Raw genomic sequence first — 42,166 nt, 5'->3', positions numbered from 1 at the left:
GGAAGCGTCAATGCTGCAAAGCTCAAGGGGAGTAAGTCTGTTTTCGCCCTCATCTCGGTCAAAAGAAGAGCCGTTCCAGTTTCCGAAAAGCGGACGGTCGGCGATAATTCTCGTTATCCGCCGATGTCCTCCTCCAGACTTCTGATTGCTGCATGTGCAGCTGATCAGGAGAAAGTATCATGGAAAAGAAAACGCGTTTTCCATCGCCTACGCTGAAGGCGTCCGTGCCTTGGAATGCAGGAAAAATGGTTGGCGCCAAGCGGGCGCTCAAAGAAAAGCACGTCTGGGCTATTCGGTTCTGGCTGGGGAGCGAACAGCGTGTCAGAGACAGAGCTTTGTTTGATCTTGCTCTCGATAGCAAACTCAGAGGCTGCGATCTTGTCAGCCTTCGTATCGGCGACATCGTGACCAGTGGTCAGGTGCGCCACCGAGCCATGGTCGTCCAGCAGAAAACCCGGCGACCTGTGCAATTCGAAATTACAGAAACAACGCGGGAAAGCGTGCGGGCGTGGCTGGAACATCGAGGTGGTGGCTTGAATGAGTATGTTTTTCCAAGTCGCCTAAGCGCCAAAGCTCACCTGAGCACAAGGCAATACGCCCGGCTTCTGGATCAATGGGTTCAGGCGATAGGACTTATCCCCGGGGAATATGGAACTCATTCGCTCCGCCGGACTAAGGTTGCCATGATTTACAAACGAACCGGCAATATCCGAGCTGTGCAGATCCTGCTGGGTCATTCAAAACTGGATAGTACGGTTCGATACCTTGGGGTGGATGTAGAGGACGCTCTGGCACTGTCGGAAGCCACTGATCTCTGAAATTGAATATGCCTCAGGAATTCTCTACCTCCTCCTTGTGTGTACATGTTATGATGACACACAAGGAGGAGACCATGAGCGAGCATCTTTCAGATAACGCACCATCACCACAGAAAATCGGAGTTCGAGAGTTCCGAGGAAACCTGACAGCGTATCTGCGTCAGGTCAGACAGGGCAGCACAATCCTCGTGACGTCTCATGATCAGGTCGTTGCTGAACTGCGTCCGCCCGCTCCTTCCTATCGACCGCGTCGTCAGCCTGGAGCTCTTCGCGGGCGGATCAGAATGAGCGAAGATTTTGATCAGACACCTCCCGACGTTCTTGAAAGTATGGAACGCGACTTGTGAAGGTTCTGCTCGATACGCATGCATTGCTGTGGTGGCTTTCGGACTCCGACCGGCTGGGTGAGACTGCACGGGAGACTATTGCGGATCCAGTCCACGATATTCTGGTGAGTATCGTATCATTATGGGAGATTGCGATCAAAATCCGTATCGGAAAACTGGATGCGGATATGAACGATATTCTGGCAGCCATTCCTGAAGAAGGTTTCTCTCTATTACAAATACAGCCCGAACACCTGCAGATCCTGATGTCTTTGCCTCTGCATCATCGTGATCCGTTTGACCATCTCCTTATGGCGCAGGCGCAAGCTGAACATGCCACATTTCTTTCGGAAGACGGACAAATGGATCATTACCCCATCAAGAGAATACGCTGTTCGTGAAGCAGAAACTGCCGTCAGAACACAGCTCATATTTGACATACACACCGACGAACAGCTTTCCGCATAACGGACATGAGCCGCATGATCTCTTGCAGGCGGGTTGGGCCGATAGTGAGATTTATAATTTTAAGGTAAAATCGGGGAGATAAGCACGCGTTTCCATAAGGCGATGCTGTTTGCCGAATCCCCAGGCCTCACAGGCATGTCTCATTATTGCTTATATACGCAGAATGATGCGAAAAATCAATCAGACCGCTTTTTGAGTCAGGCTCTCGGGTAAACATGGTGTTTGCCGTTCCGCCGCAGAAAAATAGTGAAAGTCGTCGCATTTATGAACGCTGACAATCTGACAGGGCTTATCGGATATCTGAAGCAGGATCAGTGGCAATCCTGCTTTGAAGAGGTGTTGGGTGAGCATTTGGGACCGGCTTTAGAGGCGGCGGATATCAGCTTCGAAGACCTGGGAGATATCTTGGGGCAGGGTGCGGCAATGTCACTCTGGGGCTGTGCCTTCGAAGATTTCTTGGGGCAGGACTGGGATAACGAAAATTTTGTTGAGGTCTATCTGAAACGACGGGGCTGGAAAGAAGGTCCACGCAAAAGCGCTTATATGCGGGGCCTCAAAGAGGCCGTCATGAGCCTGTATGAGGTTTCGCAGATCGTGCCGGGTCAAAGCATGATGGTGCGTGACCTGTTGCGGGGTGGTGATCCCGTTCTGGTGCATGAACGCTCAGCCACACAGTCCCTGAAGCCTTGGGAGCGCATCGCGGCACGTCTTGTTCCCGAAGACGGGAAAATGGTTTTGGCAGGGAGTCTGTTGGCATATTCTCCGCAGGCTTGCGAAGATCTGGCTGAGAATTTGCGCGATGTTCTCAAGCGTAAGCGAGGTCAGGCTGAGTTTCCAAAGATCAAAACAGATGTGCTCCGTGATCTGGCTCCGGTCTTCACGCTGACCTGGCTCTTTAGAACCATGGAAAACATGGTGAGCGCCTCCGAGCCACCCGTTCTGTTTAACGGCGATGGCGAAGACCTAGTCTTTCATGACGTATGTTTTCCTCTCAGCAAGGGAAGCACCCAGAAGAGCATTGCCGAGGTTTTGAATACGATCTCCTGTTTGCAGCATGCGGGGCGCATGATCTGGAATTGGACGCGTCAGGCGGGTGACCATATTCCTGAGGCCAATTCTAAGGCAGAAGACAGCAAAGCTCAGTTTTTGAGTACGACGTTGGATGGTGGTGGTCTTGTTCTGGGGACGCTGGAACTGAAAGGCCGTCAGCTGAGATTGCAGGTCAACTCAGAAACGCGGGCTGAGCAAGGCACGGCTTTACTCCGCAACGCCTTGGGCAGTCTGATTGGATCTCCTCTGACACAGATTATGACTGCCGAGCAGGCTATAGAAGAGCAGCGGACCTCTGGCCGGGGGGACGTGCTTGAAGACGAGATCCCGCTCGAAGAAGAGGCGGAAGTTTTGGCTGCTGTTCTGGAGCAGCATTATCGCCGTGTTCTGGATGAGGTTGTTCCGGGGCTTGGGCATGTCACGCCGAGGCAGGCTGTTAAAACAGCGGCGGGGAAGAAGAAAGTCGCGGCTTGGTTGAAGCAGATTGAAGCCACGACAGCAGGCCTGGGGCTTGAGGGGGCAGGGGCCTCTTTCAGCTTTGACTGGATGTGGGAAGAGCTGGGTATCAAGGGGCTGCGGAAGTGACGGGGAGCGCTGCTCAAAAACGCAATCAGTCGGACCAAAGATGTGTTTTAGGCAGCCGCTCTATGAGAGACGCGGGGCTGATTTTAGGTGGAGTGGTCGCGGCGTTGTTGTGCACGCCCATACCCAGTCATGCCGCTTCGTCTCGCTGTAATCCTGTTACCTATGGTGCACGGCATGATGGCCGCACCAATGACGGTCCGGCCATTCAACGTGCCATTACAGCCTGTAGCGAGGCAGGTGGTGGCGTGGTGTCGTTGGCGTCAGGAACATGGTTGAGCGGTCCTTTATCTCTCGAAAACCATGTCACGCTGAATCTGGAGAAGGGAAGTATCCTTCTGGGAAGTGCGGACACGCGTCTATTCCACTGGGCCTTTCTGGGGAAAGCAGCGCAGCCCGGTGAAGCCCTTGTTTCTGCGATTGATGTTCAGGACGTGGCTATAACCGGCCAGGGCCATATTGATGGGAATGGCGCTACTGTCTGGTGGCCTCAAGCCGTGCAGGCGCACAAGACGCAGACCTCAGGTCCTTTACCTTACGGGCCAGACTATCCGGGGGTTCCTGCTGCTAATGGCCTGCCCCGCCCCTGGCTGATTGAGTTTTCGCATGTGCAGCATGGACGGATTTCAGGCGTTACGGCGACCAATTCTCCAATGTGGACGGTCGTTGTCAGGGAGTCCAGCCAGATCAAGGTCGATCATCTCACGATCCGCAACCCGGCCTCGTCTCGGAATACCGATGGTATTGATCTTGTCTCCTCGGATCATGTCACGATGAGCACTCTCGATATTGCGACAGGGGATGACAACATCGCCATCAAATCGGGTTTGACGCAGCCGGGACGAGCGGCGAGCGATATCAGCATTACACAGTCTCGCTTTGGCGAAGGGCACGGCCTGTCTATTGGCAGCGAACTGGCCAATGGTGCCCATCATATTAGAATATCTGACGTCTCGTTTAAGAACACGCTGTCCGGACTGCGGATTAAGTCTGGGCGAGATCGTGGCGGAGATATTGGCTGGATTATCGCGGAACATTTGACGATGGACCATGTTCGGGTGCCGCTGTCGATCAGTGATTATTATGCAGGGCAGCCGGGGGGAACGCAGCAGACTTTCTCGATGGCAGATCCTGCTGCTCCGGTAACATCAACGACCCCGCATATTCATGATGTCACCATTACAGATCTGACGGCGATAAATGCGGAGACTGCGGGTGTTGTGTTGGGTTTGCCCGAGGCACCGATTGAGGGGCTCACTTTGAGAAATATTCGACTGTCGGCTCGGAAAGGCCTTCAGCTTAGTCATGTTAGCGGACGTGCCTCTGGAAGCACGCTCACAGTCCAAATGCCTCCAGTTCTTCAGTGTGGATCTGGTGTGCACATGGGGGGATCAGACCTGCGCTGCCCGGATGAGAGAAGCGCTCATGGATGAGTTTTTACTTGTCATGATTGACCGTCTGTCGACTCAGAAAAAACACAGTAGACAGGCGGCAATCGCCTTCATATCGGTCATTCAGCCGGAATTCGCGGCTTCCCGAAAGCCGACTCTCCGAGAGTGCACAGAATGCATACATCTTTCGGATGCGTTTCCGCACGCTCTGCTACGATTTCGCAGCAATCCAGCAGAATGTATTATTGAGTAGCGTATCAAATTTCCTGCTATCATATCCAAAGTCTTGGTCTTCCCCAGACGGATACTTGTTGAAATCCATGACTATGATTCCCAATCTAGGCGCTCAGCGTCCTCGTCGTGGCGCTGGGCGTCCCAATCATAGCGTTCGGCCAAACCATTGAGAGCTTTTGCTGTATGAGGATGTTCAAAGCTGATCGCCTCGGCCCAAGTGCGATACTGTGCCGCAAGCACTCGTTCCTGCTCGCCGCCATCTTGTGGTAGACGGCTGGTGACGCCGCGGCGATTGCTCTTGCCAATATAGAAGCCCTCCAGCATCGGCTTGCTATGGAAGAGATCGAGCACCTCACGCACAGGTTCGGCCGGCCAGTTGCCGTCAGCCCCCATAGGCGAGGCCGAGAGCATTTGGCCGATCTTGTCGTCGGCGATATCCTGGCGGCCAACTTCCTTCGCCAGAAATCGCGCTTCCTTAACCCAGGTTTCAAGCACCTGTCCGTCGATGGTGCCGTTGTCGCGGGTTCCTGGTAGACGATCCCAGAGTGATAATAGGCGGTAGGCTTGGTTTGCTACCGCGCGAGCTTGCTCGAAATTGGCAGGTTCGGGGTCGACGATACCGCTCTCTTCGCTTGGTCGGAAAATGGCCTTTAGCATTTCGATGAACAGCGAGGGCTGCTCAGATAGAGCGCGAAGCAGGACTTTTGCCGGCCGGCGGGAGTGCTCCAGCAATTGGAGATAGTTCCACTCCAACATCACGAGCGCGTTGCGATCCACATCCTCACGTTTGTCGAGAACGCTAAGCGCTTCGGTGACGTAGTGCTGAAACATTGTGGCTTCATTACTATCGCCGTTCCCTTCGAAAGGCTCGCGCGCCGCTTCCTGCAGGGCCTCAACTAGTAGGTCGGTTGGCAGGTCTACCTTGGCGCTGCACTGGGTTAGCGGCAGGGCGTGCCGGGCGCGACCGACGTCGATCAGATGGCGGATCGCGTAGGCGACGCTCTCACGGTCTTCGTTCATCCAGAACACCGGCGTCTGTTGCCAATAGGCGGTCTCTGTTTTATCGCCGATGTTGGCCACCTGCTCCCAGGTCCAGCGGGAGATTGGGAGAGCCCGCAAGATGGTGATTACAGCGGTATCGCCCCAAGCCAGCGTCCTGGCCTTAGTGATCAGGTCAGCCCCCCAGCCTTTACCGCGGTCACAGAACGCCGCGACAATCAGCCCGTGCGCAACGTCGCGCTCGCGCAGGTCGTTGCTCCTAACGGCTGCCTCGATTAGGGCGTCAATGTCCGATGCAGGAAAACCAGCGTCATAGACAGCCTTGCCAAGGTAGCCGGGCCTCTCGGTTAGTCGGGCGAGCGCCAGTACAGAGGCTATACCCTCTTCCTTGAACAACATCCTGGCGGCTTGGATCTGAGCTGCTTCCACGTCCCGCTGACTGGCCTCCCAACCACCTGCGGACGGATTGGGCAGTTGGACGCCGTTCTGGAACAGCCAAGCCATACGCTCCAGTGGGTCCGCCGGCTCGAACCGATTATAGATCACGTCAAGCCGCTCCAGAACCGGATCGGGCAGGCGCCATTCTGCATCGGGAAACTCGCGATTGTGATGCAGAATCCTTCTCAGCTTTTCCCACATCAGATTGCGATCTGCCTTGACGGTCATATGCGGCTCGGCTCTTTCAAGTGCGTCAAGAGCCGCTTCGGGTCCGGTTCCAAGGTCGCCAATCCGGTCTAGAAGCAGAATCCAGCGCGCAGCATTGGCCCCGACATCTTCGAGAAGGCGCTGGCTGATCGCCGCAGAGCCGCGCCTGATAAGAGGCCAAGTGACGGTTTCGACTTTCTCGACCGAGAAGTCGCGCCACCGAGGCATCGGCGACGGCATTGACATGTCATGTCCTCTGGGGAGGATGCCAAGCATCAGCTTCCAAGCGGCGTCAGACTCTAGTTGCCGGATCAGGTCGAGCGCATGAAGCCGTTCGTCGAGCGTGGCGTATGTCTGCGGACTCCATAGTACGTATATCTGGCGCAGACTGTTGGCAGGACCGTTGGAATTTCGCCGCGGCTTTGTATCAATTGTATCGAGACGGGCAAAAGCGAGAGTCACGCGCGGTAGAAAAGCGGGTGACCAAGCCAGAGCTTCCATCGCCCACATCAGATCTGATAGGTGCTCAGCCCCGAAGAGGTCGTCTTCATCACGACCGAAAAGTGCGAGGATCGCTGGGTCATTCTGATCGAGACTCTCCTCGATTGCCGATAGGAAGGCGTTTGGCGACGCTTCGGCCAACAGTCGATAGTCTCGGGACAAGGACCACCATCGTTGCTGATCGGCGTTCGCCAGTAGCTTACTAACAATCATGTCGGCGCGGCGAACGGCGTCCGGCACTGTGCGAACTCGACCGCCCCACAGCGCCAGAAGGATCAGCACTTGTCCAATGCCGTGGCGGATGATGTCTGAATAGTCGCGGTTAACGCCTTTTATGGCGGCCATCCAACGCTCGTTCGGATCCATATCAAAGCGAGGATCGACCGAACCGAGAACCGCATGTGCGGCCGCTTCGAACCGCGTGATATCAATGGAGGTCAGGTGGTGGGCAAGCAAGAACCATGCGTCGGATGGTGACGCCATACGCCATGTCGAGCCGACTTTCTGCAGCGGACTGTCAAACTGGCCGACATAAGGCGTTAGAGCAGCGATGACCTGGTCGTAAGGTGCGTCGGCAAGTTCCGAAAGTCGCGCCTGGTCGGCCTCGGCATTGTCGTCCCAACCGCCGGCGAGTAGTGCGGCGAGCAGGGCGCGTGGCGGAGGCTCCTCAGCCCAATTCGGCAGTCGCCCGGGCGCGCCTGGGATCAGACGACGCAGAACGGCGAGATTTCGGGCGCTGTCGCGAGCCAGCGCTCGGGCGCGAGGTTCGGCGATCCCAGCAGCCTGCAGCGCGCTGGCTATGCCCTCCCGCGATGGTCGCTCAAGAGTGCGCAGCTCGCCCCGTGATGTGAACCCTTCATCGTAGGCTTGCAGCACGAAGTGGCCCTTGCCGACGAGGCTGCGCGCTACGCCGGGGTCCGGCTCTGTAAGGATCAGGATCAACGGCGCAGGCGCATTGGCCAGCGTGCGCGCCGCTGCTGCTGTGGTCACCACCAGACAACGCGCACGGTAGGCCGAGGCCATGTCATCAGGAAGCTCGTTAAGCGTGGCGTGAAAGAAGCCTACGACTTCATCGGATGTGGTGGCCTGCAGCGACAAGACCGAGGGCTCAGAGCGAAGCCAACGCAGCACCTCGGCGGCATCCTGGTCGCGGTCGCTGAGCACCAAGTCTTCGGTGATCGGCCATTGGGTAGCAAACGACCATTCTTCCCAGACCTCGTCCAACTCCCGAGTTCCCAGCGGCCGTTTGTTGAGGCGGGTAGCGAGCCACAGGCCAACAGCCGGGGTTTGCTCGATCCAATGCACTAGATCGTCAGCGTCGTAGACGCGGACCTCGCGCCAGGGGCCGGCAGAGGTTTGTGTGCGGGCCCATTCGTCTTTTTGTGGCCAGTGATGCAAGGTGACGAAAATGTAGGCCGATACGGCGGGATCCAGCGGCGCAGGTTCGGTGGTGCGCTTGGTATAGTCCTTGGTTATCTTTTGAGAGATATTGGTGCGTTGAGCACTTAACTCCCAACCTGCCTTTCCCAGAGGAACATAGTCGCTACCAACGTCCGTGATGGTAAGCCCGTCCCACCCCGAGTGACGCACGCCACCATCTGAGGGAAAGCGGAGATGTATGGCGCTACCATGCGTGGCACGTATCAGAAAGGCAAGGAGGGTCGGCAGGCTGACGGGCCCGTCTGTCCGCCCGGCCCAAGCTGCGAGGTCATCCGTGTTGACCCACCGCACGGGTGTTCCTGGCCGGTTGGATGGGGTGAGCATCGAAATGGGAGGGCCTATGACGGCTCCCGTCGGCAGAAAGCGTATGCCGGCCGTCTCAAGGGCGTCCCGAATAGCCTGGGCGTTGTTTGCTACCGGTGTCCGTGAGCCGCGCTCAAAGTCGGCGACGGTTGAAGTTGCGACCTTGGCGGCTTTAGCCAAATCTCGCTGCGACCAAGCCAGCAGCGCGCGCGCAGCACGAATGTGCTTTGGAGTGAGATTTGGCGAGGGACTGGACTGCGTCATGATCATATGAAATATATGACATCAGGCCAAATTCCTCAACTGTTATCTTTTGGTGATAATTTATACTGTTTGCCGACAATAGGTAACATTATGCCCGAACGTCATATGACTTATCGCGATCTCGCTCTTAACCTGGTTCGGAAGAGGGGGATTGCGCGCGCGCGGGATCTGAAGGCGGCTGGCATTCCACTCGTATATCTGAAGCGTTTGACCGACGCTGGCGATCTGGTCCGCCTTGGACGTGGTCTCTATCAGACGCCTGATCGCATGGGCGAGGATATCGCCCATGACCTTGCCGAGGCTGCGCGCCGTGTTCCAAACGGTGTAGTGAGTTTGCTGAGCGCCCTTCGCTGCCACGAGTTGACAACGCAACTGCCGCACGCAGTCTGGATGACCATTCCCCACAAGGCTCGTTCGCCCGGTCCTAGTGGCGTGCGTCTTGAGATCGTTCGTGCCACCGGAGAGACTCTGACAGCCGGGGTCGAGTACATCGACGTCGAGGGCGTTAAGGTGCCAATCTACGGTGTCGCCAAAACCGTAGCTGACTGCTTCAAGCATCGCCGCCACGTTGGCGAGGATGTGGCGATCGAAGCTTTGCGCGATGCTCTGCATCAGTGCAAGACCACCCCCAGCGAACTCATGAAATTCGCTGCCGTTGACCGGGTCGCTGCTCGGATGGCGCCCTATATCAAGGCTATGCAATGACGGAAAAGGTCGTAAAAAATCCCGCTGCCTCGATCCGCGCCAAGCTGCTCGCCCACGCTAGGCAACACAACGATGATTTTCAGCGAGTGCTGACGCGCTACGCCATTGAGCGGCTGCTGTTCCGCCTAAGCCAGACTGAAGCGGCCGAACGCTATGTAATCAAGGGCGCGATGCTATTCGTGACTTGGCCCACGCACGTCTTCCGGCCGACCGGCGACCTCGATTTGTTGGGACAGGGCGACCCGGCCCCCGTTGCCCTGATGGAGCTGTTCACCCGCATCTGTCATGTCGAGGTCCCCGTCGACGGGATTGTCTTCGATCCGACAACGTTGAAGATCGAGCAAGTCCGCGAAGCCGACAAGTACCAGGGCGCCCGCCTGAGCCTGAGAGCCCACCTAGAGAACACCAAGATCCCGGTGCTGGTCGACATCGGCTTTGGCGACCATGTATACCCGGATCCCAAGCGCGAGAACTTCCCGAGTTTGCTGCCCGGCCTGCCCCAGGCCAGCATCCTAATGTATCCGCCCGAAACGGTGGTCGCCGAAAAGTTTGAGGCGATGATCCGTTTCGGCGAGGCAAACGGTCGGATCAAGGACTTCTACGACATCTGGGTCACGGCGCGGACCTTCCCGTTCGATCTGGCCAATGTAGTCGAAGCGATCCACGGGACGCTTCGCCGCCGCGAGACGGCCATCCCGAGTGAGATGCCGGTGGCGATGACCGACGCCTTCGCGGTCATCGCCGAAGAACGCGGATTATGGTCTGGCTTCCTGCGCCGGACGCCTCCCGCATTGGAACCGCCCTCGTTTTCTGACCTTCAGTCGGAGCTGCGAAATTTTTTTGGTCCAATGATTGCAGCTCTGAGCGTCCCGGAAGGCGCCCGAGGTGCCTGGGATCCAGACGGTGGGGTCTGGCTCAATCGTTAGAGCAATTCCGGGGTCCAATCGGGGATCATCTTGGAGGTGATAGCGGATCCTGTTTCATGCCGCTAATTGGCAATGAATGCCCGTTCCTGGAGTAGAGCGGCCAGCGTTCTTCGGCCGTGCAAATGTCTGCTTCTCGCCTCTTCATAACTCATATCGGACATTCTGTTCCCCCCCCCGATCTGCCTGTCTGCTCAATGAATGGCAGCAGACAGCCTGTAGCCGCCTTCATCCTCGACATACAAGGCGCGATAAAGTTTTCCAAAACCGGACATGTGCGCGTGGCAAGTCCGACATACTCGCGTATGCCGTCACCGTTGTTCCCGTCTGCCAGTAATTTCCGCTCATGTGCCTCACGATGCTGCGCATATTGGTAATTATACTGTAGCAAAATGAACCGACATCTCTGGACAAACACCTGAGCGAGCGCATGGTGAAGTGGTTCAACTTGATGGCATGATGCTCCGCATGCGCTGCTGATTGACGGCGCGCTTCATCACACCTCAACGCCAGTTCAGCCCTGCGCGGCACGACGATCAAATGCGGTGCGGGCCTGTTCAAGTGCGGGCCGGTTCTCACGTGCCCAACTTGCCAGGGCTGCCAGAGGTCCTGTCAGGCTTTGCCCCAATGGGGTCAGACAGTACTCAACCTTCGGCGGCACGGTGGCATAGGCTTTGCGAGCCACCAGTCCATCGCGTTCGAGCCCGCGCAGGGTGATAGTCAGCATCCGGTGCGAGATGCCGGGGATGCGGTGTTTCAACGCATTGAAACGATGGGTGCCTTCTGAGAGATGGCCACAGACCATAACCGTCCACTTGTCGCCAATGCGTGCAATCACCTCTGCCAGGCCGCGACATTCCGCTTCTACATTTTCCATTGCTACTCCTTGGGGCGACAGGAACCTGGGTGTTCTTGACGCATGAATTCATGCGTACTTGTTAGCTTATAGGAACAAATTTATCCTAAAGAACTATAAATAACCATGGAATCTGATGATGAAAATAGGTGTGAGCGGTGCCAGCGGTCAGCTCGGTAGCGCAGTTGTTCAGGCGTTGGCGGAAAAGGTTGCGGCCGAAAATTTGGTGGCGATTTCGCGCACCCCCAAGACCGATCGAACCTACGCAGGTCGCTTGGGCGACTACGACCAATCTGAGACATTGGTGGCGGCCTATCAGGGCTTGGATCGCCTGCTGTTGATTCCAGGGGCTGATCTGCGGCCGGGGATTCGTTCGCGCCAGATGTTGGCGGCCGTGGATGCCGCTGCACATGCCCAAGTCGGTCACGTCTTCCTGTTGTCGGCAACCGGGACGCAGCGTGAGGGGGAGTCCGCCGTTGGCGCGGCGTATTGGCACAGTGAGCAGGCGTTGATCAAGAGCGCGATCCCCGCATGGACGATACTGCGTATGAGCTATTTTTCCGAGACGCTGGTCGAAGAGGTGCGGATGTCTTTGACGGCAGGCGGGCTTGCGGCGCTTGAGGACAGCCGCGTCAGTTTCGTTTCGCGCGGCGACGTGGCCAAAGCTGCCGCCGCCGCATTGACCAGCGAGGGCCACGAGGGCGCCATATATCAGCTGACAGGCCCTGAAACCCTGCGCGGTAAAGCGGTGTGCAGGCTGGTCGCGCAGCACATCCAGCGGCCGTTTGCCTTGAACGTGATGCGCGCCGAGGTGTTGCGAGCCGCGTTGCTCAAAACGGGTCTGCCTGAGGTTGTGGCCGATGCCGTGGTATCGATGAAGGCGCGGCAGGCGCGTGGCGCCTACGACATCGTCAGCGGTGACATCGTGCATTTGACCGGAGGCACGCCATGTTCCCTGGCCGAGATTCTGGCGAGTACCGCCGGAGGACTGGGGCAGTCGTAGCCCCGCACTTGCTGGGTGCTTTGCTGCGCCAGTCGACGAGGGCCCCGCACCACCGGTGCAGGCCTAACGCGGCGCGCTCCAGCGTGATGCGAGGGTTTACATCATATGGGCGCGCGCATAGCGCGCAGGCGGCATCCCCGTCCGCCGTGCAAATGCCACGCTGAAGGCACTGGCCGAGCCATAGCCGACTCGTTGCGCCACCTGTTCGAGGCCGAGACCCGGCTGGCGCAGCAGTTGCTTAGCCAGCGCCATGCGCCAGATCAGCAGGTATTCCATCGGCGGCAGGCCGACGCTGCGGCTGAACCGCGTGAAAAACGCAGAGCGTGACAGGGCCGCCTCCTGCGCCAGCATCGCCATGGTCCAGGCCCGCTCCGGCTGCATATGCATGGCGCGCAGAGCCGCGGCCAAGCGTTCGTCGGCCAGGCCGCGGGCCAGGCTGGGCGCCGTGGCAATGGCCGATGCCGAGCGCATGGCCTCGATCAGCACCACCTCCAACAGCCGCTCCAGCACGAGCTCGTGCGCTGCCCGTTGCGCCCGCGCTTCCTCGTCGATCAACTGTATCAGCGTGGTCAGCCGGGGCTGATCGCGGACAATGACCTGATCAGGTAGCAGCGAGACGAGCAGAGCAGCGTCGTGGGTGTCGAACCGGCAATGGCCGATGCGCATGCGCAGATCGGTCGATCCGTCACGTCGGCCAACATGGAAAAGCCCCTCGCCGAGTTTTTCAGGTTGATTGGCGGGCAGGTCTGGTGGCGCATCAAGGCTTTCGATCCGCAGCGCGCGCATCGCAGGGGCAAGTACGAAGTCCCCGGTCAGCAGCACTACTGCTGGCCCGGTGCCGAACGCGATGCGACAGGAGCCTTCAAGGATAGCGCAGTAGAACGGCTCGCCGGTGCCATCGCGGTAGATGCGCCAAGGCGCGGTGCACGCCACCTGTTTGGAGAAGCGGGCCATCGGTTTCAGCAGTGTGACGATCTCGGCCAGGGGGTCGATGGTAGCCATCAGGACGGATTCAAATGAAATAGCGACTTTGGATTGTAGTTAGTCTCGATCTGAGGGCCTAGCATGGCGCCATTGATTTTTGAAAGGAGAAAATGATGTCTACAGTCTTGATTACCGGTTGCTCGTCGGGCTTCGGCCTGGAAAGCGCTAAACGCTTCCACGAAGCCGGCTGGGAGGTGATTGCGACCATGCGCACGCCGCAACAGGATCTGCTGCCGCCCTCGCTGCGCTTGCTTGCGCTCGACGTGACCGATGCCGCCAGCGTCGAGCGCGCCGTTGAGGCGGCCGGGCCTATCGACGTTCTGGTTAACAATGCTGGTTGTGGCGCCGTGGCGCCGGTGGAACTGACCGCGCCGGAGACGGCCCGGGCGTTGTTCGAAACCAATGTGCTCGGCACGCTGGCCATGGTGCGTGCCGTCGCCCCGCACATGCGTCGCCGCCGCGCCGGCGTCATCGTCAATGTCAGCTCCACGGTGACGGTCAAGACCTTGCCTCTAATCGGGGTGTACAGCGCCAGCAAGGCGGCAGTAAACGCCTTCACCGCTTCGCTGGCACTGGAAATGCAGCCTTTCGGCGTGCGCGCGCACCTGGTGCTGCCCGGACGTGCCCCGCAGACCCGCTTTGGCGACAATGCCATGCCGCATCTGCGCGGCATGGACGACCCGGATTACTCGCCGCAACTTCAGGGATTCGTGCAGAGCGTGCTGGAGGACCAGGGCCCGGTCACCCACGCGACCGATGTCGCGCAGGCCGTCTGGCGCGCGGCCACCGACCCAGCTGCGCCCTTGCGTATCGCTGCTGGTGCCGACGCCGAGCTTTGGATGGCCGAGGCGGGGTTGGCGTGATGGTGGCGCGTGTTTACGTTGCGCCCAGGTTTCGATCCAAAAACGCCCGGATGACTGCGCCAATCTCAGCGCCATAGGGCTCCAGTGCCAGATGACAGGTATCGTAGGAGCGCACATCCGCGTGGGGGATGTCGCGCTTCGAGGCATCGGCCCCAGACGGTCATCAGCGGCGGCTGGTACTGGCGAAAGTAGGCCTGTGGGGGGGTATATGGCCACGTTGGAGGCGTAGTCCAGCAGCAGATCCAGCTGATGTCGGCGTTGCCGGGGCGGCTAGCGACGGTGTTAATGCGCCACGGCTTGCCTGTTTTGAGGACGGCGTTAGCGATTGTGACAAGACGCTGTGCGATAGCAACGATCACCAATCTATGCGCCTTACCCCGCTGTTTCATACGCTTTGCCACAACTTTCAGGGCCGGGTTATGGCATGACGCTGCCAATCCGGCCTGAAACAGGACATGTCGAAGAGATCTTCGACCTCCTGAAATGACAGGTTTCGCCCGCGGCGCCGAGCGAAGAGTTCGGGATCAAGCCTGCGATCGCTGTATTGCTGCTCGCACGGCGTGCGTGGTCGTGGCGCTCCCATCACGTATTTGTCCCAGAAGGCTTGCGTCCACTCTCGTGAAAATATCACACCCTCAAACCACGGGACCAAACGCCTAAATCAGACCGTCACGAGGCTCAACGAAAGTGCTATTCCTCTCATTGTCGAACCGATCGCGTGCCGTTCTGAATGCAGGAGCGTTGTCAACAATCCACCGCCAAAGTGGCATCATTCCTACGAGAAGGCCTTTTCCTAAAGGAGTGAGAGTATAATCCACTCGTGGCGGGACCTCACCATAATCATGGCGAATAATAAGACCGTCGCGTTCTAACTGACGAAGAGAACGCGTCAACATACGCTGGGTAACTCCCTCAAGCCGCCGCGCCAGCTCTGCGTGCCGCAGAGTACCAGCAACACCAAGAATATGGACAATACCGAGTGACCATCTGTTGCCGGCATGCGCAAGCACTTCTCGCTTCAACCCGCCATCGTTGTCACTGAGAGCAGCACAGGCTGCCTGCGACTGAGCCATCACGGCATCGAAGTCCAGATTATCGAACGGTATCACTCGTGTACCTTCTTCTCATTGCTACATCATGTCTTATTTTAACTTCATAATTATAAGGAATTCCTGATGCCAGAGATGAAGACCCCTGTCGCTGAAACCCTTGTCATCGGCGCCGGAGAGCTTGGGCTTGCTGTCATCACCGGCCTGCTTGAACAGAACGCGGAATGCACTCGGTCAATCAGCGTTCTTCTCAGACCATCAAGCGGAGGCACCAGAACGGATATTGCACGACAATTAAAACAAAAAGATCTGCAGATCGTTTATGCTGATCTTGCGACAGAAACAGTAGAGGACCTCTCCGCCCTCTTCGCCAAGTTCAATACGATTATATGTTGTACCGGGTTTGTTGGTGGTCCCGGAACACAACGTAAAATTACCAGTGCTGTCCTGAAGGCTGGGGTGGACCGTTATGTGCCGTGGCAGTTCGGTGTCGATTACGATGTTGTTGGACGTGGCAGCGGGCAGCCAGTATTTGATGAGCAATCAGACGTAAGGGACATGCTGCGCAATCAATCTGCGACCCGATGGATAATTGTTTCGACAGGAATCTTCACCAGCTTTCTGTTTGAACCAGCTTTCGGTTTGGTGGACCTTCAGGGTGCCAAGGTTCGCGCACTCGGCAGTTGGGATAACCGTCTGACGGTGACCACTTCCGAAGATATAGGGCGACTCACAGCGAGTATCCTCGCCCATAAACCGCCGATCCAGGACGAGGTGGTTTACGTTGCCGGGGATACGTTTTCCTACGCTCAACTCGCCGAAAAGATGGAGCACTATCTTGGCCGCCCTGTCATTCGGGAACTGTGGGATATGGATAGGCTACGCGCAGAAGTCGCCGCACACCCTGATGACGGAATACGGAAATATCTTCTTGCGTTCGCACGCGATACTGGCGTGGCATGGGACAAGAAACAGACTTTCAACGCTTTACAGGGCATTGAAGTAACTGACGCCATGACCTGGCTAAAACACCAGCAACGTCATGTAGCTTAAACCACTCACTGTTTGCGACATCTGAATTCCGGGAGGCACAAGGTCAGCATCAATCCTAGCCATCAGCCCCTTGGTTTACTTGCAGAGCGTGGTCGGACCATGGCGCGCTGCTAGCCTCTGATGGAAGTCGGCATGAAGTGCTGCAAGTGTAATCTGACCAAAACACGCCAGAAATTGGGCCTTAACATCGGCCAGGACGCTACTCATGGCGTGGTTAACGGCTTCTTCGACTAGGCACTCAGTCTCCTCACTCCGGTTCCCTATGGCGAATAATCGTGGAGCATCAAGAGCCTCGTAAATATCCCGCAGCGTTACCTGATCCAACTGGCATGAAAGCGTCCACCCGCCGCCATGTCCTTTTTCGGAGTGTACATATCCATGCTCACGCAGACCGCCCATAAGACGTCGCACAACCACGGGGTTGGTGTTAAGGGCGCGAGCCAGAGCTTCTGACGTCATGGGACCACCTGCTTCTGCCATATGCAGGAGTACGTGGAGCACACAGGATAATCTGTTATCTTGTCTCATGTAACTTCATGTGTTGCTAGAGTGTAATTTCGTCAGTATATCATGAAACTCGAAAAGTGACATGAAAGTGCGTGCGAACACTCTTACTTCGAGGACATGCTGTATGAATTTGCTCGAAATTCTGACAGTCGGCGTCGTGGCGACTGCTGCATCCGATATCTGGCAACAGGCCCAGAAACCATTGACTGGAATTCCTGCAGCCAACTGGCCTGTCACCGGCCGCTGGGTCATAGGGTGGCGCGATGGCAGGATCTATGACCCAATGATTGGAAAAAGACCCTCCCTGAAAGGAGAGGCACCTGTCGGCTGGGCATTTCATTATCTGATTGGTGCTGTTTATGCCGCACTGTACCTCAGTTTTGTGGTGGTTATAGCAAAGACAGTCCCCACACTGCTAAATGGTCTACTCTTCGGACTTGTTACCCTTTTAGCCCCTTTTCTGTTTATGAAACCTGCTCTGGGCGGCGGTTTTTTCGGGCTTAGAGCCCCCAATCCTGAAAAAGGACTATTCCTCAGTATAAGCGCTCATGCTGTCTTTGGAATGGGATTGTATTTAGGTGAACTTTTTTACCAAGGTCTTTTCTAAAACATTATTCATATCGTGATTATAGTTTTCTATAATCACGAGGACTGACACCTGTCACTCTGCGGAAGACCTGAGCAAAGTGACTTGGATTGTTGTATCCGATCTCCAAAGCAATCTCGATAATGGAAAGATTGGTCTTACGAAGCATTTCTGATGCTTTCTGGACGCGGCGCTGCATGAACCAATCAGAGGGGGTTTGTCCCGTGGTTGTACGGAATGAGCGACTGGTGTGAAAACGGCTCATGCCACACAAAGCAGCAAGACAATCCAAATCGAATGGTTCAGCCAGATGTGCTTCCATATGATCAAGAACTCTACGCAGTTTCCATGTGGGCAAGAGAGTGGATCGTCGCTTTATCTTAGCTCTGGCATCAGCATACTGTCTTAAAAGATGAACTGTCAGACTTTCCAGAAGGCCATTTACAAATAAGGGATTTGCAATAACGGAAGATTGCATTTCAGCTATCAGGCCACTCAAAATTCCTGATATGAAAGCATCTTCCCCGCCCGAAACATCCCGCATTCGAATACGGGATGAATTCAGATTTAATGACATGGCAGCTCGATCGACAAGCTCAAGTCCAAGATAAAGATGCAACACTTCAAAACAAGTGCCTCCCTTGCCCTGCCAACGCATCAGATAGGGTGTGTCCGTCTGCGTGAGGTAAAATGTTCCTGCTCTTGCCTTGCTCTGTTCCCAAGGCCCTGTCAGCTCACGCTCTTCGACATTTGCTTCTCCGCGGATAACCCAGACAAGCAAGGGTTCTGCGACGGCAGGCACAAGAATTTCGTCTTCTTGTACCGGGCGAGTGAATATCTGGACGTCAACATCCTTCCAGACATCCCCATCACTTTGCGCGACTTTCTCCCCGGGCAGAAGTTGCTCCAGTGTCAAACTGGCAGCACGCCGAGAAGGAAGGCAGGATAAAACCATCCGCTACACTCTCTCATTTCCATGCGCGACTATCTATAGCGCAAAATCGCAATAGTTTCAGCAAGAAGCCAAGCGAGATATCTTCTGGCATAATTTACACCTCCTTCGACAATTAAGGCCGATTGAAGGCTCGTCGTGTGGAGAAGATTATGAATATTGCAGGAAAAATTGCTCTGGTGACCGGAGCATCCAGTGGCATTGGTGCGGCAACAGCGCGCAAACTTGCAGCAGAAGGAATGACAGTCGGCCTGGCGGCACGTCGTCATGATCGCCTGGAGACGCTTGTTAGTGAAATTACCAAGGCTGGCGGTCGAGCCATTCCTCTGGTGACGGACGTTACTGATCTTGTCTCGTGTCAAGAAGCGGCAAAGAGCTTGATCGCCCAATTTGGAAGGATTGATGTTCTGGTCAACAATGCGGGCCTGATGCCCCTATCCAGCGTTGACAGCCTGAAAGTGGACGAATGGCAGCAGATGGTGGACGTCAATATATCTGGTGTTCTTAATGCAACGGCAGCCGTTCTTCCGCAGATGATCGCACAGCATTCGGGCCATATTTTCAACATGTCCTCGATTGCAGGCCGGAAAGTCTTTACGGGTCTCGCCGTTTATTGTGCCACCAAGGCTGCGGTGACAGCGTTTTCAGACGGCCTAAGAATGGAGATCGGACCAAAGCATAATATCCGCGTTACCTGCATTCAGCCGGGAGCCGTAAAATCAGAGCTTTACGATCACATTACAGATGCTGATTACCGCAAACAGATGGATGACCTTGCAGCGTCCATGACCTTTCTCGAGGGCGAGGACATAGCAGACAGTATCCTTTTTGCTCTGAAATCACCTGCACGTATGGATGTTGCAGAACTGTTTGTTCTTCCGACTGAACAGGGATGGTGAACAGGAACTGATTGCCAACTGAGCTTAGGAGTCAGGCACCCTACCGTCGAAAAGAGGCTTCAGGCTGGAAAGCCTCTTGAAGCTCGGTCACAAAGACCCGCAGCTTTGGTGTCATAACCGGACCTGCGTTATAGAGCAGGTGCACGGGCCTGTCCGGAACTTTCCACCTGGGCATAAGCCGGACAAGCCGTTTGCTTTTAATATCTGGAAGCAGAGCCTGCTCATATCCCACCAGAATACCATCGCCAGCAAGTGCTGCAGAATGCAGAACACTTGAATCATTACTGATTATCCTCCCGGAAACGGTGACTGGCCGCGTAACGCTTCCTTGAGAAAAGTGCCAGGTCGTTACAGGGCCGCCGGAATTTTCATACACGAGACACTCGTGGCGCATCAGATCTTCGGGCTGCTCTGGAAAACCGTGTTTTTCCAGATAGGTTTGAGCTGCACAGATGACCCGACGATAGGCCGTCAAAGGGCGACTGACCACTGTAAGGTCCGTCTCAAGTTCACCAATTCGGATCACAGCCTCATGACCGTCCATTGTGGGGTGAATCAGTTGGTCTGTCAGTGACAAATGGACTTGAATTTCTGGATATCTTTTCTGAAAATTGTGAACAAATGGCAGCAATACTGTTCGCCCGAAAGTGACGGGTACACTGACAGATAATGTACCGCGGGGTGTGCCAAGCGTATTGGCTGCCAGACTGTCAGCTCGTTCAGCAGCCTGCAGAACAAGCCGACATTGCTCGCAATAGAGCCGTCCTGTTTCAGTCAGACTTTGCCGACGTGTCGTTCGATGCAACAGACGTGCACCAAGGTGATGCTCCAGAGCCTCTATATGCTTGGCCACCATCTGCGGCGACAAAGTCAGATGCTGGGAGGCCGCAGCAAAAGATCCCAATTCCACAACCTTGATAAAAATCTTCATGCTGGTTAACCGGTCAAGCATTCACCATCCTCAGTTGTGACTGATGTCTTGTATCGACAATTTATCCAGCGAAAAAGAGGAATATGCTGAAGGCTTCGAGCGATTGGCAAGTCCAGTTCTGATGGAGTCTTTCGAAATGCCTGTTTATCTTGTGCGCATGGACCACCCTGACGGCGAGGGATGGGGACAGCATGTCGCAGCACACGTATTGTATCTCAGGCGCCTTATTCAGGAAGGTAGTCTGCTGGCCTCCGGTCCGTTGAAAGGCACCCCACTGCGCTCCGGCTTTCTGATTATGAAAGGTGCCAATCGGCAGGAGATTGACGCGATGATTGCCGGTGATCCCTTTGCATCAGAAGGTTTGATTTGTGATCTGCGCATTGAAGAATGGGACCCGCTATTCGGGTGCCTGTCAAACCATGCAACTGGCAAACTCCCGCAAGAATTGAAGTCTCTTTTCCCTTCATGACAACAGCGCTGTGTCTTTTGAGAAATAAAAACGAAAAGAGGGCCTTGGGATTATGAACGATCTTCAGTGGTATACTGTAGGGGATGCCCGCATACTAAAAATACAGGATCTGACGCTAGCAGCACTCACTCCAGAACTCTTGCTTCCTAACTGGGATGATGCAACGGCACTTCAGGCTTATCCTCATCTGTCTGAAACGCTGGATGCTTCAGAAACGAAAGTCCTTTTGAGCGTTCATAGCTGGCTCATCAAGGATCGCGGTCGGAACATTCTTGTGGATACGGGGGCCGGGAATAGCAAGGCTCGACCTGCTGCTCTGTTTTTCGATCACTTGCAGACCGTGTGGCTTGAAAATCTGATGCGCGCTGGCGTCCGACCAGAAGATATCGATTTTGTTCTTCTCACCCATCTGCATGTTGATCACGTGGGGTGGAACACACGCCTGCAAAATGGCATCTGGGTTCCGACCTTCCCGAATGCCCGATATGTCTTTTCTAGAGCCGAATATGATTTTTTCAGTAATCCGGCTCATGATAGCGTCCGCAATAAAACCAGTTTCATGACACGCATTGATAGCGTTGATCCGATTATCTCGGCGGATCTTGCGGATCAGATTGACGTAGACGGATCCGAAGTTCTTGAAGGAATCTCCTTTCACCCCACACCTGGGCATACGCCCCATCACGCGTCTCTCGTGCTGAAATCAGGTATGGAGCGTGCGCTCTTCACGGGTGATGTCATGCATCACCCCATTCAGGTATGTATTCCGGAGTGGAGTGCCGTTTTTGATGCAGATCCTCAGATAGCCATCATATCGCGAAAATGGGCTTTGAATTATGCTGCCGAACACACCGCAGCAGTATTCACATCACATTTTCCGATGACATCCGCTGGAAAAGTGATGACATACGACCAGGGAAGGGGTTGGTCTTTCCTCTAGGGCTGCCATTATGTCCGCTGTTCACCTCGTTCAATTCCATTGCGGACATTCCGCTTTCCCCCCTAAGCCGTCTGTCAGCTCAGCAGAAAGAGCAGACAGGCAGTAGTCGCCTACTATGCGGACGCCGGAGCGCAACTCCACCCTTCCGGATAGCGGACGTGTGGCCCAGAGCGTACGGAGAAGACTGTCCGTTAAGCCTGGTGCGGTTCAATCGGAAATATCCATATCTGCTACGGGATCTGGTCATCGATCGGCCTGACCAGGTGTGGTGTTCCGATATCACATATATTCCCATGAAACGGGGATTTCTCTATCTCGTGGCGATCATGGACTGATTCACGCGCAAGGTCCTGTCCTGGCGTCTGTCGAACACGATGGACGTGGAGTTCTGTATCGAGGCGCTACAGGATGCCCTCATGCGCTATGGCACCCCGGACATTTTCAATACTGACCAAGGGTCGCAATTTACGACACCCCGTTTCACCGGGATACTGGAAGATCGTCAGATCCGCATCAGTATGGACGGGCGTGGGCGATGGCTGGATAACGTATTCATCGAGCGTCTGTGGCGGTCGCTGAAATATGAATGCGTCTACCTGCACGCGTTCGAGACCGGATCAGAGCTGAGGGCCGGGCTTGGCAGATGGATCGCCCATTATAACGAAAGGCGTCCGCATACGGCGCTGGCTGGACGTACGCCTGATGAGGCGTATCATGACGTGCCGACGCCATCTGGTCCGGGGTTAACCCCGGACCAGATGGCCAACAGCAACGCCGTCAGAAGGGCGGCATAACGACAACCGGGTATAGCTTATCAAGCCCATAAAACTGTCCGAACAAACGGCTCCACCTCTGTCGTTACCACCTATTACCCACAGTCCTTCTGCATACGGTAAGAAGGAGTCCGTCTTTTGAACCTCGATCGTCAGGATGATCTCATGGCTGGTAAACGTATTCTCATGCTCGCAGGTGATTTCGTTGAAGATTACGAAATCATGGTGCCATTCCAGATGCTGCTGATGGTTGGACACAAGGTGGATGTGGTGTCTCCGGGCAAGAAGGCTGGCGAGCAGGTGGCGACGGCCATCCACGATTTCGAAGGCCATCAGACCTACACCGAAAAGCGTGGCCACAACTTCACGCTCAACGCCACCTATGCAGACACGAAAGTAGATGATTACGATGCGCTGGTCATTCCGGGCGGTCGTGCGCCTGAACAGCTCAGCACCGATGAAAGCGTGCTGGACTTGATCCGGGCCTTTGTGACGGCTGACAAGCCGATTGCTGCCGTCTGCCATGGCCCGCAGCTTCTCGCTGCTGCCAATGTCATTTCCGGTCGCAAGGTTTCTGCCTATCCCGCCTGTCGTGCTGAAATGATCCTTGCAGGCGCAGACTATCAGGCGATTGCGATTGATGGGGCTGTGACGGACGGTAAGCTGGTGACAGCACCAGCATGGCCAGCACACCCGGCCTGGATCGGCCAGTTCCTTAAGGTTCTGGGCACGAAGATCGAAGCCTGATTGTTATCCGCAGGGAAAGACCCGCCATGTGTGAACTCTACGTCCGCGCCGACCCGATCTTTTACGAAAGCCGGACACGGTCCCTGCGGATCCATGGTGTCGTCACCACGATCCGGCTGGAGAACATGTTCTGGGATGTCTTGACGGAAATTGCCGCAGCCGATGGCATGACCGTCAACCAACTCATCACGAAGCTTTCGGATGAAATTCTGGAGCTTCGGGGTGAGCTGCCCAATATGGCGTCTTTTCTGCGGGTCAGTTGCCTGCGCTATCTGGACCGGGAGCGTCAGATCCAAAGCGTTCCGGGATCTGTGGCTGTTCAGCCCGTTCCGCTGCAAAGGGTCGGTTAAACCTTACTGTCTGAATCAAAAAGCGACCTAGTCATCTTAGCGGACGGGCCTCTGAAATTACGTTTGCAGTCCAGACGGCTCCAGTTCTTCAGTGTGGATCTGGTGTGCACATGGACGCATCAGATCTGCACTGCCCGGATGAGAGACGCGTTCATGAATGAGTTTTTACTCGACATAATTGACCGTCTGTCGCCTCAGAAAAAACAAAGCAGACAGGCGGCAGTCGCCTACATGTCGGTCATCCGGGCGGTTGAGAGAGTTTCTCGAAAGCTGACATCAATCATCCAACGCTCTACCGGAAAGGACGAATGGTGGACGTGTGTGCGTATTCTATCCAGTCGAGGTTCGAATCTCGGCGGACGGGCCATGCCGGATAGCGATGAGAACTATACTCATCCAAAATAGGTGCAATGGCATAGCTAGCTGATGCTGGCCATGAGACTTTCTCTTCTTCGCAGCTCGCTCCTTATCGCTTCCCTTACTGTATTAAGACGAGCCTGAATCTGGTTATATCTCGATTTCAGGCACGCCTGCATCAGTCAGAAGCTGATAGAGTTCAGCCACATTGTTTCGCTTTCCGCGTTGTTGGCAGAAGGCAAAGATGGCGCGTTGTTTCGCCCGCGAGAGGGCGAGGAAAAACGCTGCGACACTTTCGGGGTCGCCGGGGGTGTGGGCCCACCAAGCCCGGTCATCGAGGCCCACGAAGATGATGGTGTCGTATTCAAGTCCCTTGCTCTTATGGACGGTCATCATCGGAATCTGATTAACCCCCTCGAACGCATCGAGGCAGGCCGCCCAGTTCGGGGCGCCATCGGCAGAAGCGAAGAAATGGATGCAAAAAGCTTTAAGGATGATCTGAAGCAAGTCGCCAACGCCATATTCGGCATAAGTTCGGACGATTGCCCCGAGATCGAGGTATTCGAAAACCCGTTTGACGAAATCGGCAGCTCATCGCGTCAAGTTTCCCTTAATCAGCAGCCGCCCTCTTCCATGATTTCGTCACCTATACTTCACGGATCAGTATAAATCGCGCTTTAGACAAAACTTTTGATAAAATCGTAATCAATTGGCGATAGACTAAATCTTAGGATCCGGCTGTCAGCCCGAGCAAAGCGTGGTGGATCGCGATGGCGGGTCGCTCAACCGTTCTGGCATGTTCGGATCGCCAGAATGCCGGATGTTCGACGACTGGAGAAAGCACGATCTGTTCGTCGGCCCGCTCCACGCGCCCCAAATACGCGTTTACGCCCGCCGCTGCCGACAGCGCATCGCCGCTGAGCAGATACCCCGCCATGAAGCCGGAGGCATGGTTTTCCGCGTATTTACCCGAACGGAACCGATCAACACCTTCGATTACATACTCGCGGCAAAGGTAGGTGTTGCTTCCATCCAGGCGCTTGCACTCGATGATCGCGTGAGGATCGTGCTCAGCGTAGCGCAGGAAAACTTCTACGACATACAGGGGAATGTCTGTTCGACCGTCGGGTGTCATGACATCGGGGGTAGAGCGCGACTCCATACCGAGCGCCACGATGAAGGACTTGCCCCACGCCAGCGTTCCGGACGTCAGAGCCTGGCGCATTCCGTCTCGCAGCCGCTCTGTCATGACGACCTCGCCCTCTGAGGCCGTCTCCCCATCTATGGCCGCCAAAGCCCACCCCTCCCGCACCGTCACTAGGATCGCGGCGACCACCTCATCGGCTAGGGCGATATATTCGCGCCCGACGGCGCCTTGAGACTCATGAGGGATCCTCAATGTCGGCGCCCCGCAAAGCTCTCGGCGATCACCGCATCTGCATCCTCAAGCGCCACGCTCTTCAGCCAGTGTCGACGAGCTGCGGGCTTGATGATCACGACCTCGTTGCGGCCGTGGACCCGCAGTTCGCGCTGACCGGTGAGTGCGCTGGCGAGAGGCACCTTCATTCGGTCCTCGAGCCGTCCGAAGACTGCCGCGAGACTTCCGTCGGGCGAGACGATTTCCACCTCCGGGGACTTGGCGCCGTCCTCCAGGACGAACCGGACAATCCGCATCGCATCCGTGCCACGCAGGTCGAACACTTCCGCTCGAATGCTTCGTTGGCGACGCGCCGAAAGCAATCGATCCAGCACGGCTGAGAAGGTCTGTGCATAGGCCGCGACATCCTCGCGCGGGTCCGCCGGGATCATAGAATCGGAAAGCCCCGCGCTCCATTGCCATTCGGCTTTGAGGAGCCCGTCTCGCACCACTATCCGGTCGTCGGAGTCGAGTCCGTAGAGATCGAAGACAGCCTCGTCGAGCGCGATCCAATCTTCTGCGTTCAGAGCCCGAGTTCGGAATTGCTGCTCAAGCGCATAGATCTTTCGACCGGCATCTGAACCCGCGATCAGGTTGAGATCCGGCGTAGGCAGCAGCGCCACGTCCTGTCGGAAGAGACGCCGTTTGTAGAGGCCGAACTCTCCGGCGGTCATGAGGAAGAACCAAGCCGCCAAGGCTGAGCTCAAGATTCCGGCGAGGATATGGGCTGCTTCGCGATGGGACGCGGGGAAGGGTGCGCCAAAGAAGGCTTCGGCGAAGACGAGATCGCGATCGGAGACCGCGGTCAATGGCCTCGGCTCCCCGGGCAGAAATTCCTTCACCAGCAGCAGGGGCGCTTTGTAGAGCGCCCGATCACGCGGCCACTGCGCGGCGGTTAGTCCGAACGAGGGTAAGTAGTCGGGCACGGCGAAGGGTTGCAGGTCGTCCTTCTGTAGATAGTCGAGCGCAGTCAGGTAAGCCGCGTCGCGGTTCCGGTTCTCGGCTTTGCCAAGAATGAGGCCATCGCCCAGCACAGTTTCCAGATCACGAAGCCGCTCACCAAGCGGTTGATGCCTTTCGGTGAGATCGTCAACCAGACGCAGGTCCCGGCGCCGGCCGAAAGCCGCCGTCTTGAGGCGGGTGGGCCGTGCTTCCCAGTCGTCCAGCGACAGACGGACGATATCGCTGGGTGCGATGTCGAAGGTGTGGGAGCGCGGCCCCGCGGGCGACCATGGGACCTGGACGATGGTCAAGGTCTCGGTTGGCTGGGGCCGATGCCGGGCGAACAGGACCATGGCCGGCATCGCTGCGCCCTCGAACAGCCAGGATCGGAGGTTCGAGAGATTGACGAGTGTCACCGGGCCCAAAGCTCGGACCACGTGGCGTGCCGCCGATGCGCCTGTTTTACTGGCGCTGAAGAATGGGGTGGCGCTCAGAACCATGCCGAACCGTGTTTGCGGGTTCGCGAATTCGGCAGCCCGCATCAGGAAGTCGAGGCCCACGCCCCGTGGCTGGGCGGGAAGGGTCTGTCCGCCCTTGCGCCGATCGGCCGTGCCGGCTTTACCCTTGAAGCTCCAGGGCGGGTTGCCGACGATGACGTCGAACGACTTTAGGCCGTCATCTTCAATGAGATGTTCGGTCCCAGCGCCTGTCTGCTCAATGGTTCGAGCGTCACCAACAAATAGCGTTCGGCCGATTAGAGGCTCGAACGTCAGGCCTTCCGGAGGCTGGGGATCAGGGTCGAGTTCAAGGGCCGCCAGATAGAGGCTGAAAGCCGCGACCCTGATCGCAGCTTCGCTGATATCGACGCCGTAGACCTGGGTATATAGCGTCTTGCGGATGCCCTTCCTCGTCAGCGGCGTTTTCAAGCTCTGCAGGTGGACCAACCGCCGAAACGCCTCGACGAGGAAGACGCCCGATCCACACGTCAGGTCGAGCACGGTCTGTTCGCCGTCGAGGCAGTCCATGACCTCGTCAAGGATCAAGGCGACCACAGGCAGGCGGGTATAATAGACGCCTGCGCGGGTGGCCTCCGTGGAGCGGGCTCGTCCAGCAATGGGCGCGGCGCCGGAGTGTGCGAACTGTTCGTAGATCGAACTGATCAGCTCTACCGGGATGACGTTAAACTGATACGGAAAGAAGGTGGTCTGCCCGCTGACCGGATCGACGGCGTCCAGAAAGTTCGCGACCCGGGAAAGATGCTCTGGCGCAGGTGGGGCCGCCGAGGACGGCGGGAACATGTCGCCGTTGAAGGTCTTAGAAAGCCACTGAAACAGCTGGCTGGTTGCTTGCCGGTCGCGCAGCGCGGCTGATAGACGTGTCATTCCGCAAAGACTGTTCATCCGTTCTGCGGTGATGATGTCGCGGTCGAGCAGATATTGAGTGAAGATCGCCCGGCCGATCAGCGCCTGGGCTTCGCCTCGGGCGAGGTTCGCCGAGACTAGGTCCCTTTCGAGCACGGCAAGATCCGACAGTAGTTGTTGATCGACTGCGGTCTTGCGATCCACCTGCTTCGTTTTGGTCCAGAACTGCCCGGTCTCCATGGCGAAGCGGCCTGCGAGCGCGTCGAGCTCTTCCAGTCCGGAGGCGATCGTCTGGAAGGTCGCAAGACGGTTCTTGGCCGGATCGGCATCGGGTCGAGGCCGGCCGAAGCCATTATAAAGATCTATGCGGTCTGGAGACACGACCCAGAGAAGGGGCGCGAAACCCTCATTCCAGATTTCCTGACGCCATGCGGCTAATTCCTCATCGGCCGGCAGGCTAGAAGCGAACTTGAAATAGACCGTCAACGAGGATTGGCCGCGCCACATGGCATCAGGCGTGAAAGAACGGCCCCGGCGGCTAAAGCGCGCTTCGTCACCCAGTAGAACGCCCGGTGCAGCTTCGCCATCGGCCATATAGCCGGTCGCCGACAGGACTTGTTGAAGGGCTGCGCTAGTCATCGCCCCTTCTTCACCATCTGGGGCGCGAACGGCAGAGCAGCTTGCACCGAGGCAGGCGCAAGCGGCATCACTCTCTGGCTCAAATCGTGGATGAGCTGGTCGCAGGGGACGACGAAAGTCGGATCTTTAAGCGGCTTTGCAGCAAGGTCTGAGCCGGCCACCAATCGCGCCGTCTGAGCGTCAATCAAAGCGATCGAGCCCTCAAGATCAGAGGGGCGAGTTTCTGACAAGGCGCGAAAAAGCGCGTCCATGCTGTCACCGATATCACTGATGCGAACGTGGAAGTCGCCGGTGATCCGCCGCGTGATCGCCAGTCCAAGAATGTCTACGAAGGTAAAACGAGCCGCTTTGCCCGGCTTGGCGGCGAGGTAGCTCACTGCCTTGCGCCATGCACGCACTTCGCCTGGCGACACGCCAGCGAGATCGCGCGCTTGCTCTTGGGTGAATTGGATCGTTTGCAGCGACATGATTCCTTGTTGCAGACAACAAGAAAATTTGCAACACCTCACATGGTTACGAGCGTGGTATCTCAACGATGTTGCCCGGCCACTGTCTTGATCCTCGGCGGGAGTGAGGAGCTCGTTCTGACTTGCGCTTTCGGCCTGGGCAGCCGACTTCGCCAAATGCACTACGAGTGCCAACATCCATTGCGGCCTTCGTCAACCTCTCAATGTCCGCCGCTAGCGCAAAACTGTCATCGCTCGCGGTGGGGACGTCAGGCGCCAGGCGCAATTTCCAGCGTACAATCGGCGGCTATTTTCGGGGTAATCTATGCTATCTGGTCGGGTAAGTGAAAACCCTCATTTAATAGTGCTATGGAGGGCTATCGGCGGGACTTACAGCGCAATAACCGAAAATATTGTGCGGTGATTGGCGATTATGGGCGGCAATATCGCGCTATCGGCGGCGAAGTGGCGGAGCAAGTGGGATCCGAACATTTACACTGAATTAATTGACCGGCGCTTGGCTGATTCATAAGAAAATGTCGGGTTTCAGAAAATCTCGCGGGTTATTTGAACGATCGGAATGGGATGAAAGACTTTGCGAGATTCGTCCTTGTGCGTGTCCGGTTTTACCGATCGCCCGCCAGAAAGCCGACCTTCCGTTTACCCCCCATAGTGGCAGATAACCGACCTTCCGTTCACCCCCCAAAGGTGGCATTAGTGGTGCCGGGGTTATCTTCGAGAGTGCTGATTAGTTCCGCTTTGGATAGAACTGCAAATCTGCATCATATTTCGTTTTGAGGCTTTCCATTCTGGGTCTGTTCCGTTCAGTCTGAAGAGGGCGTATCTTTTGTCGATCATCTTCACGTAATCTAAGACTACGTTCCTCCAGTGCTGAGCGGAAAGATTTTAGCCCATCCAAGCGGGGCTCAAAATCATCGGAAACGAAGATGAGAGCTTCAACCTGTGCGGCGTTATGATGTTTTTCTGTCATTCCGGTAATGGTTATCGGATGGCGTCAGGACTGAGTTCCTGTCGCAGGTCAGGGGCATGCGGTTCCAAGCTTGGTATGAGAGCCGGGTGTTCTTGACTGTTAAGTCTTACGCCTGGGCCCAGATTGCTTTCCCCATCAATAAAAAGAATTCCCGCTGTTTCCAGTGTCTGACGGATGGCTTTGAGAGTTCTGTGATGGGGAGAACGTGTCCCTGTTTCGAAATCAGCCAGTGTTCGGGAGCCTACCTCAGCAAGATGTGCCAGATCTTTCTGGGAAAGGCCGAGCATGGCACGGGCTGCACGACACTGTGAAGCCAGCAAAACAGGCATGAATAAACGTCTCCACCATCAGAATAGGAAGTTTCATCTTTCATGCCATGTTGCGCCAAAAAAGCAGTTTTAAGCAAGAATGACGCAAAATTTCAGGACGTTTTTTTAGGTAAAGCGATATAAATATACATATACATGAGTATATGGAACCAAAGACGTTTACAATCTCACGCGAGCATGATACGAGACCTCTCGTTTTAGGTGCGCCTTTTGATGTGCCTGAAGTCATTACCAAAGGCATCGGCATGGCACGTTTTGGATATGTGAGAGTTTCAACCGAGATGCAGGTCAATGACTCTCAAGTCCTGGCGCTCAAGTACGAGGGGGTGGAGACGATTATTACAGAAGTGATTTCAGGTGCGGTGCCAGCACGAGCACGTCCACAACTTTCGAATTTGCTGAAGAGAATGAAGAGAGGCGATAGTCTCGTGGTCAGCCGTTTAGACCGTTTGGGACGGGATACGCTTGACGTTCTGAGTTTGCTGCGTGAACTCGACGAACAAGGTATCCGCGTCCGTATTCTTAACATCGGCGCAGAAACAGGAACACCGAATGGCAGAATGTTTCTGACCATATTAATGGCTATAGCTGAGTTTGAGCGCGAACTTATAAGAGAAAGAACACGAGCTGGACTAGCCGCAGTTAAAGCATCAGGCAAAAAACTTGGACGACCAGAACGCCTGACAGCACCACAGAAGAGACACATCGTTCACTTGTCACATGAAGGTATGTCTTTGCGACAAATAGCAGTTCTTTTTAATGTCAGTAAATCGACTATTAATAGAGTTATTAATTTATAGTTCGTCAAAACATTTTTAAAAAACGAAAATCATTCAAATTTATTTAAGTCGTTTATTGTTTTTCTCACTATATTTTCATATTTATTGTTGATTTTATGAGCTCTGAATATGACAATAACGACAGCTATAAGTGAGCAAAAGAAAATAAGCATCACAGTTGGACCAACGTCACGCCCAGAAAAAGTACCGGACAACCAAAAAATAATGATAAGAAAAATTATAAATAGAAATGATATAAAGCTATCTTTTTTAAAAGAATTCCATATTTCTGGGAAAATACTAATGCTTTCGCCGAATACATGGATGTTGTTGGTTGCCAAGTTTTTTATGGCCATCATTTCATAGGGTTTTTTGTTTTTCAAATTACCAAATAAAATTAAACTATTCTGTCCTTCTCGGCATGAAAAATCATTTGCATTTAATTTAAATTCCTGTCCATCGTGAGCGACAAACCAAAAACTCTGGCGGTCTTTACTACTTGTTGTAATTGTTGGAGCGCTAATATGGCCTCCATGTTGCGGATGAATATACCCACCGCCACCTTGTGATTTTACAGTGGTCTCAGTCCATTTTTCTATACCTCTAATTTGGCCAGACAAAGTATGAAATGAGTATTCATTACCAGCAATTTTTATTTCCATATGAATCTCCACTTATTTTAATACTTATATGAGGCTAATCTCGCGTTCTCACGGTATAATCCTCAAAATGCCTTGACTAAATTTCTGTTAGAGGATGTGAGAAAAATTATGGATACACCCACTTAGACGCAACAAAACTTTCTGTCGTGTTAGAAAAATAAATATTCATATTATTCCATATAAAAAATAAAGTTTTTAAATGACGATAGAAAAGAGTATGCGGACGTTTTAGTCATGACTGCTCTTTGTCCTATTGAATTTTTAGGTCAGATTAAGCTTCAAGTAATCTGCGTATGATTAATTGGGCTGCTCTTTTGCAAGACGCCATTTTCCATCTTCATGATGAATGGCGCGGAGTGTGTTTTTCTGGGGCTCATCGTTAAGTGTAAAGCTCACCGTGCAATCAAACGCCGAATCAAAATCTTTAACAACCTGACAGCTATATTTGACGATCTTGATATCATCGACATCAAGTTGTTGATCTGTACGAGTTCGCCACAACAACATGTTTATAGGTTGGTTAAGAAGGCTTGCTTCCAGTTTTGCCACTTCTTCCTTGCTTGGGGCACTGCCTGAGCAGGCCGACAGTAAGATTGGCAGACCTAAAAGAGGTATTGAAAAAAGACGGATTGAAGAGCGTTGAGTCATGGGAGAGAACCAAGTTGCTGTTTGATGTCGTGTTCAAAATCCGTCGTTTTTGGGACAATGTTCTCTTGGAAGTCGTAAGTAGAGTCTAAGTGTCCCAAAAATGTGTCTCGTTGACAGAAGGGGACAGAAATGATGGCACGTTATGGTTATGCTCGGATTTCTACGGATGAACAGACGCATGATCCTCAGGTTCTGGAATTGAAACGAGAAGGGCTTGAGGAGATCATCACGGACACTCTTTCAGGGCGTATTCCCGCTGTCGAGCGTCCTGGATTGTCATCCCTATTGAAAAGGCTCGTGAAGGGTGACAGCGTTGTGGTGGCAAAGCTGGATAGGTTGGGGCGTGACACAGTCGACGTTATGGGACTGGTCCGTAACCTTACAGAACAAGGTGTACGTGTCCGTATACTCAATATTGGGATAGAAACAGGCACCCCTAATGGACAGCTCTTTCTGACAATTCTCGCTGGATTTGCGCAGTTTGAACGAGAGATCATCAGAGAACGTACAAAGGCAGGATTGGCAGCTGTAAGGCTGGCAGGTGTCCAGTTGGGTCGACGCCCTGTCCTGACATCGTCTCAAAGAACGCATGTCTGCGAATTGAAGAAGGCCGGACGATCGCTGTCAGAAATTGCAAAAATTTTTCAGGTGAGCAAAAGCACTGTCTGGCGCACACTAAAGTGCGGGGTGTAGCGTGTCGAAAAGCAGGTTTAAGGGACAGTAGCGATACCGTGCGTCCGATGCTGCTTGACAACTCTTCAGAAACGACCGTTTTCCGGACAATGAACGTCTCAGAGTTATAGAGGTTTCTTCAGGTATTATCATCAAGAAATCAAAATTTTGTCGATCTTGATGTGATATATAGTAGCCGTTTTAATGTGTTGGAGGCGTTTGAGAATCGTAAGCGTTTAACTGTTTCTGCCATTGGTGTCGTTGATAAGACCCGTAAGCGCATCCAACACCAGCACCAAGAATTGGGTGCCGAGAGCGCATTGAGCCACCTGCAACAGCTCCGGCGGCGGCATCAGCAAGACATCCGTTTGGACGAGATGGAAGAATATTGCCATTGCGAGCAGTCGGGAATGGTTTGGTTTTTGGAGCGTTCCTGCCAGAAAGAAGGTCTGCCAAGGTTCTTTTGTCTTGTTGGCTAGGTGGAACGGCCGGAGTGTCAGGATTTCGTCCAGCAAAAAAATCTCCCAGCGTCCTTGGGCGCGCATCAGCGCATGAGAGAGGAAGCATAGTGAGGGCGAAGAGGAGAATAAGAAGTTTTTTCACGGTAAATGATCCCGTTAGAGAAGGATGATGTCTCTTGCTTGAGAGTGCGCGGGAAAGCGCTTTTACAGGCAAGGGAGGGGCAATCAGCGATTGACCTGTGACGAGCAATATGCTAAAGGTTATTTCGAAGAAAAGGTTTTTTTAAGTCGTTATTATTTATTTTGCAGCCTGCACAGATAAGGCGCTTCATTCGGGGCGTTTTAGCCAACTTATCTGATGGGGTGATTGTATGTCTGACAACTACCAAGCTAAGGATGATAGCTCTTCAAAGGACCAACACAGTTTTTCTGGGCCTGCAAGGAAAATTAGAACGAACTCTCGTAACGCAGAACCGCCACGGGAAGCTGATGATCTGGCGAAAGAGGAGAAGGTTTTTCTTCTTAGGGAAGGGTGTTCGTTTCCAAAACGCGTCAGTGCGAGTTCGTCTGGTGGTGATCTCTATCGCCACGTCCGTAGGTTAGAATCTCCTGTTGGTATTCATGAGCCTTTTAATGTTCAACAAAATATCGAACAGATTCAAGAAAGGTTTCCATACGCACGGGATGCAATTAAAGCTTTAGCCTCGGCAGATTTAACGCGCACAGTGTTTGGACGCTCCCATGGCTTTCAGCCTGTAATTTTAGTGGGTCGGCCCGGCTGTGGTAAGTCAACACTCGCCAGAGTTTATAACAAAACACTTGGCTATCCCTGTATGACCATCAATGTGGGGGCGATGTCTGATGTCTTGTCATTCATGGGTACGCATTCAACCTATAGTAATCCACGCCCTTCGGTGATTGTTGAATATGTTGCACAGGCAGAAGTGGCTAATCCTTGCGTTATCCTAGACGAGATCGACAAGTCTTCTGAGGGTAGTCGGAATGGCAGTGTAAAAGATGCCCTGTTGCAGTTTCTTGAGCCTGGTGAAGCTGCGACTTTTTATGATGTTTGTTTGAATACAGAAGTTAATCTCTCCCATGTCAGATGGATTTTGACTGCAAATTCTTTGGAAAAAGTCCCTGCGCCGTTGCGTTCACGCTGTCATGTTGTACACGTGCCTTGTCCTCAAAAAAGTCATGTTCCGCAGATGGCTCGACAGATGGTGGCCAATTTCATGGCCAGTATTAATATGGACGCCAGATGGGTAGCATTGGATGGTGTCGAAGAAGCAGTATTGCAGGAAAATTTTAACGGTGATCTGAGGCAGCTAAGAATGATGGTGGAGATTTTAATACGGGAAAGAATGACCTCTTTAGCCATCTGCTGAGAGATTGGCTGTTTTCATGCCTGTCTGAAAATTTATAGCAGACAGGCAGGATACGCCTTCATCTGAGACGCTGGAGCGTTGTTTTTCATACTTTCGAAAAGCAGACGGCCTACATAGTTTTCATTATCTGCCGATACAGCAGCTTACTCCTGGACAATTTTTGGTTTTCGAGATATCATACAACTTATGAGTTTCACTTGTATCGACCTATTCGCGGGCTGCGGCGGCTTATCTCTAGGCTTAAGTCAAGCTGGATTTGAGCATTTATTTGCGATCGAAGCGCACCAGCACGCGTTTGCTACGTATCATCAAAATTTAGTACAGGGGAAACCCTATCAGAGTCGCTGGCCTGCTTGGCTCGAACAACGAGCACATGATATTCTACATGTTATTGAAAAGAAGGAGAGAGAATTAGTCCAACTTCGAGGGAAAGTCGATCTTATTGCTGGAGGCCCTCCGTGTCAGGGTTTTAGCATGAATGGGCGTCGTGATCCTGAAGACCCGCGAAGTAAAATGATCAATGCTTATTTTGATTTTGTTCGTTTAATTAGACCTAAAATAGTTCTGCTTGAGAATGTTCAGGGATTCGCATCAATGCCTCATGGCATATTCGGAAATTACCCCAAATTTTCACAACATAGGTTGACTGAGCTCGGATATGAATCCTTTGAGACCATATTACCGGCTTCCGATTTTGGAGTTCCACAAAGGCGGCCTCGGTATTTACTTATCGGCATCGAAAAAGACACGTTGCCTGGTGTTAATCCGATTGAGCGTCTCAAAGTTAGCAGACGCTCTTTTTTAAATAAGCTCGGACTCGGGATGACTCCTACGTCTGTATTTGATGCCTTGAGTGATTTGGAAACAATAGGAGCTGAACTTATTGATGATCCGGAATTTGGTCAGAGCGGATTCAAATCCCTATTGTACAGAGCACCAAAAACCAAATCATCTTATTTACGTCTGATGCGTAATGGTTGGCGTGGCAAACCAACCGATATGAGGCTTGCAAAGCACTCAGAGAAAGTAGTCGCTCGTTTTGAAGATATCCTGAACAACTGCAAGAGGGGGCAGTCCATATCAGTTGAGGACAGAGAAAAATTCGGCATTAAAAAAAGGTCTGTGACCCCCCTCAACCCTCTAGTACCTGCTCCGACTATCACAACATTACCAGATGATTTAGTCCACTATTCGGAACCTAGAACAATGACCGTTCGGGAACACGCACGTTTGCAGTCCTTTCCTGATTGGTTTCAATTTTGCGGCCCCTACACAACCGGCGGTCATCGCCGTAAGCATGACTGTCCAAGGTATACGCAAGTTGGAAACGCTGTTCCGCCGCTTCTGGCTAGAGCCATAGGTGAAACTATTCACACATTACTGCTAGATCAAAATTCCAGAAATTTCTCGCATAGCTCGCAGATGCTCAAGGAAGCTGCTGCGAAATCTAGGAAAGTCAGCAACAGTCATGTAGGTCGTTCCGTGCCGATCCAGAATTAACCATCCTGAATCATTACGCTCTTCTAGAGCATGACCAAGCACGTTTCTGACCTCAATCACGTCTTTGCGATAGCTTCGTGTCTTTATGACTAAAGCGCTCAAACGATCTTTGTTATCGCCGGGGGATAATGACCTAAGATGTTCCTTTATCAGTTCCCGAAAAGTATCAAATGTTTTCATGCTGTCCGTAGCTGGATGATCCAATCTTCTTTGCAGGCCTTCCAAACTTGGGAATATTTTGAGAGTGCTAGAAGCTTGGTCACAGACAGCTTTATTCAAAGAGGAAATAGTTTTATCTTCTAATTTACCAACAGCCATTTTAGAAATTACGCTTTGACAAATAATATCGACCTCGGCCACAATTTCCATTGCTAGGCCGCGCATACCGGATAGACGATTAAGAGTGTGAGCATAGTCCTGAATCAATTCGCTGGCGCGGGTGGTAAAATTTTCTCGACGGGAGCTAAAAACCCCTTCAATGCCTTCTCTAGCCATTCTTTTACGCAGTGCGAACTCCGTATCGCTGCCGCTATAGAAAAGAATCGGTGTTGAACGAAAAAGGTCCCGAACTTTTTGAGCTAGCTTATCGCCTTTTACGCCGCCGGCGAGTTTTAAATCTAAAAGAACTAGATCGAACGCATGGAATTTCCTGTGATATTCAGCAAGAGAATCCAAATCGGAGCCATCTTTAGAATTCTTTATCTCTAACTCGAAACCTGCTGTGGCAGCTCCGGCTCTGATCTCATTTTCTTCTTGCTCAGAGTAGCTATCCTCAATCCACAGTAAACCAAATTGTAGCTTCATTTCGTATTTTCCGGAATGGTGATGATAAAATCTGCACGTGTAATATCCGATTTTGGATCGAATTTTATGCTTCCCCCCATCTCTTCTAATACGTGTGCCACATGGAATAATCCTAGGCCTGTTCCATTATGAGTGCCAGTATAGTGCTTATCGAACACACAATCTCTCTCAATTCTATCTAAATCAAAGCCCTGACCATCATCACTTACATGAAGTTCTAGTTTGCCCTTATTTTGCGGTGCCTTCGCAACGAACCAGATATTTAGTGCATTCGCCTTTCTTGCGTTGTCGATCAGATTGTCGACAACAACTGCAATATCGAAGGGTGAAAATTCGCTTTTCAAAGAATCGATTTTTGTTTGAAAGTGGACTTTAGGTGCACGTCCTGTGTCCGCTAGCATTACAGAAAAATACTCAGACAAATACTCTATAAGGTCTCCTTGTATGTGGCTAGTTTCAAGGTTGACTTTAATATTTGGTGCAAATCGCGATATAGTTTGAAGTCGGTTATTCTCTAACCGAATATACGAAAAGTCGTCCATTAGGGTGCGAACTGAGTTTCGAAGTGCTCCGGAGAGTAATTCGAATTCTTCTGGTTGCATGTCATCTGTATCAGAAAGTGCCTTTAGAATCTGCTGTGCACCCCCGAGTCCTCTCGTGGTACTTGATCCTATATGGCCAGAATAGATATTCACCTGATGAAGTAAAAGTTGTATGCGTTCTGCATCCAAGTTTTGACTGGCTGCCAGATAGCGAGACTGTTTTTCAAGTTGGATAATCCGCGCGTCAGATTGTGCTCGTTCATAAGCTAGCCTGTTTGCTTCTCGCCTAGCATCAGATTCTGCCTTTTCAAGCTGTGCGATGCGTGCTCGTGTTTGTTCTATTCGTTTCAATAGGTCGCTATCACCATCACGCTCAGCAATTGCGATGAGATCAGTAAGTGTCTTTTCCGTTGCGGCTTCTCTAGCATCGGCTAAATCTAAGATATTCTGGTCAAAATCTAGGATTTCAATATTTTTCGTCCGAGCAAGACCCCCTACGATCTGAAGTATTCTGGCTTTTGCAGGATCGCCTTCAAGCCCCACGGGAGTATCCCTGCCCTGATCGACTTTATCCTTCCAATTGACGCCGACAACATAGCGTTCAAGACGATAAATCATTTTTTGTTTGATGGCTTCAAAAAGAGCGCGGCTGTTAGCATCCTCAATCAAACCAGCGTCTCGACTGGAGGCTTCGCGGAACATTTTTTGCGGGGCCTGAACATCAATACGCCCTAAAATATCGCGGGTACCGAGATATCTAGATGTTCCTTGCTGTTTCCTTCTGTTTAGACCTAAAGTATCGTCAGTCTCTTCGCCAACAGGAAAGACTCGAAATCCATTCAAGAAAAGAAAAACACTTCCAAATTCGACAGAGGTAACTTTCATTCGGTGTCGGAATGTAGATTTGGCGCTTCTATTTAAAAAGAACACTTCGCCACTAATATTACATCTTTGAAGTTCAGGGTAGAAATTAGGTTCGGAGATTTTGTATATTAATTTTCCGCGGTCTATCAACTCAGATATAATTTTATGTTTGGAGATTGACACATTGATTCGAGAAGTTTTTTCTCTCAAAATGTCTGCAATATCATTCCCGACAGGACCATTGAGTTTTTCGTCATGTGGGTTGGAGTTGACCAAATAAGTAACAACTTTTACGGATTTTGTTGTGCCAAAAGGATCAATTAATTTTGCTAGATAGCTGCGGAGGCGCCGTACATTTTCGTCATCCCATTCATGACGTAACTCTTCTATTTGTAGTATAGTACCGGACCCAGCTGGAGTGGTGGCCATTTTTAGGGGGGGGAATTTGTCATCTTCATTAAGGTCTACAAAAACATCTTTAAATTCTTCTTTGCTGTCACGCTCAAATTTCGACCAGTCCACTGAAAGGCTAAAAGCTTTTTGTAGTTTATCATTGTTTTTTGAATACAGTCTTAACTTTTTCCCAAGAGTGTCACAAGAAAACCTGCCGATCCCTTTGCTGCCTGCATATCCTCCGGGAAGCTTTATCTTATCTCGGTAATCTAAATCCTCACTGTCATCCGCTTTGGCGGAATAGGCAACGAACAACCATTTTCCGATGATATCATCAATTCCCATGCCTTTGCCATCATCGACAATCCGCATGAGATTGGCATTCGGGTCGATTTCAATTTGAATCAGGTTGGCGCCAGCATCCACAGAGTTCTTGACCAATTCAAAAATTGCAACGAACTCGTTCGTGACCAAATCACGTCCGATTATGTCCTTTAGGTGAGTGCTTACCTTGAATGGTTTTTGAATGCTCATTGCATTAAAATTACTCATCTAAACAACGTTGTCCATATGTTTTGGCACGTTGGTACCTTAGACACGTTACTAGAGCAGTTTCACTGAACTCTAACTGATGCCCTTTAGGAGAATCCATTATAAATGTTATTAGCGTTATGCGTGGCTGATTGCCGGGCAGTTTTACCTAAAAGCTGATATCTTACTTTCCTCCTTCGAAGGCGACATTGTTGGTAAAGGAATTGTATTCCCAAGTGCTGATTAGTTCGGCTTTGGATAGGTTTTTGTAGTGCTCGGAGCAGGCCATCCTCCAGAGGCATCTGTGATGCCAGTTTTGTAAATTCTGCCCGCTCGGCAGAAAACGGTTTGCTGTCGAGGAGAGAGCGAAACAGGGACATATCGCGACGGGCCTGTTCCTTGGCTGGGCGGTGTTTTTCGTTCCACTCGTAAATCAGCCTCTGACGTGCCCGGTTTTGTGCTTCAAACTCCTTGTTCAGCCAGTCTTCACGTTCTTGCGGATTAGCCAGAGCGGCAAACTCCGCATCATATTTTGTTTTGATGCGCTCCAGTCTGGGTCTGTTCCGTTCAGTCACAACAGGGCGCACCGGATCAGGCGGACGTAATCTCAGGCCAACCACAAAGAGCAGCCCCTGAATGGCAAATCGGAGCACTTCCAGAAAATCTAATGCGGTCTGGTCAAACTGCTTTTGTAGGCGTCTATGTTTTCCACTCAGTCGTTGCCAGACGCTTTTTCTGGCTTCCTCAGAGACCTTTTTTGCTGAGCAATAGCGATCATACGCTTTTCTCAGTTGTTTCTCGTAAGGCTGAAGGTTCTTCCTCCATTGCGCCAGAATGACGTCCTTGTCTGCTAGAGGCTGCTTCATGGCGGGAGCCTGCTGGTCAAGGATGGCCTGTCTGTCCTGAAGGGCGTTTAAGAGGAGACGTCGCAGGCGGGCTTCTTCCACAGTTCTGATAATCGGGCCAGTGTGAGGGACGGGCTGAGGGGAACGGGCGGGTCGGTCCACATCTGCAACCCGTTTGCGGTAGAGGTCCTGCTGGAACTTGTTTCTCTTGGGGCGACGGATGACGGCTGGCTTCTGTCTGGAAGTGTTTTCTTCAGAAAGCAGTTTTCGGAAATCTGCCATTCTGACCTTGGTGAGGCGCGTGAAACTTCCAATCAGCGTGCCATTCTCATCTTCAATGATGTGTGCTCCCGGTCTGGTGTCTTTCCTGTCTCCCTCGCGCATTGTCAGGCCATGCTCTTTCAGTGCTGCGCGGAAGGATTTCAGGCCGTCAGAGTGAGACCACAGGGTCGCCACCAGTGTTTTCCGGGTAGCCAGATCAACACCTTGTCGTTCCGCCATCCGTCTCGCCTGTGCTGTATAGGCTGCGCGGGGTTTGAGATTGTCTGAAGGAGGGATAAGCGATTCAACCTGTTCGGCTTCATGATGGTATCCCTGCTTATGAAGGGCCTTTGCAATGGTCTTGTCATGTCTGCCGGGCACCAGAGCATGCCCTAATCGTAGTTCTTCAAGCCGGGCCACTTTCTCAAGGCGCATCCAGCTAAACCGGCTTTCAAGAACGCGGTCTTGTTGCCATTCCGGTAAGATCAAGTGACCATGAGTCAATCCGTCTTTCTGGTGGATGATGAGGGTCATATGACTGGGATCAGCCTTGAGTTCCTGACAGAGGTGACCAGCGAACTCGGCAAGCTGGGCATCACTCATGGCTTGTGCTGGGTTAAAAGCAATATGGCGCAAACCATATGTTAAACGCTCACGTTTTGCCTCCTGCATATGGTCGCGCATCAGCCAGTCTGATCCAGCCAGTACGCGAATGGCTTCATTTTTCGCGCCATGCAGGACATGATGACTCAAAGCCCCCGCACCACTGCGTGTTTTAATTCTGCTTTCTTTGACGATCATGACGCATGGTCACAGGCAATCAATGCAGGGTTACAGTCGTGTCGCACGTGCGACGGGCTATTCTTCTGGAAGGCTTTTTGCGAGATCGTGACAGAATGCGGTCGAGCCGATGGATCAGGGTTTCGATGTCGCCCAGCACAGAACGGCAATGGACGGCATCGCCACAATTTGCAGAGTGAGCAAGCTGATTGAGATTATTGCCAACGCGTGAAAGCTGGGTGCGTAGTCTGCGCAGTTCGTCCGAAACGGGTGGACCATCATCCCCCGAGAATTCAGCGGAAGTCAGCAGAGAGCGTATCCAGTCAGACGTGGTCACATGACCATGACGGCGCGCGATATGGTTCCAAACTATCAGTTCGTTGGGTGATGCACGGACGGAAAGGCGGGAAGTTCGGGCAATCGGCATAACAAGGTTCTCCTTAAAGGGGGTCAACGGGGGAAGTATTCCCCCTTGCCAGCTGTCAGACGTTACCCTTTGGGTAGCCGTCTGGCACTGCTGGCTCCTCTTAAAGATAACCTATTGAGATGCCCGATTTCCTGTTTTTGTTTTTATGCAAACAAGACTGTCACTATAAAGCTTTCAGAAAGCCATGATGCACTCGGGTGGATAGGTAAGTGCTTCAGTGACCTGCTTGAGATTGGCAACTTCAATCCCGCTTGTGTAGTTCATTGTTCCTTGACTCTTGTGGGTTGCTTCATGGCCGAGGACAGTATCAATCCATAACTCTCTAATGTGCGCTTCCTGATTTCTAAGTTTTGTGCTGACGGTATGGCGGAAAGAATGGAACGTCACAGCATCGGGAAGACCAAGTCGTTTTTTGTGCTTTGAAAACGAGCGGGCAAAATTATCGCCTCTCTCGCCAGAAGTGGAAATGGTCAGATCAGGGAAGAGGTATTTTTCACCATTCGCCTCAAGCAGATT

41 protein-coding genes and 1 pseudogene are annotated in these 42,166 nt (G+C 53.1%); 22 read left to right on the top strand and 20 right to left on the bottom strand.

Going from position 1 to position 42,166, the window contains the following annotated elements:
• From Abin_RS15605 to Abin_RS04820, 6 genes are all read left to right on the top strand, one after another.
• Nucleotides 1-216, top strand: a 216-nt coding sequence (locus tag Abin_RS15605) for a hypothetical protein (RefSeq protein ID WP_219810479.1), incomplete at its 5' end; no start/stop codon positions are given.
• Nucleotides 180-818, top strand: coding sequence for a tyrosine-type recombinase/integrase (locus Abin_RS04840; protein ID WP_048845230.1), 639 nt, complete (start codon nucleotides 180-182; stop codon nucleotides 816-818). The genes Abin_RS15605 and Abin_RS04840, both read left to right, overlap by 37 nt.
• Before the next feature lie 8 nt (nucleotides 819-826).
• Nucleotides 827-1,165 (top strand): type II toxin-antitoxin system Phd/YefM family antitoxin, encoded by a 339-nt coding sequence (locus Abin_RS04835; RefSeq protein ID WP_174766870.1) that lies wholly within the window; start codon nucleotides 827-829, stop codon nucleotides 1,163-1,165.
• Complete coding sequence (locus Abin_RS04830; RefSeq protein ID WP_048845228.1) at nucleotides 1,162-1,545, top strand: type II toxin-antitoxin system VapC family toxin; 384 nt, start codon at nucleotides 1,162-1,164, stop codon at nucleotides 1,543-1,545. The genes Abin_RS04835 and Abin_RS04830 overlap by 4 nt, the downstream gene beginning before the upstream one ends.
• Nucleotides 1,546-1,876: 331 nt before the next feature.
• A complete protein-coding gene (locus Abin_RS04825) occupies nucleotides 1,877-3,247 on the top strand; it encodes a hypothetical protein (protein ID WP_048845227.1) in 1,371 nt (456 codons plus the stop codon).
• A gap of 62 nt (nucleotides 3,248-3,309) precedes the next feature.
• Nucleotides 3,310-4,677: a glycoside hydrolase family 28 protein gene (locus Abin_RS04820; protein ID WP_194301398.1), complete on the top strand. Its 1,368-nt coding sequence runs from the start codon at nucleotides 3,310-3,312 to the stop codon at nucleotides 4,675-4,677.
• A gap of 282 nt (nucleotides 4,678-4,959) precedes the next feature.
• Here Abin_RS04820 and Abin_RS04815 read toward each other — a convergent pair whose 3' ends face one another.
• Nucleotides 4,960-9,021 (bottom strand): helix-turn-helix domain-containing protein, encoded by a 4,062-nt coding sequence (locus Abin_RS04815; protein WP_255319404.1) that lies wholly within the window; start codon nucleotides 9,019-9,021, stop codon nucleotides 4,960-4,962.
• A 90-nt stretch (nucleotides 9,022-9,111) separates the two neighbouring features.
• Here Abin_RS04815 and Abin_RS04810 point away from each other — a divergent pair, with 90 nt between their 5' ends.
• Both Abin_RS04810 and Abin_RS04805 read left to right on the top strand, forming a co-directional pair.
• On the top strand, nucleotides 9,112-9,726 hold the full coding sequence (locus tag Abin_RS04810) for a type IV toxin-antitoxin system AbiEi family antitoxin domain-containing protein (protein ID WP_219810478.1): 615 nt from the start codon (nucleotides 9,112-9,114) through the stop codon (nucleotides 9,724-9,726).
• Entirely contained in the window at nucleotides 9,723-10,652 is a 930-nt protein-coding gene (locus Abin_RS04805) for a nucleotidyl transferase AbiEii/AbiGii toxin family protein (RefSeq protein WP_048845223.1), read from the top strand. Before Abin_RS04810 ends, Abin_RS04805 begins: the two co-directional genes overlap by 4 nt.
• Before the next feature lie 511 nt (nucleotides 10,653-11,163).
• Here Abin_RS04805 and Abin_RS04800 read toward each other — a convergent pair.
• Nucleotides 11,164-11,526 carry a winged helix-turn-helix transcriptional regulator gene (locus tag Abin_RS04800; RefSeq protein ID WP_048845222.1) on the bottom strand — a complete coding sequence of 121 codons (363 nt, stop codon included), beginning with the start codon at nucleotides 11,524-11,526 and terminating at the stop codon, nucleotides 11,164-11,166.
• A 115-nt stretch (nucleotides 11,527-11,641) separates the two neighbouring features.
• Here Abin_RS04800 and Abin_RS04795 point away from each other — a divergent pair, with 115 nt between their 5' ends.
• Nucleotides 11,642-12,508: an NAD(P)H-binding protein gene (locus Abin_RS04795; RefSeq protein ID WP_048845221.1), complete on the top strand. Its 867-nt coding sequence runs from the start codon at nucleotides 11,642-11,644 to the stop codon at nucleotides 12,506-12,508.
• 96 nt (nucleotides 12,509-12,604) lie between these two features.
• Here Abin_RS04795 and Abin_RS04790 read toward each other — a convergent pair whose 3' ends face one another.
• On the bottom strand, nucleotides 12,605-13,510 hold the full coding sequence (locus tag Abin_RS04790; RefSeq protein WP_048845220.1) for an AraC family transcriptional regulator: 906 nt from the start codon (nucleotides 13,508-13,510) through the stop codon (nucleotides 12,605-12,607).
• A gap of 92 nt (nucleotides 13,511-13,602) precedes the next feature.
• On the opposite strand from Abin_RS04790, the gene Abin_RS04785 reads away from it, so the two are divergent.
• Nucleotides 13,603-14,355 (top strand): SDR family oxidoreductase, encoded by a 753-nt coding sequence (locus tag Abin_RS04785; RefSeq protein ID WP_237938396.1) that lies wholly within the window; start codon nucleotides 13,603-13,605, stop codon nucleotides 14,353-14,355.
• Nucleotides 14,356-15,011: 656 nt separating this feature from the next.
• Here Abin_RS04785 and Abin_RS04780 read toward each other — a convergent pair.
• Nucleotides 15,012-15,428 carry a winged helix-turn-helix transcriptional regulator gene (locus tag Abin_RS04780; RefSeq protein ID WP_255319405.1) on the bottom strand — a complete coding sequence of 139 codons (417 nt, stop codon included), beginning with the start codon at nucleotides 15,426-15,428 and terminating at the stop codon, nucleotides 15,012-15,014.
• A gap of 102 nt (nucleotides 15,429-15,530) precedes the next feature.
• Here Abin_RS04780 and Abin_RS04775 point away from each other — a divergent pair, with 102 nt between their 5' ends.
• Entirely contained in the window at nucleotides 15,531-16,457 is a 927-nt protein-coding gene (locus tag Abin_RS04775; protein WP_048845218.1) for an aromatic alcohol reductase, read from the top strand.
• 75 nt (nucleotides 16,458-16,532) lie between these two features.
• On the opposite strand, the gene Abin_RS04770 is transcribed toward Abin_RS04775, so the two are convergent.
• Nucleotides 16,533-16,985 (bottom strand): Rrf2 family transcriptional regulator, encoded by a 453-nt coding sequence (locus Abin_RS04770; RefSeq protein ID WP_084593470.1) that lies wholly within the window; start codon nucleotides 16,983-16,985, stop codon nucleotides 16,533-16,535.
• Between the two features lie 103 nt (nucleotides 16,986-17,088).
• On the opposite strand from Abin_RS04770, the gene Abin_RS04765 reads away from it, so the two are divergent.
• Nucleotides 17,089-17,571 (top strand): DUF2938 family protein, encoded by a 483-nt coding sequence (locus tag Abin_RS04765; RefSeq protein WP_048845217.1) that lies wholly within the window; start codon nucleotides 17,089-17,091, stop codon nucleotides 17,569-17,571.
• A gap of 19 nt (nucleotides 17,572-17,590) precedes the next feature.
• Here the strand turns inward: Abin_RS04765 and Abin_RS04760 are convergent, their stop codons facing one another.
• Entirely contained in the window at nucleotides 17,591-18,505 is a 915-nt protein-coding gene (locus tag Abin_RS04760; protein WP_048845216.1) for a helix-turn-helix domain-containing protein, read from the bottom strand.
• A gap of 149 nt (nucleotides 18,506-18,654) precedes the next feature.
• Between Abin_RS04760 and Abin_RS04755 the strand changes: the two genes are divergently transcribed.
• Nucleotides 18,655-19,401: an SDR family oxidoreductase gene (locus tag Abin_RS04755; RefSeq protein WP_041240784.1), complete on the top strand. Its 747-nt coding sequence runs from the start codon at nucleotides 18,655-18,657 to the stop codon at nucleotides 19,399-19,401.
• A gap of 40 nt (nucleotides 19,402-19,441) precedes the next feature.
• On the opposite strand, the gene Abin_RS04750 is transcribed toward Abin_RS04755, so the two are convergent.
• Entirely contained in the window at nucleotides 19,442-20,353 is a 912-nt protein-coding gene (locus Abin_RS04750; RefSeq protein ID WP_048845215.1) for a LysR family transcriptional regulator, read from the bottom strand.
• Nucleotides 20,354-20,468: 115 nt separating this feature from the next.
• Here Abin_RS04750 and Abin_RS04745 point away from each other — a divergent pair, with 115 nt between their 5' ends.
• The 5 genes and pseudogenes from Abin_RS04745 to Abin_RS04725 all read left to right on the top strand — a co-directional run bounded on the left by Abin_RS04745 (nucleotide 20,469) and on the right by Abin_RS04725 (nucleotide 23,611).
• Nucleotides 20,469-20,801, top strand: a complete 333-nt coding sequence (locus tag Abin_RS04745; protein ID WP_003626994.1) for a YciI family protein — start codon at nucleotides 20,469-20,471, stop codon at nucleotides 20,799-20,801.
• Nucleotides 20,802-20,853: 52 nt separating this feature from the next.
• Nucleotides 20,854-21,741: an MBL fold metallo-hydrolase gene (locus tag Abin_RS04740; protein ID WP_048845214.1), complete on the top strand. Its 888-nt coding sequence runs from the start codon at nucleotides 20,854-20,856 to the stop codon at nucleotides 21,739-21,741.
• Nucleotides 21,742-21,959: 218 nt separating this feature from the next.
• Nucleotides 21,960-22,535 (top strand): annotated as a pseudogene (locus Abin_RS04735) (IS3 family transposase); the annotation flags it as partial.
• Between the two features lie 144 nt (nucleotides 22,536-22,679).
• On the top strand, nucleotides 22,680-23,261 hold the full coding sequence (locus Abin_RS04730) for a DJ-1/PfpI family protein (protein WP_048845213.1): 582 nt from the start codon (nucleotides 22,680-22,682) through the stop codon (nucleotides 23,259-23,261).
• Nucleotides 23,262-23,287: 26 nt separating this feature from the next.
• Nucleotides 23,288-23,611 (top strand): ribbon-helix-helix domain-containing protein, encoded by a 324-nt coding sequence (locus Abin_RS04725; RefSeq protein ID WP_048845212.1) that lies wholly within the window; start codon nucleotides 23,288-23,290, stop codon nucleotides 23,609-23,611.
• 507 nt (nucleotides 23,612-24,118) lie between these two features.
• Here Abin_RS04725 and Abin_RS04720 read toward each other — a convergent pair.
• The 5 genes from Abin_RS04720 to Abin_RS04700 form a co-directional block, all read right to left on the bottom strand.
• Nucleotides 24,119-24,475: a 3'-5' exonuclease gene (locus tag Abin_RS04720; protein WP_048845211.1), complete on the bottom strand. Its 357-nt coding sequence runs from the start codon at nucleotides 24,473-24,475 to the stop codon at nucleotides 24,119-24,121.
• A 220-nt stretch (nucleotides 24,476-24,695) separates the two neighbouring features.
• The gene (locus Abin_RS04715; RefSeq protein ID WP_048845236.1) at nucleotides 24,696-25,217 is read right to left on the bottom strand and encodes a hypothetical protein; all 522 of its coding nucleotides are present in this window, start codon (nucleotides 25,215-25,217) and stop codon (nucleotides 24,696-24,698) included.
• A gap of 146 nt (nucleotides 25,218-25,363) precedes the next feature.
• Nucleotides 25,364-28,327, bottom strand: a complete 2,964-nt coding sequence (locus tag Abin_RS04710; RefSeq protein WP_048845210.1) for an HsdM family class I SAM-dependent methyltransferase — start codon at nucleotides 28,325-28,327, stop codon at nucleotides 25,364-25,366.
• Nucleotides 28,324-28,794: a hypothetical protein gene (locus tag Abin_RS04705; protein ID WP_143217204.1), complete on the bottom strand. Its 471-nt coding sequence runs from the start codon at nucleotides 28,792-28,794 to the stop codon at nucleotides 28,324-28,326. The genes Abin_RS04710 and Abin_RS04705 overlap by 4 nt, the downstream gene beginning before the upstream one ends.
• A gap of 981 nt (nucleotides 28,795-29,775) precedes the next feature.
• Nucleotides 29,776-30,093, bottom strand: coding sequence for a helix-turn-helix transcriptional regulator (locus Abin_RS04700; protein WP_084593468.1), 318 nt, complete (start codon nucleotides 30,091-30,093; stop codon nucleotides 29,776-29,778).
• A 215-nt stretch (nucleotides 30,094-30,308) separates the two neighbouring features.
• Between Abin_RS04700 and Abin_RS04695 the strand changes: the two genes are divergently transcribed.
• Nucleotides 30,309-30,893, top strand: coding sequence for a recombinase family protein (locus Abin_RS04695; protein WP_255319403.1), 585 nt, complete (start codon nucleotides 30,309-30,311; stop codon nucleotides 30,891-30,893).
• Nucleotides 30,894-30,922: 29 nt separating this feature from the next.
• Here Abin_RS04695 and Abin_RS04690 read toward each other — a convergent pair whose 3' ends face one another.
• The gene (locus tag Abin_RS04690; RefSeq protein WP_146867714.1) at nucleotides 30,923-31,534 is read right to left on the bottom strand and encodes a hypothetical protein; all 612 of its coding nucleotides are present in this window, start codon (nucleotides 31,532-31,534) and stop codon (nucleotides 30,923-30,925) included.
• Nucleotides 31,535-31,831: 297 nt separating this feature from the next.
• On the bottom strand, nucleotides 31,832-32,182 hold the full coding sequence (locus Abin_RS04685) for a hypothetical protein (RefSeq protein ID WP_048845206.1): 351 nt from the start codon (nucleotides 32,180-32,182) through the stop codon (nucleotides 31,832-31,834).
• A 129-nt stretch (nucleotides 32,183-32,311) separates the two neighbouring features.
• Here Abin_RS04685 and Abin_RS04680 point away from each other — a divergent pair, with 129 nt between their 5' ends.
• The gene (locus tag Abin_RS04680; protein WP_255319402.1) at nucleotides 32,312-32,875 is read left to right on the top strand and encodes a recombinase family protein; all 564 of its coding nucleotides are present in this window, start codon (nucleotides 32,312-32,314) and stop codon (nucleotides 32,873-32,875) included.
• Nucleotides 32,876-33,090: 215 nt separating this feature from the next.
• On the opposite strand, the gene Abin_RS04675 is transcribed toward Abin_RS04680, so the two are convergent.
• Nucleotides 33,091-33,369 (bottom strand): hypothetical protein, encoded by a 279-nt coding sequence (locus tag Abin_RS04675; protein WP_146867713.1) that lies wholly within the window; start codon nucleotides 33,367-33,369, stop codon nucleotides 33,091-33,093.
• Between the two features lie 317 nt (nucleotides 33,370-33,686).
• Here Abin_RS04675 and Abin_RS04670 point away from each other — a divergent pair, with 317 nt between their 5' ends.
• The gene (locus Abin_RS04670; RefSeq protein ID WP_084593467.1) at nucleotides 33,687-34,703 is read left to right on the top strand and encodes an AAA family ATPase; all 1,017 of its coding nucleotides are present in this window, start codon (nucleotides 33,687-33,689) and stop codon (nucleotides 34,701-34,703) included.
• Nucleotides 34,704-34,889: 186 nt separating this feature from the next.
• Entirely contained in the window at nucleotides 34,890-36,203 is a 1,314-nt protein-coding gene (locus Abin_RS04665; RefSeq protein ID WP_084593466.1) for a DNA cytosine methyltransferase, read from the top strand.
• On the opposite strand, the gene Abin_RS04660 is transcribed toward Abin_RS04665, so the two are convergent.
• From Abin_RS04660 to Abin_RS04640, 5 genes are all read right to left on the bottom strand, one after another.
• Complete coding sequence (locus Abin_RS04660; RefSeq protein ID WP_048845203.1) at nucleotides 36,087-37,007, bottom strand: response regulator; 921 nt, start codon at nucleotides 37,005-37,007, stop codon at nucleotides 36,087-36,089. The genes Abin_RS04665 and Abin_RS04660 overlap by 117 nt on opposite strands.
• Nucleotides 37,004-39,358, bottom strand: a complete 2,355-nt coding sequence (locus tag Abin_RS04655) for an ATP-binding protein (protein WP_255319401.1) — start codon at nucleotides 39,356-39,358, stop codon at nucleotides 37,004-37,006. Before Abin_RS04655 ends, Abin_RS04660 begins: the two co-directional genes overlap by 4 nt.
• Before the next feature lie 86 nt (nucleotides 39,359-39,444).
• Nucleotides 39,445-41,196, bottom strand: a complete 1,752-nt coding sequence (locus tag Abin_RS15785; protein ID WP_255319400.1) for a hypothetical protein — start codon at nucleotides 41,194-41,196, stop codon at nucleotides 39,445-39,447.
• 67 nt (nucleotides 41,197-41,263) lie between these two features.
• Nucleotides 41,264-41,650 (bottom strand): plasmid mobilization relaxosome protein MobC, encoded by a 387-nt coding sequence (gene mobC / locus Abin_RS04645; protein ID WP_048845202.1) that lies wholly within the window; start codon nucleotides 41,648-41,650, stop codon nucleotides 41,264-41,266.
• A 174-nt stretch (nucleotides 41,651-41,824) separates the two neighbouring features.
• On the bottom strand, nucleotides 41,825-42,166 hold a 342-nt coding region (locus tag Abin_RS04640), incomplete at its 5' end, for a tyrosine-type recombinase/integrase (RefSeq protein ID WP_048845201.1).

Source organism: Acetobacter indonesiensis (assembly GCF_000963945.1).
GTDB classification, from domain to species: domain Bacteria; phylum Pseudomonadota; class Alphaproteobacteria; order Acetobacterales; family Acetobacteraceae; genus Acetobacter; species Acetobacter indonesiensis.
This window is presented reverse-complemented; position numbering and strand designations above follow the sequence as displayed.

Excerpts from the sequence above, each read along its gene's own strand:
- Abin_RS04840 (WP_048845230.1), top strand. The coding sequence starts at position 180 with ATGGAAAAGAAAACGCGTTTTCCATCGCCTACGCTGAAGGCGTCCGTG.
- Abin_RS04835 (WP_174766870.1), top strand. The coding sequence starts at position 827 with ATGCCTCAGGAATTCTCTACCTCCTCCTTGTGTGTACATGTTATGATG.
- Abin_RS04825 (WP_048845227.1), top strand. The coding sequence starts at position 1,877 with ATGAACGCTGACAATCTGACAGGGCTTATCGGATATCTGAAGCAGGAT.
- Abin_RS04820 (WP_194301398.1), top strand. The coding sequence starts at position 3,310 with ATGAGAGACGCGGGGCTGATTTTAGGTGGAGTGGTCGCGGCGTTGTTG.
- Abin_RS04815 (WP_255319404.1), bottom strand. The coding sequence starts at position 9,021 with ATGACGCAGTCCAGTCCCTCGCCAAATCTCACTCCAAAGCACATTCGT.
- Abin_RS04810 (WP_219810478.1), top strand. The coding sequence starts at position 9,112 with ATGCCCGAACGTCATATGACTTATCGCGATCTCGCTCTTAACCTGGTT.
- Abin_RS04805 (WP_048845223.1), top strand. The coding sequence starts at position 9,723 with ATGACGGAAAAGGTCGTAAAAAATCCCGCTGCCTCGATCCGCGCCAAG.
- Abin_RS04800 (WP_048845222.1), bottom strand. The coding sequence starts at position 11,526 with ATGGAAAATGTAGAAGCGGAATGTCGCGGCCTGGCAGAGGTGATTGCA.
- Abin_RS04795 (WP_048845221.1), top strand. The coding sequence starts at position 11,642 with ATGATGAAAATAGGTGTGAGCGGTGCCAGCGGTCAGCTCGGTAGCGCA.
- Abin_RS04790 (WP_048845220.1), bottom strand. The coding sequence starts at position 13,510 with ATGGCTACCATCGACCCCCTGGCCGAGATCGTCACACTGCTGAAACCG.
- Abin_RS04785 (WP_237938396.1), top strand. The coding sequence starts at position 13,603 with ATGATGTCTACAGTCTTGATTACCGGTTGCTCGTCGGGCTTCGGCCTG.
- Abin_RS04780 (WP_255319405.1), bottom strand. The coding sequence starts at position 15,428 with ATGGCTCAGTCGCAGGCAGCCTGTGCTGCTCTCAGTGACAACGATGGC.
- Abin_RS04775 (WP_048845218.1), top strand. The coding sequence starts at position 15,531 with ATGCCAGAGATGAAGACCCCTGTCGCTGAAACCCTTGTCATCGGCGCC.
- Abin_RS04770 (WP_084593470.1), bottom strand. The coding sequence starts at position 16,985 with ATGAGACAAGATAACAGATTATCCTGTGTGCTCCACGTACTCCTGCAT.
- Abin_RS04765 (WP_048845217.1), top strand. The coding sequence starts at position 17,089 with ATGAATTTGCTCGAAATTCTGACAGTCGGCGTCGTGGCGACTGCTGCA.
- Abin_RS04760 (WP_048845216.1), bottom strand. The coding sequence starts at position 18,505 with ATGGTTTTATCCTGCCTTCCTTCTCGGCGTGCTGCCAGTTTGACACTG.
- Abin_RS04755 (WP_041240784.1), top strand. The coding sequence starts at position 18,655 with ATGAATATTGCAGGAAAAATTGCTCTGGTGACCGGAGCATCCAGTGGC.
- Abin_RS04750 (WP_048845215.1), bottom strand. The coding sequence starts at position 20,353 with ATGCTTGACCGGTTAACCAGCATGAAGATTTTTATCAAGGTTGTGGAA.
- Abin_RS04745 (WP_003626994.1), top strand. The coding sequence starts at position 20,469 with ATGCCTGTTTATCTTGTGCGCATGGACCACCCTGACGGCGAGGGATGG.
- Abin_RS04740 (WP_048845214.1), top strand. The coding sequence starts at position 20,854 with ATGAACGATCTTCAGTGGTATACTGTAGGGGATGCCCGCATACTAAAA.
- Abin_RS04730 (WP_048845213.1), top strand. The coding sequence starts at position 22,680 with ATGGCTGGTAAACGTATTCTCATGCTCGCAGGTGATTTCGTTGAAGAT.
- Abin_RS04725 (WP_048845212.1), top strand. The coding sequence starts at position 23,288 with ATGTGTGAACTCTACGTCCGCGCCGACCCGATCTTTTACGAAAGCCGG.
- Abin_RS04715 (WP_048845236.1), bottom strand. The coding sequence starts at position 25,217 with ATGACAGAGCGGCTGCGAGACGGAATGCGCCAGGCTCTGACGTCCGGA.
- Abin_RS04710 (WP_048845210.1), bottom strand. The coding sequence starts at position 28,327 with ATGACTAGCGCAGCCCTTCAACAAGTCCTGTCGGCGACCGGCTATATG.
- Abin_RS04705 (WP_143217204.1), bottom strand. The coding sequence starts at position 28,794 with ATGTCGCTGCAAACGATCCAATTCACCCAAGAGCAAGCGCGCGATCTC.
- Abin_RS04700 (WP_084593468.1), bottom strand. The coding sequence starts at position 30,093 with ATGCCTGTTTTGCTGGCTTCACAGTGTCGTGCAGCCCGTGCCATGCTC.
- Abin_RS04690 (WP_146867714.1), bottom strand. The coding sequence starts at position 31,534 with ATGGAAATAAAAATTGCTGGTAATGAATACTCATTTCATACTTTGTCT.
- Abin_RS04685 (WP_048845206.1), bottom strand. The coding sequence starts at position 32,182 with ATGACTCAACGCTCTTCAATCCGTCTTTTTTCAATACCTCTTTTAGGT.
- Abin_RS04680 (WP_255319402.1), top strand. The coding sequence starts at position 32,312 with ATGATGGCACGTTATGGTTATGCTCGGATTTCTACGGATGAACAGACG.
- Abin_RS04670 (WP_084593467.1), top strand. The coding sequence starts at position 33,687 with ATGTCTGACAACTACCAAGCTAAGGATGATAGCTCTTCAAAGGACCAA.
- Abin_RS04665 (WP_084593466.1), top strand. The coding sequence starts at position 34,890 with ATGAGTTTCACTTGTATCGACCTATTCGCGGGCTGCGGCGGCTTATCT.
- Abin_RS04660 (WP_048845203.1), bottom strand. The coding sequence starts at position 37,007 with ATGAAGCTACAATTTGGTTTACTGTGGATTGAGGATAGCTACTCTGAG.
- Abin_RS04655 (WP_255319401.1), bottom strand. The coding sequence starts at position 39,358 with ATGAGTAATTTTAATGCAATGAGCATTCAAAAACCATTCAAGGTAAGC.
- mobC (WP_048845202.1), bottom strand. The coding sequence starts at position 41,650 with ATGCCGATTGCCCGAACTTCCCGCCTTTCCGTCCGTGCATCACCCAAC.